Annotated in this window: 58 protein-coding genes; 31 read left to right on the top strand and 27 right to left on the bottom strand. The window is 63.0% G+C overall.

Going from position 1 to position 54,717, the window contains the following annotated elements; all coding sequences use genetic code 11:
* Positions 1-22: 22 nt before the first annotated feature.
* Positions 23-658: a YbhB/YbcL family Raf kinase inhibitor-like protein gene (locus tag ACFR9U_RS16625; protein ID WP_247378226.1), complete on the bottom strand. Its 636-nt coding sequence runs from the start codon at positions 656-658 to the stop codon at positions 23-25.
* Positions 659-765: 107 nt separating this feature from the next.
* On the opposite strand from ACFR9U_RS16625, the gene ACFR9U_RS16620 reads away from it, so the two are divergent.
* Together ACFR9U_RS16620 and cutA are read left to right on the top strand one after the other, a co-directional pair.
* A complete protein-coding gene (locus tag ACFR9U_RS16620; RefSeq protein WP_247378224.1) occupies positions 766-945 on the top strand; it encodes an HEWD family protein in 180 nt (59 codons plus the stop codon).
* A gap of 136 nt (positions 946-1,081) precedes the next feature.
* Positions 1,082-1,387 (top strand): divalent-cation tolerance protein CutA, encoded by a 306-nt coding sequence (cutA, locus tag ACFR9U_RS16615; protein ID WP_247378223.1) that lies wholly within the window; start codon positions 1,082-1,084, stop codon positions 1,385-1,387.
* 159 nt (positions 1,388-1,546) lie between these two features.
* Here the strand turns inward: cutA and ACFR9U_RS16610 are convergent, their stop codons facing one another.
* Together ACFR9U_RS16610 and ACFR9U_RS16605 are read right to left on the bottom strand one after the other, a co-directional pair.
* Complete coding sequence (locus tag ACFR9U_RS16610) at positions 1,547-2,077, bottom strand: gamma carbonic anhydrase family protein (protein ID WP_247378222.1); 531 nt, start codon at positions 2,075-2,077, stop codon at positions 1,547-1,549.
* Between the two features lie 58 nt (positions 2,078-2,135).
* A complete protein-coding gene (locus ACFR9U_RS16605) occupies positions 2,136-3,359 on the bottom strand; it encodes a glycosyltransferase family 87 protein (RefSeq protein ID WP_247378221.1) in 1,224 nt (407 codons plus the stop codon).
* Between the two features lie 356 nt (positions 3,360-3,715).
* On the opposite strand from ACFR9U_RS16605, the gene ACFR9U_RS16600 reads away from it, so the two are divergent.
* Entirely contained in the window at positions 3,716-3,958 is a 243-nt protein-coding gene (locus tag ACFR9U_RS16600; RefSeq protein WP_247378220.1) for a hypothetical protein, read from the top strand.
* Here ACFR9U_RS16600 and ACFR9U_RS16595 read toward each other — a convergent pair.
* Entirely contained in the window at positions 3,955-4,851 is an 897-nt protein-coding gene (locus ACFR9U_RS16595) for a DUF368 domain-containing protein (protein WP_247379023.1), read from the bottom strand. The two genes, ACFR9U_RS16600 and ACFR9U_RS16595, sit on opposite strands and share 4 nt — an antisense overlap.
* Before the next feature lie 51 nt (positions 4,852-4,902).
* Complete coding sequence (locus ACFR9U_RS16590) at positions 4,903-8,088, bottom strand: oligosaccharyl transferase, archaeosortase A system-associated (RefSeq protein ID WP_247378218.1); 3,186 nt, start codon at positions 8,086-8,088, stop codon at positions 4,903-4,905.
* A 176-nt stretch (positions 8,089-8,264) separates the two neighbouring features.
* Here ACFR9U_RS16590 and ACFR9U_RS16585 point away from each other — a divergent pair, with 176 nt between their 5' ends.
* The 6 genes from ACFR9U_RS16585 to ACFR9U_RS16560 all read left to right on the top strand — a co-directional run bounded on the left by ACFR9U_RS16585 (position 8,265) and on the right by ACFR9U_RS16560 (position 14,648).
* Entirely contained in the window at positions 8,265-8,720 is a 456-nt protein-coding gene (locus ACFR9U_RS16585; RefSeq protein WP_247378216.1) for a type IV pilin, read from the top strand.
* Positions 8,721-8,773: 53 nt separating this feature from the next.
* Positions 8,774-9,694 carry a glucosyl-dolichyl phosphate glucuronosyltransferase gene (gene aglG, locus ACFR9U_RS16580; protein ID WP_247378214.1) on the top strand — a complete coding sequence of 307 codons (921 nt, stop codon included), beginning with the start codon at positions 8,774-8,776 and terminating at the stop codon, positions 9,692-9,694.
* A gap of 46 nt (positions 9,695-9,740) precedes the next feature.
* Positions 9,741-10,886, top strand: a complete 1,146-nt coding sequence (locus ACFR9U_RS16575) for a glycosyltransferase (protein WP_247378212.1) — start codon at positions 9,741-9,743, stop codon at positions 10,884-10,886.
* 2 nt (positions 10,887-10,888) lie between these two features.
* A complete protein-coding gene (locus ACFR9U_RS16570; RefSeq protein WP_247378209.1) occupies positions 10,889-12,403 on the top strand; it encodes an alkaline phosphatase family protein in 1,515 nt (504 codons plus the stop codon).
* A complete protein-coding gene (locus ACFR9U_RS16565) occupies positions 12,400-13,197 on the top strand; it encodes a polysaccharide deacetylase family protein (RefSeq protein ID WP_247378207.1) in 798 nt (265 codons plus the stop codon). Before ACFR9U_RS16570 ends, ACFR9U_RS16565 begins: the two co-directional genes overlap by 4 nt.
* A gap of 68 nt (positions 13,198-13,265) precedes the next feature.
* Positions 13,266-14,648, top strand: a complete 1,383-nt coding sequence (locus ACFR9U_RS16560; RefSeq protein WP_247378205.1) for a sulfatase — start codon at positions 13,266-13,268, stop codon at positions 14,646-14,648.
* 8 nt (positions 14,649-14,656) lie between these two features.
* Here the strand turns inward: ACFR9U_RS16560 and ACFR9U_RS16555 are convergent, their stop codons facing one another.
* Complete coding sequence (locus ACFR9U_RS16555) at positions 14,657-16,099, bottom strand: sulfatase-like hydrolase/transferase (RefSeq protein ID WP_247378203.1); 1,443 nt, start codon at positions 16,097-16,099, stop codon at positions 14,657-14,659.
* 144 nt (positions 16,100-16,243) lie between these two features.
* Between ACFR9U_RS16555 and ACFR9U_RS16550 the strand changes: the two genes are divergently transcribed.
* Positions 16,244-17,602, top strand: coding sequence for a sulfatase (locus ACFR9U_RS16550; protein ID WP_247378201.1), 1,359 nt, complete (start codon positions 16,244-16,246; stop codon positions 17,600-17,602).
* Here the strand turns inward: ACFR9U_RS16550 and ACFR9U_RS16545 are convergent, their stop codons facing one another.
* From ACFR9U_RS16545 to ACFR9U_RS16530, 4 genes are read right to left on the bottom strand one after another with little or no spacing between them, the layout of a single operon-like run.
* Entirely contained in the window at positions 17,603-18,460 is an 858-nt protein-coding gene (locus ACFR9U_RS16545; RefSeq protein ID WP_247378200.1) for an alkaline phosphatase family protein, read from the bottom strand.
* Between the two features lie 50 nt (positions 18,461-18,510).
* The gene (locus tag ACFR9U_RS16540; RefSeq protein ID WP_247378198.1) at positions 18,511-20,043 is read right to left on the bottom strand and encodes an oligosaccharide flippase family protein; all 1,533 of its coding nucleotides are present in this window, start codon (positions 20,041-20,043) and stop codon (positions 18,511-18,513) included.
* Positions 20,030-21,154 carry a glycosyltransferase family 4 protein gene (locus ACFR9U_RS16535; RefSeq protein WP_247378196.1) on the bottom strand — a complete coding sequence of 375 codons (1,125 nt, stop codon included), beginning with the start codon at positions 21,152-21,154 and terminating at the stop codon, positions 20,030-20,032. Before ACFR9U_RS16535 ends, ACFR9U_RS16540 begins: the two co-directional genes overlap by 14 nt.
* 47 nt (positions 21,155-21,201) lie before the next feature.
* The gene (locus ACFR9U_RS16530) at positions 21,202-22,050 is read right to left on the bottom strand and encodes a TrmB family transcriptional regulator (protein WP_247378194.1); all 849 of its coding nucleotides are present in this window, start codon (positions 22,048-22,050) and stop codon (positions 21,202-21,204) included.
* Positions 22,051-22,335: 285 nt separating this feature from the next.
* Between ACFR9U_RS16530 and aglJ the strand changes: the two genes are divergently transcribed.
* On the top strand, positions 22,336-23,361 hold the full coding sequence (gene aglJ / locus ACFR9U_RS16525; RefSeq protein ID WP_247378192.1) for an S-layer glycoprotein N-glycosyltransferase AglJ: 1,026 nt from the start codon (positions 22,336-22,338) through the stop codon (positions 23,359-23,361).
* Here aglJ and ACFR9U_RS16520 read toward each other — a convergent pair.
* A complete protein-coding gene (locus ACFR9U_RS16520) occupies positions 23,358-23,684 on the bottom strand; it encodes a DUF5789 family protein (protein WP_247378190.1) in 327 nt (108 codons plus the stop codon). The two genes, aglJ and ACFR9U_RS16520, sit on opposite strands and share 4 nt — an antisense overlap.
* Before the next feature lie 101 nt (positions 23,685-23,785).
* Here ACFR9U_RS16520 and ACFR9U_RS16515 point away from each other — a divergent pair, with 101 nt between their 5' ends.
* Positions 23,786-23,995: a ribbon-helix-helix domain-containing protein gene (locus ACFR9U_RS16515; RefSeq protein ID WP_247378188.1), complete on the top strand. Its 210-nt coding sequence runs from the start codon at positions 23,786-23,788 to the stop codon at positions 23,993-23,995.
* 28 nt (positions 23,996-24,023) lie between these two features.
* Here ACFR9U_RS16515 and ACFR9U_RS16510 read toward each other — a convergent pair whose 3' ends face one another.
* Positions 24,024-24,437 carry an MPN domain-containing protein gene (locus ACFR9U_RS16510; RefSeq protein ID WP_247378186.1) on the bottom strand — a complete coding sequence of 138 codons (414 nt, stop codon included), beginning with the start codon at positions 24,435-24,437 and terminating at the stop codon, positions 24,024-24,026.
* 181 nt (positions 24,438-24,618) lie between these two features.
* Here ACFR9U_RS16510 and ACFR9U_RS16505 point away from each other — a divergent pair, with 181 nt between their 5' ends.
* Complete coding sequence (locus ACFR9U_RS16505) at positions 24,619-24,912, top strand: PadR family transcriptional regulator (protein WP_247378184.1); 294 nt, start codon at positions 24,619-24,621, stop codon at positions 24,910-24,912.
* 6 nt (positions 24,913-24,918) lie between these two features.
* Here the strand turns inward: ACFR9U_RS16505 and ACFR9U_RS16500 are convergent, their stop codons facing one another.
* A complete protein-coding gene (locus ACFR9U_RS16500; RefSeq protein ID WP_247378182.1) occupies positions 24,919-25,599 on the bottom strand; it encodes a hypothetical protein in 681 nt (226 codons plus the stop codon).
* Positions 25,600-25,918: 319 nt separating this feature from the next.
* On the opposite strand from ACFR9U_RS16500, the gene ACFR9U_RS16495 reads away from it, so the two are divergent.
* Positions 25,919-26,599: a VOC family protein gene (locus ACFR9U_RS16495; RefSeq protein ID WP_247378180.1), complete on the top strand. Its 681-nt coding sequence runs from the start codon at positions 25,919-25,921 to the stop codon at positions 26,597-26,599.
* A gap of 66 nt (positions 26,600-26,665) precedes the next feature.
* Here the strand turns inward: ACFR9U_RS16495 and katG are convergent, their stop codons facing one another.
* Entirely contained in the window at positions 26,666-28,804 is a 2,139-nt protein-coding gene (gene katG / locus ACFR9U_RS16490) for a catalase/peroxidase HPI (protein WP_247378177.1), read from the bottom strand.
* A 180-nt stretch (positions 28,805-28,984) separates the two neighbouring features.
* Positions 28,985-29,275, bottom strand: coding sequence for a DUF5779 family protein (locus tag ACFR9U_RS16485; RefSeq protein WP_247378175.1), 291 nt, complete (start codon positions 29,273-29,275; stop codon positions 28,985-28,987).
* A 287-nt stretch (positions 29,276-29,562) separates the two neighbouring features.
* Between ACFR9U_RS16485 and ACFR9U_RS16480 the strand changes: the two genes are divergently transcribed.
* The 7 genes from ACFR9U_RS16480 (at position 29,563) to leuD (ending at position 36,809) form a co-directional block, all read left to right on the top strand.
* The gene (locus ACFR9U_RS16480; RefSeq protein WP_247378170.1) at positions 29,563-30,771 is read left to right on the top strand and encodes a LeuA family protein; all 1,209 of its coding nucleotides are present in this window, start codon (positions 29,563-29,565) and stop codon (positions 30,769-30,771) included.
* 300 nt (positions 30,772-31,071) lie between these two features.
* The gene (gene ilvB, locus ACFR9U_RS16475; RefSeq protein ID WP_247378168.1) at positions 31,072-32,865 is read left to right on the top strand and encodes a biosynthetic-type acetolactate synthase large subunit; all 1,794 of its coding nucleotides are present in this window, start codon (positions 31,072-31,074) and stop codon (positions 32,863-32,865) included.
* A gap of 2 nt (positions 32,866-32,867) precedes the next feature.
* Positions 32,868-33,506, top strand: coding sequence for an acetolactate synthase small subunit (ilvN, locus tag ACFR9U_RS16470; protein ID WP_247378163.1), 639 nt, complete (start codon positions 32,868-32,870; stop codon positions 33,504-33,506).
* Positions 33,499-34,500, top strand: a complete 1,002-nt coding sequence (gene ilvC, locus ACFR9U_RS16465) for a ketol-acid reductoisomerase (RefSeq protein WP_247378161.1) — start codon at positions 33,499-33,501, stop codon at positions 34,498-34,500. Before ilvN ends, ilvC begins: the two co-directional genes overlap by 8 nt.
* A gap of 4 nt (positions 34,501-34,504) precedes the next feature.
* Positions 34,505-34,780: a hypothetical protein gene (locus tag ACFR9U_RS16460; RefSeq protein ID WP_247378157.1), complete on the top strand. Its 276-nt coding sequence runs from the start codon at positions 34,505-34,507 to the stop codon at positions 34,778-34,780.
* On the top strand, positions 34,777-36,198 hold the full coding sequence (gene leuC, locus ACFR9U_RS16455) for a 3-isopropylmalate dehydratase large subunit (RefSeq protein WP_247378155.1): 1,422 nt from the start codon (positions 34,777-34,779) through the stop codon (positions 36,196-36,198). Before ACFR9U_RS16460 ends, leuC begins: the two co-directional genes overlap by 4 nt.
* On the top strand, positions 36,195-36,809 hold the full coding sequence (gene leuD / locus ACFR9U_RS16450) for a 3-isopropylmalate dehydratase small subunit (protein ID WP_247378154.1): 615 nt from the start codon (positions 36,195-36,197) through the stop codon (positions 36,807-36,809). Before leuC ends, leuD begins: the two co-directional genes overlap by 4 nt.
* A 284-nt stretch (positions 36,810-37,093) precedes the next feature.
* Here the strand turns inward: leuD and ACFR9U_RS16445 are convergent, their stop codons facing one another.
* A complete protein-coding gene (locus ACFR9U_RS16445) occupies positions 37,094-37,717 on the bottom strand; it encodes an acetate uptake transporter (protein WP_247378151.1) in 624 nt (207 codons plus the stop codon).
* Positions 37,718-37,916: 199 nt separating this feature from the next.
* On the opposite strand from ACFR9U_RS16445, the gene ACFR9U_RS16440 reads away from it, so the two are divergent.
* Positions 37,917-38,897 carry an isocitrate/isopropylmalate dehydrogenase family protein gene (locus tag ACFR9U_RS16440; protein ID WP_247378149.1) on the top strand — a complete coding sequence of 327 codons (981 nt, stop codon included), beginning with the start codon at positions 37,917-37,919 and terminating at the stop codon, positions 38,895-38,897.
* A 143-nt stretch (positions 38,898-39,040) separates the two neighbouring features.
* Here the strand turns inward: ACFR9U_RS16440 and ACFR9U_RS16435 are convergent, their stop codons facing one another.
* Together ACFR9U_RS16435 and ACFR9U_RS16430 are read right to left on the bottom strand one after the other, a co-directional pair.
* Complete coding sequence (locus ACFR9U_RS16435) at positions 39,041-39,361, bottom strand: HalOD1 output domain-containing protein (RefSeq protein ID WP_247378147.1); 321 nt, start codon at positions 39,359-39,361, stop codon at positions 39,041-39,043.
* Positions 39,362-39,420: 59 nt separating this feature from the next.
* Complete coding sequence (locus tag ACFR9U_RS16430; protein WP_247378144.1) at positions 39,421-40,080, bottom strand: helix-turn-helix domain-containing protein; 660 nt, start codon at positions 40,078-40,080, stop codon at positions 39,421-39,423.
* Positions 40,081-40,353: 273 nt separating this feature from the next.
* On the opposite strand from ACFR9U_RS16430, the gene ACFR9U_RS16425 reads away from it, so the two are divergent.
* Positions 40,354-40,506, top strand: coding sequence for a DUF7557 family protein (locus tag ACFR9U_RS16425; RefSeq protein WP_247378141.1), 153 nt, complete (start codon positions 40,354-40,356; stop codon positions 40,504-40,506).
* Here the strand turns inward: ACFR9U_RS16425 and ACFR9U_RS16420 are convergent.
* From ACFR9U_RS16420 to ACFR9U_RS16405, 4 genes are all read right to left on the bottom strand, one after another.
* Complete coding sequence (locus ACFR9U_RS16420) at positions 40,500-40,982, bottom strand: DUF5799 family protein (protein WP_247378138.1); 483 nt, start codon at positions 40,980-40,982, stop codon at positions 40,500-40,502. The genes ACFR9U_RS16425 and ACFR9U_RS16420 overlap by 7 nt on opposite strands.
* 297 nt (positions 40,983-41,279) lie before the next feature.
* Positions 41,280-41,678, bottom strand: a complete 399-nt coding sequence (locus ACFR9U_RS16415; RefSeq protein ID WP_247378135.1) for an OsmC family protein — start codon at positions 41,676-41,678, stop codon at positions 41,280-41,282.
* A gap of 121 nt (positions 41,679-41,799) precedes the next feature.
* Positions 41,800-42,522 carry a metal-dependent hydrolase gene (locus tag ACFR9U_RS16410; RefSeq protein ID WP_247378133.1) on the bottom strand — a complete coding sequence of 241 codons (723 nt, stop codon included), beginning with the start codon at positions 42,520-42,522 and terminating at the stop codon, positions 41,800-41,802.
* A gap of 66 nt (positions 42,523-42,588) precedes the next feature.
* The gene (locus tag ACFR9U_RS16405) at positions 42,589-42,837 is read right to left on the bottom strand and encodes a hypothetical protein (protein WP_247378130.1); all 249 of its coding nucleotides are present in this window, start codon (positions 42,835-42,837) and stop codon (positions 42,589-42,591) included.
* 63 nt (positions 42,838-42,900) lie between these two features.
* Between ACFR9U_RS16405 and ACFR9U_RS16400 the strand changes: the two genes are divergently transcribed.
* Both ACFR9U_RS16400 and ACFR9U_RS16395 read left to right on the top strand, forming a co-directional pair.
* On the top strand, positions 42,901-43,674 hold the full coding sequence (locus ACFR9U_RS16400) for a fumarylacetoacetate hydrolase family protein (RefSeq protein ID WP_247378127.1): 774 nt from the start codon (positions 42,901-42,903) through the stop codon (positions 43,672-43,674).
* Between the two features lie 226 nt (positions 43,675-43,900).
* On the top strand, positions 43,901-45,556 hold the full coding sequence (locus tag ACFR9U_RS16395) for a GMC family oxidoreductase (protein WP_247378124.1): 1,656 nt from the start codon (positions 43,901-43,903) through the stop codon (positions 45,554-45,556).
* A 24-nt stretch (positions 45,557-45,580) separates the two neighbouring features.
* On the opposite strand, the gene ACFR9U_RS16390 is transcribed toward ACFR9U_RS16395, so the two are convergent.
* Positions 45,581-46,039 carry a CopD family protein gene (locus tag ACFR9U_RS16390; protein ID WP_247378122.1) on the bottom strand — a complete coding sequence of 153 codons (459 nt, stop codon included), beginning with the start codon at positions 46,037-46,039 and terminating at the stop codon, positions 45,581-45,583.
* Positions 46,040-46,140: 101 nt separating this feature from the next.
* Between ACFR9U_RS16390 and hisC the strand changes: the two genes are divergently transcribed.
* From hisC to ACFR9U_RS16370, 4 genes are all read left to right on the top strand, one after another.
* Positions 46,141-47,214, top strand: a complete 1,074-nt coding sequence (gene hisC / locus ACFR9U_RS16385) for a histidinol-phosphate transaminase (RefSeq protein WP_247378120.1) — start codon at positions 46,141-46,143, stop codon at positions 47,212-47,214.
* On the top strand, positions 47,211-47,717 hold the full coding sequence (locus ACFR9U_RS16380; protein WP_247378118.1) for an adenylate kinase family protein: 507 nt from the start codon (positions 47,211-47,213) through the stop codon (positions 47,715-47,717). Before hisC ends, ACFR9U_RS16380 begins: the two co-directional genes overlap by 4 nt.
* Entirely contained in the window at positions 47,714-48,322 is a 609-nt protein-coding gene (locus ACFR9U_RS16375) for a CDP-alcohol phosphatidyltransferase family protein (protein WP_247378115.1), read from the top strand. The genes ACFR9U_RS16380 and ACFR9U_RS16375 overlap by 4 nt, the downstream gene beginning before the upstream one ends.
* 68 nt (positions 48,323-48,390) lie before the next feature.
* A complete protein-coding gene (locus ACFR9U_RS16370) occupies positions 48,391-48,960 on the top strand; it encodes a multiprotein bridging factor aMBF1 (protein ID WP_247378113.1) in 570 nt (189 codons plus the stop codon).
* Between the two features lie 13 nt (positions 48,961-48,973).
* Here ACFR9U_RS16370 and ACFR9U_RS16365 read toward each other — a convergent pair whose 3' ends face one another.
* On the bottom strand, positions 48,974-49,543 hold the full coding sequence (locus ACFR9U_RS16365; RefSeq protein WP_247378112.1) for a response regulator: 570 nt from the start codon (positions 49,541-49,543) through the stop codon (positions 48,974-48,976).
* Between the two features lie 106 nt (positions 49,544-49,649).
* On the opposite strand from ACFR9U_RS16365, the gene tpiA reads away from it, so the two are divergent.
* On the top strand, positions 49,650-50,297 hold the full coding sequence (gene tpiA, locus ACFR9U_RS16360; protein ID WP_247378110.1) for a triose-phosphate isomerase: 648 nt from the start codon (positions 49,650-49,652) through the stop codon (positions 50,295-50,297).
* A 63-nt stretch (positions 50,298-50,360) separates the two neighbouring features.
* Here the strand turns inward: tpiA and ACFR9U_RS16355 are convergent, their stop codons facing one another.
* Both ACFR9U_RS16355 and ACFR9U_RS16350 read right to left on the bottom strand, forming a co-directional pair.
* Positions 50,361-50,642: a hypothetical protein gene (locus ACFR9U_RS16355; RefSeq protein WP_247378107.1), complete on the bottom strand. Its 282-nt coding sequence runs from the start codon at positions 50,640-50,642 to the stop codon at positions 50,361-50,363.
* Positions 50,643-50,646: 4 nt separating this feature from the next.
* Entirely contained in the window at positions 50,647-52,677 is a 2,031-nt protein-coding gene (locus tag ACFR9U_RS16350) for a helicase HerA domain-containing protein (protein ID WP_247378106.1), read from the bottom strand.
* A gap of 146 nt (positions 52,678-52,823) precedes the next feature.
* On the opposite strand from ACFR9U_RS16350, the gene ACFR9U_RS16345 reads away from it, so the two are divergent.
* A complete protein-coding gene (locus ACFR9U_RS16345) occupies positions 52,824-53,177 on the top strand; it encodes a hypothetical protein (protein ID WP_247378103.1) in 354 nt (117 codons plus the stop codon).
* 1 nt (position 53,178) lies between these two features.
* Here ACFR9U_RS16345 and dinB read toward each other — a convergent pair whose 3' ends face one another.
* Complete coding sequence (dinB, locus tag ACFR9U_RS16340) at positions 53,179-54,453, bottom strand: DNA polymerase IV (protein ID WP_247378100.1); 1,275 nt, start codon at positions 54,451-54,453, stop codon at positions 53,179-53,181.
* Between the last annotated feature and the right edge of the window lie 264 nt (positions 54,454-54,717).

Genomic DNA, 54,717 nt, shown 5'->3' with positions numbered 1-54,717 from the left:
CAGCTGTCGGTCGGGGTAGCCGCTACCGCTCGTACTCGCCAGTGATGCGGGCCGTCGCGACGCTGTTACCCTGGAGCGCGTCCGCGATCTGATCGCGACTTGCTCCCGCCTGAACGTTCAGCGGGCGTTCGACGGCTGTCAGTGTAAATCGATACGTGTGTGAGCCGTCGCCTTTCGGCGGGCGGGGCCCTCGGTAGCCGAGGACGTCGAAAGAATTGGTCCCTTGCTTAGCGCCGTCGAGTTCCGGGGCGGTCCGCGACTGCTCGATTCCTGCCGGGATCGCCGTCGTATCCGCGGGAATGTCCCAGAGCAACCAGTGTGTAAAGGGCGGGTTCGGGGCGTCAGGATCGTCGACCACGAGAACCAACGAGTCTGCGTCGGCGGGAACCCCCGAAATCGACAGCGGCGGTGAGACGTCTGCACCGTCGAACGTGTACTTCTGCGGAATGTTACCACCGTCTTCGAACGCAGTCGACGAGAGTTGCAGTCCGCTCGCGTTGCTCCGCGTGGTCGACACTGTGTCGTCGGTCTGGGTGTTTGTCGCGTCCGGTGACGTTTCGGTACTATCCTCGCTACTGTCTGTCCCGTCGAGACAACCAGCGAGAAGGAGTCCGGTGCCACTCGACACGCTCACGAGGAAGTCACGCCGACCAGGCATAGTTCGGGATTGCGGACGGTGGCACATCAGCATGTGGGGCAGGTTCCCGGGCCGCCCAGTGCCTGGCAGTCGAGAGCTTCATTACGGGGGACGGTCCATGTTCAGCTATGGCAACTGTCATCCCACCGAAAGAGCGGGTCTGTGAGCGGTGTGGCCGACACGACGAATGGGACGATGAGACCGACGCCTGGCTCATCGTTTCCGACGGCGACGAGAAACAGGTCGGCAATCCCCACTGTCTTCACGAGTGGGACATCAACGGGAACTACAACCCGTTCGAGGACTGAACGGGTTCAGCTTCCCGATCGCAGTACAGTTGGCGCACGATCTATTGTCGTTCTCCCGCCCACTCGTTCGTCGAGTCGACCAGGAGTCTCTTCGCCAACCACAACGCGTTTTTCCAGTCACTCACTGTCGACGGGTATGCCGACAGCGTACGTCACTGCACCACCGGAGGCTGCCGAAGACATCGCGCGAACGCTCGTCGAAGAGGAACTGGCGGCCTGCGTGAACCGTCTGCCCTGCCAATCGATCTATCGCTGGGACGGCGAGGTTCACGACGACGACGAAGCGGTCATGTTCGTCAAGACGACTGCTGCAGGGTACGAAGCGCTCGAAGCACGGCTGACCGAACTCCACCCGTACGAGGTCCCCTGTATCGAGCGCTTCGACGAGGACCAGGTCCTCGACGCGTTCGCAGACTGGCGTGCCGACGCCGTCGAAGAGTAGCCGTGCACTTTGTCTGTTCTGGGGGCCGACACCTGCCAGCCAGGGTACCGAGCCACGGTCTGGTGCGCCTATCGACGTCGTCGCAGAACTCGCCGACACTGCGCCCTCGTCAACTATCGACGGCGGTGTTCACGTCACTGTCGAGCGGAGCTGCGTCGCTTACTCCTCGTCGTGGTCCGGGACGTGGTCCTCGGCGACGACGTGGTCGGTCGCCGCGTGTTCGTCGGCCAGCTCGACGTAGCGGTCGCCAGCGTAGATCCACGGAGAGTTCTCGACTTCCTTGAGTACCTCTGCGGGCGTGCCGGCGACGAGGACTGACTCGGGGACCTCGGTCCCCTCGGTCACGAGGCTGTTCGCCCCGACGAGACTCTCAGCTCCGATCTCGGAGTGGTCGAGGACGATCGCACCCATCCCGACCATGGCGCGCTCGCCGACGGTCGCAGCGTGAACGATGGCGTTGTGTCCGACCGTCGCCCTGGGGCCGATCTCGACGCCTTCGTGCAGCGTCGCGTTGTCCTGGACGTTCGCGCCTTCCCTGAGGACGATTTCCCCGTGGTCGCCCCGAAGGACCGCGCCCGGCCAGACGCTCGCCTCCGCTTCGATGGTGACGTTCCCGATGACCGTCGCTTCCGGGTCGACGTACGCGGACTCAGCGATCGTCGGTTCGACCCCGTCGAATGACCGAATCATCTGCCAATGATTCCCCGGGTTCGCTCTAAAAACTGGCGTTCCACACGGTCCCGGCGGCTCAATCGTCTTCAGTCGAGAGCGTGACGCTCGTCGGCTCGGTCGGAGAGCCGAGGGTGAACGTCAGACACCCACACAACACGAGGAGCAGTCCCCAGAGCGTCATCGTGCCGGTCGTGAGAATGTCGCGCACGGCATCCACGATGACCGCCTCGACGAGCAACGGTAACGGCGCCATGCTCAGGACGGTCTCAACCTGGAGTGGCTGGACGGGAAAGAGCATAACGACCGTCCCAACGTGCAAGAGCGTTCGCGTGGGCTCGTGGTCGAGGAGGTACATCAACGGTACGAGCGGGAAGTACAGGAAGAGGACGTGGTGGATGTTCGATGCCGGTGAGAGGAGCAACATGCCGGCGACCGTCCCCAGATACGCGAGCAGACGCGCCTCGATGGTTTCGATCCGGTAGCTCAGTACCACGAGGATCGGCGCCAGCACGGCGAGTGCCAGGAGCGGGTACAGGTGCGGCTCGACGTTCGGCAGGAACACCGAGAGCGGACGACTCAGCGTCAGCGCAGAGAAGTTCGGACTGAGTGTGTTCCCGAGGTCGCGGATGCGACTGCGTTCAGTCAGGATGAACCACGCGTAGTTCAGATTGCGATCGATCCCGAACGCCAGCACGCTGACCGCGATGGCGCTCAATCCCGTCGCGACGGCGGCTTTGATCGCACGCCAGGACCGCTTCCGAACGAGCCAGACGCCGAACAGGGCCGGAAACAGCTTCACGATGGCGGGGATCGCAAACAGCACACCGCTCACGATCTCTTGCCCTCGTTCTTCGAACAGGAACGCCAGACTCAACGCGAACAGGAGAACCGGGTCGACCTGTCCCTGTCCGAGGACGATCACTGGATACGTACTCGCGACGCAGAACAGACAGATGAGCAGTTTGTCGAGTCGGTCGAGGGGACCGCGGTGGCGCTCGATGACGGAGATGATGACCCAGCCAGTGCCGAGACAGAACGCCCCCTGGATGACCAACTGGACGAGAAACGCCGACATGACGTCCGGAAATGCAGCGAACGGGAGAAACATCCCGATGACGATCGGCGGATAGACGAACTCGCCGTTTCCGACCGGCGGACTGACACCGACGAATGGGTCCCCAGAGAGGAACAGGTCCGCGGCGTTAAGATAGGCTCTGAAGTCCCAGGCGAGTGGAATCTCCGGCGCCCAGAGGGCGAAATACGTCGGGATCAGTCCCCCACCGACTAATCCAGTCGCCAAGACGATTCGCGTTGCTAACCGGCTCGGCCGCTGTTGACGTGACTGTGAGATAACCATATTAGAAGGCAGTACGAGACAGTATCGTTGGAGGGGCATTGCTCGAAACGGTCACGGGTACGTCGATTTTCTTATTTCTGAACATATAAATCCCCACTTTCCGTAACATGTCCCCCATTCGATCGCACCGTATCGCGCCCGCGTCGTGCGGTTTCTGCCTTCACTGTACCCGCCGGAAGAGGGGTTCCACTGGCCCGCTGACCTGCTAATTTAACACTTGACTTCTTTAATAAATCGTATCGTTCTCAATAGTTGTATTCGGGAGATGCAGTTATTTGTGGTCGGCCGAATCACTCACTATGGCAGCTACTGGAAGTGACGTCGCAGTCTTCGTTTCGGGTGTCGTCCTCGCCGGAATGGCTCCGGTCTATCTCTTTCCCGGCCTGGACCTCGGTGCAATGGTCGCAATTGCCGGCCAGTCTGTCAGCTGGGTGCCGCTGGAACACGTCGGTGTCGTCGCGCTTCTCGCACTCCTCGTAGCAGCGTGGATCGACACCGATCGGGCCACCGACGTGACGGCGGACGTCGAGCGGTGGGACTAGTAATCCAGGTCGTCCGTGTATCGATCGAGCGTCAAGACGCTGCCAGCGCCGACGACGAGGGCAGCCCCGGTCCCCAGGATCACGATCGGTGTCCACTGGCCGGTGCTCTGTAACGTTTCTACCGCCGGCAGACGCAGCGCACCAGCCATCAAACTCACGAGGAACACGAGCGTTGCGCTGCGATAGTTCGAGAGTGCCCACTTGATGACGTGTGCGATCGACACGACACCGATCATCGCCCCGACCGCGAACGCCAGAATCGTCATTCCTGGCTCGACCAGCGGGGCCACCCCGCCACCGTCGAGCAGCCCGATGACATGGTCAGTAAAGGACGTGAGTGTCGCCGTCAGGTAATCGTACTGCCCGAGCAGCAGCAGGAAGAAGGCACCGGAGATGCCGGGCAGGATCATCGCCGTGATCGCGATCATTCCGGCCACGAACACGAATTCCGGCGAGTTCGGCAGTCCACTGCCCTGCGTGATTCCCGACACCCAGAACGCGAGACTGAACCCGAGCACGGCGATGCCGAGTCGCGGGACCGTCGTCACGTCGACCTCGCTGTAGAGTACCAACGCCGACGCTGCGATCAGGCCGAAGAAAAACGCGAACGTCGGCCCGCGCGCGCTCGTGAGTGTGAACTGGACGGCTCGAGAGATGACGATCAACGCAGTCACGACACCCAGGCCCAACGCGACGAGGAATCCGAGGTCCATCTCCACCAGGTCGTCCCACAGCGCTTGTCGCCCAGCCGACGTGTGGAGACGGGGGACGTGTTCGAGTGTCCGCGGGTTCAGCGACGTGATCGCCGTGATGAGTCGCTCGTAGATGCCGGTTATCAGGGCAATCGTCCCACCGGACACGCCTGGGACGGAGTCAGCCGCGCCCATACACATCCCTTTCAGATAGACGACGAGCCAGTCGCGGAGGGCTGAATCGACCACGTGTCAGGGACTGACCCGGTTGGGGGCCGGGGCGATGTTCGACGGCGTGCTCGTGGCAGTGGTCTCGTTGTCGGACCCGCCTGACGTCGGCGTCGCGGTCGTCGAGCCGTCGGTCGAGTTAGTGTCGTCCGTCGTGTTCTCGGCGGTAGTGTTCGAGTCGGAATCCGTCGGGACGTCGGTCGTGGGACCGTCGGTTGCCTGGGACATGTTCTGCAGGTCGGCCAGTTTCTGTCGTTCGAGCGTGACCGTCGTCGGCGAATCGGTCTCGCCGATGACCTGCGCCTCAGTCACCGTCGCGTTCGCGTTGTACTCGAACACCGTGTCGTTCGTGACCTCAGCGTCCGTGTAGACGGTGTAATCGCTCACGGCACGAGCGCTCACGTTGGTGTATCCTTCGTCGGGACTCCAGTTCTCGTACCCGGTCGTCGAGTACGGGACCGTCATGCTGAACTCGCCGTCAGCACCGGTCTGGGCCTGCTGCTCGTAGGTGAACGTACCGTTCTGGTTCGGCGAGTTTACCTCGACTTCGGCGGTGACCGTCGTGTTCGCCGGGCCGGTCCCCTCGATGGTCGCACCCGGAACCCGCTCGAAGATCTTCACCCACGGTGGGGTCCCCTGTCCCTGGAAGAACAGGGAGTCGATGTCCCGGGAGAGTTGCATCCGCTGTTGGTCAGTCATGTTCTGCAGGTCGATTCCTCCGAGGAGGCCGTTTCGCTCCTGGACGATCGTCGTCGGCCAGGAGCGGCCTGCAGTGGCCGGTGTCTCGGCGTTCCGCACGAGGCGGTAGTGTTCGAGCGCCTCGACGTACTGGGGCGGATTCGGTCCGACGCCGCCGACCTGTGCGGTGCCCGTCTCCTCGGCCTGCTGACGGAGTCGCTGGAGGGCGATCTGGCTGCCGTCACGGCGTGCCTGCTTCTGAAGCTGTTCGAGCGCTTGATCACTCGTGTTCTGTCGGTCGACGCGGAGGAACCACTGCGGGACACCTCCCTGTCCGACGGAGTAACGCTTCCTGTCCGCGGACGGCACCGTGTACGCAGTTCCGCGCTCGGTCTCGATGGTCGAGTAGTTGATCATGACCGGGTTCGGCGTCTGGGCGCTCCCGTGGAAGTGCCAGAGCCGGTTGACCATACTATCGTAGTACCGCTGTGACCGAAGGTGATAGGCGGTCGTCGGGGTCGAACCCTGGATGGCCCAGACGGTGTTGTAGAAGTCCTGCTGCGAGACGTTCCCGTCGTCGTAGAAGACGATCGGGGCGAAGAACTTCCCGCCGAGGCGGCTTTGGGTGTTCACCATCTTCCAGTCGACCATGACGTAGCGGGTCTTGGCGTCGTCTTCCTCCATGCGAGACAGCACGTCGTTGGCCTGGGTCTCGTTGGGAGCCAGCAGGAAGTTCGCGGCTTGCGTCGAGCCCTGCTGGAAGGGGTTCGCGTTCGGAATCCGCTCACCGCGCTGGGTGATCCAGTGACCGTAGTCCCACCAGGACATGACCCCGTAGGATCCGTCGGGATAGTCGTAATCGTTCTGTCGCTCGTAGGTCCCGAGGAACTGCATCTGGTCACTGTTGCCGGCGCCACCGTAGTTCCCGACCGCTGGCGTGTTGTTCTCGAGCCAGGAGAGGCTGCTATCCCAGCCAACGACGCCGGGACTCGGGGAGTTCGCCTGGCCTTGCTCCCAGGCCGTCGTCGCTCCCTGGCCTGAACTCACGGCGAGCGGCGCGACGATCAACAGGAGGACGGTCGCGACCGTCAGCACCTGGAACGCTTCGATGTCGTGGACGTCGTCAGTCGTGCTGATGTACCGGAAGAGCAGCATCACCAGGTACGCGTTCAGCACCGCGATGGGCAAGACGAGGTAGTACTCGAATCGCGACTGCGTGAGCGTTGCGAAAAACAGCATCACTGCCCAGACAACCACGAACAGCGACTCTGCCCGTGCGTTGCGGTTCCGGAGCTGAGAGAGGACGATGATGAGCACGCTCGCGAACGCGGTCACGAATGTCAGACCGAAGTGTGCGAACAGTACACTGATCGGCTGTTGGAGCGGCTGGGCCTCACCGACAGTCCCCGCCTGAGCGCTCGTTCCGAACCCGACGACGCGCTCGACGTTGTTCGCGAGGAAATTGTACAGATCGGGTGTCAGGAGGTTGAGCAGCAGCGTCCCAGCAGCGAGGATCCCGACGATGACGACCGGGTACGCGCGGTGGTCGATGTCTCGGGCCTCGAACTGTCGGGCCACCCAGGCCATGAATGCAGTGCCGAGGGCGACGGAAAACGCGAGGAGCGGCTGGAGTAGCGAGAAGTTCGTCGCAGAGATCTCGAACGTGTTGAACGGGACGAGCGCGAGCATTCCCGCGACGGTCAGGGAGACCACGCCGACGAAGGCGACGTGATCCGGACTCTGTCCTCGCAGGAAGTCCGCGATGAGTTGCAGGAGGAAGAACACGCCGAGGATACCGAGCAGCAGAACGCCCGGAGGCCACACCCAGAGATAGATGCCGACGCCGACGCCAGCGAGCGCGGACCACCCGAGCGGGTTGCGGAGTGCGTTCCATTCACGGTTCACGACGAGTTCCCAGACCGGTCGTTCCTTCTGCGCGACCGCGAGAGCCACCATGATGGCGACGACCGCGATCATCTGGAAGAGTGCTTCGCCGATCTGGTGGTCCGAGAACCCGACGAGACTCCGCTGGAGGAAGCCACCGGTCGACATCGCGAGGACGAGGACGGAAACGAGTCCGCCGAACCGACCACCCAGACGCTTCCCTGCGAAGTAGACCGGAATGGCCACGAGCGTCCCGAATACCGCGGGCGCGAACAGGACTGTCGTCGCGACAGTTTGCTGACTCGGATCCCCCAGCCCGACGATCAGCGCGACTGTCGCCATGATCTGGTCAAAGAACGTCCCGAACTGACTGGAACTCGTCCCGTAGGCGAAGTACGTCCACGGGTCGAACGGCATCGTCTGCGGCCAGTTGTGTACCGTGTAAGACGTCTGACGAAGGTGATACCAGGCGTCGTTCCCCGAAAGCAGGACGTTTCCGTTCCGGTAGAAGTTCGACCACCCGCGGACCCGGACCCACAGCATGAACGCTAGCAGGACGACGAGCGTTGGGATGTGATACCACCGTCTGATGTCTCTCAATGCGTTGCTAATATCGAAATCTTCGATACTCCCCCGGCGTTGACTCATTGACCGGGTTAAAAACGAACGCCCGGATAAGCTTTGTCAAATCCACTGGCTAAGTTCGGTCGACTGATTCCGGAACTCGACAGGTGAGTCGCCCGCAAGGCTCACGTTCCTTCAAGCGCCAACGACTATACACTGCGTCCAGAACGCCGCGATGGCTTGTGGCTCGTGGAGAAACGATGTTCGGAGATCGGGACACCTCAGATTCGTTCGTCGGCGACCAACGAGCAGTCACGATAAACAACGTCGCAGCCGTCGCGACGCTGCTCGTATTCACTGTCGTTATCGGTGGTGGGCTCGGGGCAGCCGTGTTGTTCGCCGAGGAGGAAGACACTGGTCCCCCGTCGGCGAACTTCACGTTCAATTATTTCGACGAGAGTGACACGCTCCTCGTCACAAAGGAGGAAGGGGACAGACTTCCTGCTGGCGAATTGCTCGTGACGAACGGCAACGTGAACGTTACGTGGGCAGCAGTCGCGAACGTCAACAACACGACGCGTGTCAAACAGGGAGACGGTATCCAACTCAGCCGAGGGAGCGCGTTCAGCAGGTCGGTCTCGTCGACAGACAAGATTACCATCTACTGGACCGGTGGCAACGAGACCCGCAAACTCGACGAGTGGACCACAGAATGACCGTCCACTGTCGAAGGAAAACGGTTTTTTAACGTGAATGCTGATTGCGGAATATGCGTGTCTCGGTCGTTCTCTGTACACACACCCTCGACCGCTACGAGGCCTTCACCGACGCTGCCGAGAGCGTGCTCGCTCAAACGTACGACGATATCGAGCTCGTGCTCGTCAGCGACGGCAACGAGGCCGTCGCCGAGCGGTTCCGAAGCGACTACGGCGACCGGGACGACGTGGTGACCCACTGCAACGACGAGAACGTCGGACTCCTCGAAAGCCGAAACAACGGTGCCGAGGTCGCGACCGGTGACGTCGTGGCGTTCATCGACGACGACGCCATCGCGGATCCAGACTGGGTTGCAGAGCTCGTCGAGGCGTACGAAGACAAGGACGCACTGGCCGCAGGGGGGAAAATGACGCCCGCGTGGGTCGCAGGCCGACCGACGTTCCTCCCAGAGGAGTTCTACTGGCTCGTCGGCGTCACCCACCGCGGATTCGCCGACGGTCCTGGAGAGGTCCGCAACACGTTCGGGTCGAACATTTCCTTCCGGCGTGACGTGTTCCTCGAACTCGATGGGTTCGACACGAACATCGGTGGCCGGCAGGGCGATAAGAACCTCCAGGGCGGGGAGACGGAACTGTGTGCACGTCTCGCTGACGAGTACGGACACGGGGTCTACTACAACCCACGTGCGCGCGTTGCGCACAAGGTGTACGACTACCGGACCGATCCGAAGTGGCTTCTCGACCGGGCGTTCTGGCAAGGTTACTCGAAACGCGGGATGGAAGTTTTTCTCCCGGCTTCGACCGGCGAGGAGTACGATTTCATCGGCCAGCTGATCGGGGAGTTCGTTCCGGAGCGCATCCGTGGCCTCCTTGCCGGACCATCGGCCGAGAAAGTCGTTCAGTTCGTCATGCTGTTCGTGTTCACTGCCGTAGTCGGGAGCGGCTATCTCTACGGGATGGTGAAGTGGCGGTGAGAAAACGTCGGTATACTTATAGATGCGCCCACGGAGTTGCCATACAATGACGGACGCCGACGCGTCGACAGACCTCAGTGACCTCGAGGTCGCCGTCGCCCACTGGGGGGTCAACGCGTGGGGCGGGGCCGAGTACCTCGTGACGAAACTCGCCGAGGCGCTCGGGTGTGACCGCGTGTACACACTCGGCGAACCGGATCCCGACACGACCAATCCATACGGTGACGTGCAGTTCGTCGACGTGACCGACACGCTCTCGCCCGGTCCCCTCCGGCGGCTCCAGACTCGCGTCGGCCGCGTGTTCGAGTACGCCCTCTGGGAAGACGTCGACTGGCGCGAATTCGGTCGTCCAGATGTGTTGCTCACGTCTGGGGCGACCACCCGGGCCGTAATTACGCCCGATGACACCCTCCATCTCAACTACTGCCACTCGCCGGCACGGTGGTTCTACGACCGCTATCACGACCGCAAAGACTCGCTGGTCGGCCAGTTGGCTCGCCCACTGTTGCGGTACCTGCGCATGCGCGATGCCACCGTGGACGCCCGCGTCGACGGTTACTTCGCCAACAGTCCGATCGTTGCCCGCCGTATCCGGAAGTACTACGAGCGTGACTCGGAGGTACTCTATCCCCCGGTCGCCGTCGACGAATACGAGGATCGCGGGGACGAGGGGTACTACCTTCACCTGGGCCGCCTCGACGAGGAGAAGGGCATTCCTGCGATCGTCGAGGCGTTCGCTGGCACCGACAATCGACTCGTGCTGGCTGGCGGCCGCGGTGACGTGAGCGACGACGTGATGGCCCGCATTCGTCGTGCCGACAGCATCGACTATCGGGGATTCGTCGACGAGTCCGCGAAGTTCGAGTTGCTCGCGAACTGCCGAGCACTCGTGTTCAACGCCTACAACGAGGATTTCGGGATCGTTCCCATCGAGGGCAACGCAAGTGGCAAGGCAGTGCTCACCCGCGACGAGGGATTTCCGGGACTGTTCGTCGAGGAGGGGGAGAACGGTCTGCTCCACGACGGGACGGCCGCCGGTATCCGGGATGCGGTCGCGCGGTTCGAGCGTGACGGGATCGAATCTGAGCCGCGCGAACGGGTCGAAAAATTCTCAATGACAGCATTTCAAAACCAACTCGAATCCAACGTCGTCCGGTTGTACGACCAGTTCCGGGCGACGAACTTCTGTTAACTATGACTGAAACAATCGTACTCGGTCTGGATGGGGCCAACTGGGCGCTGCTCGAACCCTGGCTCGACGAGGGACGGTTGCCCAACATCGAGGCCCTCCGAGACCGTGGGGTGTGGACCGACATGCACAGCTGTTTCCCGCCAGTCACGTGTCCGAACTGGCGATGCTACTCGACCGGGAAGAATCCGGGGAAACTCGGCGTCTTCTGGTGGGAGACGATCGATACCGACCGACAAACCCTCACGACGCCGGACTCGCGCTCGTTCAAGAGCGCTAACTACTGGGACTACCTCAACCGGGAGGGGTTGTCGGCCGGTATCATGAACCTCCCGATGACGTATCCGCCGTTCGAAGTCGAGGAGTTCATGATCGCGGGTGGGCCCGGGAGCGAGCAGGAGAACTACACGCACCCAGCGGAACTGGGCGAGCGCCTCGACGCGGACGGGTACAGTCTCCATCCGGAGACACCGGTCACGGCGAAGGACGACCGGACGGCGGCTGACGGACTCGTCGACTTGATCGAGCAGCGGCTGGTGACGTTCCGTGAACGCCTCGACGAGACAGACGTGGACGTCGCCCACTGCACCGTCTTCTACGTCAACGTCCTCCAGCATTTCTTCTGGCGTGGCGAGCCGACCCGCCGAGCGTGGGAAGTCATCGACGAACAGATCGGGGCGATCAGGGATGCACATCCCGACGCGTCCCTGGTACTGATGTCCGACCACGGCTGTAAGGACGTCGACACCGTCTTTTACGCCAACTCCTGGCTCGAAGAGCAAGGCTACCTCGTCACGAAAGGGGAGACCAAAGACCTGCTCACGGAGTACGGCATCAACAAGAAACGACTCTCGAAACTCGCCCACAAACTCGGGATTCACAGTCTCGTGACCAAATTGGCCCCGGATCGAATCACCGAGCAGCTCCCCGACGACGAGGAGGGATTCAAACGCGAACAGAAACTGGAAAAGGTCGACTGGGACCGTTCGAAGGCGATAGCTAGCGGCCAGGGACTCGTGTACGTCATCGACGACGATCCGGACACTGTCGAGCAACTCGTCGACGATCTGTCGGAACTCACTGACGAGGACGGCGAGCCAATCGCCCGCAACGTTATGCGACGCGAAGAGGCCTACGACGGCCCCTACACCGAGGACGCACCGGAGATCGTCTTCGACCAGCGTCCCGGCGTCCATACGAGCGGTGCGATCGGGTCGAACCCTGTGTTCTCCGACGTCGGTCGCTGGGAGGCCGAGAACGTCCGGACCGGACTGTTCCTCGCCGACGGGCCGGGCGTCGAAGCGACCGATCTCGACGGACCCATCTCGATTACGGATATCGCACCGACGGTGCTCCAGAGCGTCGGTTGCGCCGTCCCCACGGACATGGACGGCAGGCCGCTCCCGCTGTTCGGCGACGTGGAGCACGAGACCTGCGAGCCGATCCCGTTCGAGGCCGCTACCGATGCGGCCCGCGAAGAGGTCCAGGACCGACTCGAAGATCTCGGCTATCTCGAATGACGGTTTGCATCACCGGTGACGTCCATCACATGGGGATGGACACCCGAGATCAAGCGTATCTCGACGGGACTGAGGTGGCAGCCGCCGTCGAGTACGCCGAGATCGCGGCCGAACACGACGTTCCCGTGACGCTGTTCTGTACTGGCAAGTGCGTCACAGAGGAGCCTGACCTGATGGCGGAACTGGCTGCGATGGACAACGTCGAACTCGCCGGTCACAACTACTGGGGGTTCACGACACCTGTTCACGCAGCCTGGCGTGCGCTCGGGAAAGTGACTGGTGGCCGAGTCGGGTCCTGGATGGGGCCGCGCCCGTTCCAAGCCCACGAGATTCGCAAGACTATCGACGTCTTCGAGCAACTCGGCGTCCGGATCACCGCGTGGCGAGATCACGCGTACCGTCACGACAGCCACACGGCAGACCTCCTCCAGGATCACGGGATCACGCACTACTCAGACGCCGTCGAGCCGCGGGGAACGGTCCGGGAGCGATCCGAACTAACCGTGGTTCCGATCAACACGCCGCCGGATCACGAGCACGTGTATCACGCCTTCCGGACGCCGGAGTTCGTCGCCGAATCCGGGTTCGAGGGTCCGTTCGGTACTGAATCTCGCTCACCCGAGGGATGGGTCGAATGGGTGCTGGACCACCTCGCAGACCATCGGGACGCGGACGTCGTCGGCACCGTCCTCGCGCACCCGGCTTGTATGCAACTCGCGGACGGGTTCGAGGCGTTCGAGGAACTGTGTTCGGCTGTCGACCAGGGCGTCTTGCTCTCGGAGATCGAGGCCTGATTCGGGCGTACTCGTGACGCCACTCGAAATACTTTATCAAACCTCAGGATAATTACGTACTATCACCGATGAAGACGCTACTGCTGACAGTCGATGCGCTCCGTGCTGATCACCTCGGACAGTACGGGTACGAGCGCGACACGATGCCCATCCTGGACGAGATCACCGAAGAGGGAACGCGATTCGCGTCGGCGTTTTCCAACGGGACCTACACTCGCATCTCCGTGCCGTCGTTCCAGACGTCACGCTATCTCGCGTACGAGAACCTCGATGCCGTCCCGAAACTGGCACCGGTGCTCGAGGACGCCGGCACTGAGACGGCGGTCATCGGGACACAGACCGGCATCGGCCTCGTTCACGGTGGGTTCGAGTACGGGGAGACGATCGACCTCGGCCGCGACGAGTACTTCGACGAGGCGAACACTGACCGGCCGACGCGAGAACTGGTCGCCTACCGCGTGAACAAGGTCGCTTCCTGGATCAGCCAGCAACTGCAGCGCCGCGGCGCTGACAGAGTCTACGACCTCCTGAAGGAGCCATACCGGAAACTCTACCCGGAAACACCCTTCGAACACAGCGGCTACACCAGTGCCGAGGTGGTCACCGACCGAGTCATCGACTGGTTCGAGGAAACCGAGCGCGAGGACTTCTTCCTGTGGGTTCACTACATGGAAGCACACCGTCCGTACGGCGTCCACGAGGACGAACCGGCGTATCTCGACCGCCCGGTCGAACAGGAACGAATCCGCGACCTGATGAAAACCGCCGGGACCGATCCCGACGCAATTTCCGACTCCGAACGCGAGCTATTGATCGATCTCTACGACTCTGACCTCCGGTACTGCTCGAAGCACATCTCACGTCTCTTTGAGTACTTCCGTGAGCAGGACCTCTGGAGCGACCTGAACCTCCTGTTTTCGAGCGATCACGGGGAGGAATTCTACGAACACGGCAACTACTTCCACCGGAACTACCCGTACGACGAGTTGATATCCGTGCCACTGCTCGCCAAGCGAGCGACCGATCCCGCGGGTGGCGAGACCGTCACAGAGCAGCGACAGTTGCTCGATCTGGCGCCCACGATCTGTCAGCTCCACGGCCTCGATCCGGACGACTACGACTTCCTCGGGACCCCGCTCTTCGAAGGGGATTCTCGGGAGGTCGTCACTCTCGGCCAACCAAACGACCGGGATCCGGCGGTGGCGATCCGATACGACGGCTGGAAGTACATCGATACCGGGGACGGCGAACAACTGTACGATCTCACCGCTGATCCGGACGAAAACGAGAACGTCGCTACCGACAATCAGTCCGTCGTCTCCCGCCTCAAACGAAACATCCCCGATCACGTCTTCGAGCGCGACGTCGAAGATCCGCGCCAGCCGGAAGACGAGGTCGACCGGAAGCAACTCGAGGCGCTGGGATACATGGAACTACGCGACGACGAGTAAACTGGCACTCACTCGACGTATCCGAGCGCTTCGAGCTGTTCGCCGAGGTGATCCGGTTCGACGGCGTCCCTGATGCTGTGGCGTTCGTATGCGTCAAGCGCGTAGTGATCGTCGACGCGCTCGGTCATGCGTTCCACGACGTCTGGCTGTTCGGCCGCGCAGTTGCGTTGCTCGTACTGGTCGTCTGGAATGTAGTATAACTCGTCCTCGTCGTCTCGCCGATACGTGATCAACTTCCACTCGTCGGTTCGACACGCAGTAATACGATTGCTGAGATCGATTTCGCGCCAGCCACCCGATGCGATCTGGCTGAAGACCGCCCGGTCCTCCGGCATCGCTTCCTCGCCCCGAACGATCGGATACAGCGAGAGACCGTGGAACTTCTCGGGGACGCTCAGATCGTCTACCGTGGCGTCCAGCAACGTCGGTGCGATGTCGATTGTTGACGTCACTCCGTCGAGAGACGTGACCGTTTCGTCGTTCGATCGAATGATCAACGGTACGCGGACGAGTTCGTCGTAGGGTCGACCGCCGTGCGCCAGTTCACCGTGTTCCCGGAACTCCTCGCCGTGATCGCCACAGAGGATCGTAATAGCGTCGTCCCAGTAGTCGCGCTTGCGTAGCCCGTTGATCAGTCGCCCGATTTGATCGTCGACCTCCTTCACCGACGCGTCGTACAGGTCGGAGATGATCGATACCTCTCGGTCCGTCGCCTCGTCCTCGTGTGAGTTTACCTTGTCGTTTATCTGCCACATTTCGCCGCTCGACAGCGGTTCGTCCAAGAACTCGTCGCGATAGGACTTCGGTGGGACGTACGGCGAGTGAGGCTCCATGAAATGCACCCACAGGAACAGTGGCTTTTCGTCCGGGAGCGCGTCGAGGTACGTGAATGCCGTGTCGACGGCGTCAGCAGCGGAGGTGTGCGGCGGCGTGCGGGTCCCCACCCGGCGATAGATCGATTCGAGAATCCGATACGGAACGCCATCCTGGTCGAGAGAACTGTAGACCTTCGACTTCGTGGTTTCGAGGGCGTCATGAATTGGAGACGACGCATCCTCACCCTTTTCGATCTCGATTTCCGGGTCGTCGACGATCGTTCGCTCGTTATCGTAGTAGACGTCGAAGCCTCGATCCCACCCGAACCGGGAGTGGAGTTGGGTGTTCGTGTTCACGCCGACGGTTCGGAAACCGTGCTCTCTGAACGTCTCGCTGATGACGTCGCGTTCCTCCGTCAGTTGGGCGTAGCCTCCGTACATCAGCGGATAGGTGGAGCAGAGGATGCCGGGAAAACTCGTTCGCGTGTTCGGACCCGTCGCGATCGCCTCGTCGGAGTGCGTTCCCTCTGCCGCGAGGGCATCCATCGTCGGCGAAACGGGCCGGTCGTACCCGAAGGCGGAGAGGCGGTCGTACCGCAGACAATCGACTGTGATGAGGATGGCGTGTTGTGGCATAGGCGGCTGACGTTATTGGTATGACCGCTTGAGGGGACTGTATATGTTTGGATTATACAGATTCGGCGATCGTCTCCTAACTGGGTTGGTGCCTTTTGCACGACAAGAAAAACTCATGTGGGAGGTGTCGAAAGTCACCAGTAAATGGCCGTCTCCAACGTCCTCCTCGTAACCATCGATAGTCTCAGGTACGACAGGGCGCTCGACTCGGACCGTCCGGTCGAGCCTGCCCCGACCCTGTCTCGCCTCGCCACGGATGGCTTTTCGTTCACCCGCGCGTTCGCCAACGGCCCGAACACGCCGTCGAGTTTCCCGACCATCCTCACCGGAACGTATCCCGCGATGTATGGCGGGTACCGCTACCTCGACGAGCGGAGACCGTTCCTCTCGGAGACGCTCCGGGACGGCGGCATGACGACGGTCGGATACCATTCGAATCCGCACCTCGGGCCGGAGAAAAACTACAACCACGGGTTCGATACGTTCAACGACGGGGCGGAATCGGAGGACGACGCCCTCACCATCAAGAACGTCGTCGATAAGTACGTACCAGCCGACTCGTTGCTCTACAGCGTCCTGCGGAGAGGGTGGCACTACTTGACGATGACGACGGACACGTCAGCCTATACCCCAGCCACCGAGATCACGGACCGCGCGATCGACTGGTTCGAGACCGAGTGGGACGGGGACACGCCCTATTTCATGTGGCTCCACTACATGGACGTTCACTACCCGTTCACGCCACCGGATCGGTTCGTCGAGGAACTCGACATGGAACCGCTCTCGACTCGCCGGAAGGCGGACCTCAACGGTCGAATGCAGGAAGACCCCGAGTCGCTCACTGCCGACGACCGCGAGGACCTGCTCGACCTCTACGACGCGGAAATTCGATACATGGACCACAATCTCGACCGTCTCCTCCGGAAGCTCGAACAACAGGGGGCAAGAGAGGACACTGCCGTCGTCGTGACCGCCGACCACGGGGAGGCATTCGGCGAACACGACCGTTACGGGCACCACCCATACAATTACGACGAACTCGTCCACGTGCCGCTGGTGTTCGACGTCCCCGGTCGCGACGGCCGGCAAATCGACCAACAGGTGTCGCTGATCGACGTTCCGCCGACGTTGTACGATCTCACCGACACCGAAACGCCGGACGCGGCACAGGGACGAAGCCTGGAACCGCTCATGGAGGGCGAGGACCGCGAAGAACGAGTCGTCATCTGCACTTCGAGCGGTGGTGACATGTTGGCGACGCGAACGCCAGAGTGGAAGTGTCTCTGGGATCGAGAGGCCGACGACGTCGAGCTGTACGATCTGTCGGCGGACCCGGGTGAAACCCGGGACGTGAGCGGGGAGCATCCCGAGACCGTCGAACGATTCACCGACGTCCTCGAGGAGCACCTCGAAGCGGCCCGAGCCACGGACACAGACTTACCCGACGTCGAGGAGAGCGACGAGGTGAAACAGCGACTCGAGGACCTGGGATACGTCGACTGATCAGACGTACCCGAGGTCTTTGAGTCGGTCTTGAACCTGTTCCCCCTGAGCTTCGCTGATCTCGCCCGTCCGAATCTCACGTCGTTCTCCGTCGCGGACTGCCCACGGAACCTCGACCAGCGACGGGAAGCGTAGTCGAGCCTTGTGGCCGCCGATGCCGAGCCGTTCTTTCAGCCCGCTGGCGAAGACCTGTCCGTGGTCGGCCGTGACGACGGTCTTCCCCGGAACGGCGTCGATGATGTCGTCGACGTACGGCAGGACTAGCTCGAGGTTCTCGACGTACGCCTGCCAGTAGGCCGACTGCTCGTCGTAGTCGTCTCGTTCGGTCGCGAGGAAAGGGCCGTGGGGCTGCATGAAGTGAACGATGAGCCGCTTGTCAGGGAACTCCTCGTAGGCGTCGATAGCGGCGTCTCGGACGGCGCCTGGAAGGACGACGCCGGCGTCGTCGTCGAAGTCCGTCTCCCAGAGTTCGACGATGTGGTGGAAGGCGTCGCCGGCTTCCAGTGACGTGTGCGGGTTGGCCGAGACGTACACCGTATCGCCGAACGACTCGCCCTGGAAGTTTTGCCGGGTCCACTCGCTCGAGTGGCTTCCCAAACTGACGCGGCTGTCGTACTCGTCGTACTGGTCCAGATCGACCACCTGCTCGAAGTAGTCCGCTCGACAGGCGTCGAGGACGATCATCGTGTCCCAGTCTTCCTCCATGACGTGAATCCCCTCGTCGTACCCCGGATACCCTGGATGAAACTGCGTCGCAGTCCCGATGACGAACGGGACGAACACCCGATTTCGCCACCAGTTGAGCGAGGTGAAGTTCTTTCGGATCTCAGAGAGGGCGTATCGCGGATCGATACCCATTGTCGGAAGATGTCCGAGCAGTCGATTTAGGTGTGTTGGTTCGGCGAAAGTTATCGCTGAGAGAGCCAGCGGATCAGCCCGTCGAAGCGCGTGAGATCGAGTCCGTACTGCTCTTCGGCCGACCGGAGAATCATCGTCTCCGTCTCGGAGAGGCCGAACGTGAGTAGCACCGTCACCGCGTAGACGAGAGCCGTCAGTCCCGTTACTGCGATCAGCCAGAGAAGCGTCGACGGGGTCGCGGGCGAGACGACCTGCCACACGACCACCAGGATCGGGACTGCGAGTGCGATCGGTCGGGTGGCTTGCCAGACGAGCGGCGTTTCGCCCAGTGCGAGATACACCTGCACGGCAGCCAGTCCGTCCCGGAGGAGAAACGACGCCGTGGTGGCGAGTGCGGCACCGATGATCCCGAATCTGGGGATGAGTACCACGTTGAGGGCCAGGTTTGTGACGGCGGCGAGAGCGCTGTTGAACGAGAGGATTTTCGACCGACCGACGGCCTCCAGGATGGAGTTGTTGATGCTGAGGACGTTTTTCGCCGCGAACCCGACCGCGAGGACCGTCAGGACGATCCCCCCGTCAGCGTATTTAGAGCCGTAGATATTGACGATGAAGTCGGTCGCGAACACGCCGAGTGGCACCAGCGCACAGACGCTGGCGACGATCAGCCACCGGACGACTGCCCGAAACATCTCCATCGCGTCGTCGACGGCCGCGTCGTTCTCCAGCCGGCTCGCGATCGGAGTGGCCAGGAAGTTGAACGCCGTCGAGAACACTCCCATGAAGCTCACGGCCGCGTAGGCGACCCCGTAGATCCCGGTTGCCGCATCGCCGATGTAGTACAGGATGAGGAAGATATCGATGCTTCGATAGATGAACCCGGAGATTTCGCTGACGGTGAACGGCAACGAATAGCGCGTCACCGCTTCGACTCGGTCCCGATTCAACGGTGCACGCGAGCGGGGAAGGGTCCGGTGTAAGAGGACGAGACCGATGAGCGCACTGACTGCGTACGGGACGGCGTAGGCCCCTGCGAGTCCGGCCTGTCCCAGGCCGTACAACACCGCCCCGACTACCAGCGTGATGCGGACGATCGGGTGGACGATGTTCTTGACGAACACCCAGTAGGTCGACCGCTCCTGGCCGCGGATGCCACCGACGGCTACGTTCAACAGCGTCGCGAACGGGATGGCGGCTCCGAATACTCGAATGCTGACCGTCACGTTCGGGTTCCCGAACACTGTGGAGGCGATGAACGACGCGTTGAGTGCGACCGCTGCGCCGAGGAGCGTCGACGTGACGAGCGCCATCCCGACCGACGCGAGGACGAGCATCCGTTTTTCGGCCTCGTCGACCCGCGGGAGGTACCTGGTTAACCCCGACGCGAGACCGAGCCCACCCACAATGGCGCCGAGGTCCAACAGGGCGGTCCCGGCGGTGAGTCCGCCGAAGTCCGCGACCGAGAGGTAGTTGGCCGCGACGACTTGCGCGACGAAGGCGATGAGAAGCTCCAGAAACAATCCCAGGGTGACGACGCTTGCACCCTTGACTACGTCACGGATCGCCTGATCAACGTCGGTCATCGAGGGCAATCACCTGTTCGAGGAACCGCTCGTACCGCTCGTACAGCTCCGTCCACGAGAACTCGCCCTCGACTGCCGCCCGGCCCTCGCGTCCAAGTCGGGCACGTTCGGCGTCGTCCGCCGCGAGGCGATCGAGTGCAGCCGCCAGGCCGGCCGGGTCGCGCGCCTCACACAGGAGGCCCGTTTGCCCGTCCCGGACGACCTCAGGAACGCCACCCACGCGCGTAGCGACGACCGGCGTCGCTGTCGCCTGCGCCTCGAGGACGACGCGGGGCAACCCTTCTGTGTGGGACGGGAGTACCAACGCGTCGAACTCGTGGTACAGCGCGGGAATCTGCTCGTAGGGAACCGAGCCGAGGAACGTCGCGGCCGCACCGTAGGTTCGTTCGAGTCGACTCCGTTCGGGACCGTCGCCAGCGACGAGCAGGTGCAGGTCCGCGTCTGCCTGATCGAGCGCGGTCGCCAGGTCATCGAGACCCTTGTACGGCTGGAGCCCTCCGACGAATCCCAACCGGAACCCGCCCCCGTCCTGATCGATTCGGTCGCGGAAGCGGTCGCTCAGCGGCGTCGGGACCGTTTCCGGGTGGAACCGGTCGATGTTCACGGCGTTCTGGACGTTGAAGATTCGGTCGGCCGCGACGCCTCTCGTACGGAGTTGTGAACCGATGTGATCACACACGACGAAGTATCCGTCGTGGGGTGCTCGCAGACGCGCCGTGAACGACGCGAGATCCAGTCGACGGGAGAGTCCGTCAGTGGGCGGATCGAGACTCGATCCGACGTGGACGACGTGCGGGACGCCGAGTCGCCGTGCAGCGATCAGGCCCGGAAGGTAGGTCTTCCGGGTCTTCGAGACGATCACGTCGACGGACTCTCGTTTCCCGACCTGTACTGCTCGGACCACCGTTCTGAGCGGTCCCTCGACGAACCGGCTCCGGGGTGACACTGACCGTTGGAACGGCCGCTCTGGCTCGGTGTTCCAATCGAGCAGGAACACGTCGTGACCCCGGTCTCTGAGTCCCGTAACCACGTTGCGGACGTGGATCGCGCCCCCTCGGACAAGCGCGTCACTGAAAGAAATCGCTTCTTCGGTCAGATAGAGGACGCGCATATGCTGAGATACTAGAGACAGCTAATATATCCCGCGGTCCGTGCCAATTATGATGGATACTCGCCGACGCTCTCGTGTTCCCACACGAGGTCGAAGTAGCGCTGGAGTCCGGCAACGAACGATCCGTTGTCAGTGATAGCGGCCTGCCGCATGTGGAGTGGAATCTCTTTTTCTTCGACGAGCAGGATGGCGTTCCCCGTTTCGTAGTCCATGCTCGGATCGATGATGGTCCCGCGCCAGGGGAGTTTCTCCTCGCTGAACCGCAGGTCGACCGATGGGTACTCGTCCACCATCCGCTCGACCCGGTCCTCCTGAATCGGTCGGTTCTCTTCGATCAGTTGGTCCGGGTGGAGAAAGAGGACGTCCACGTCGATACCCCGCGCGAGTGCGTCCTCGAAGGCGGAGCGAACGGCCTCGAAGTACTCGAAGCTCTTCGTGATGATGCGGATGCGCTCGGCCGCGTCGTGGTAGAGCTGTCGCGTCTCGCGTTCGCTCGGTTCCCCGACGTCCACTACGTGAAACAGTTCTTCCGTCGGTGTGATGTCCTGACTGGCGCGTTCGAAGCGTGGTTGGAACTCCGCCAGGAACGCGTCCTCCAGGTCGGCGAGTTCCTGGCAGAACTGTTCGTAGTCCTGTCGACGGTTCTCTTTCGCTCGTTCGAGTATCTCCGCCGGTGATTTGGGTTGGTACTCCTTGGGCCGGCCCGGAATGATCTTGATGTACCCGCGATCCGACAGCGAGTCGAGGACGCCGTAGATGCGCGCTTTCGGGATGCCAGTCGCTTCGGCGAGGTTCGGTGCCGTCGTTCTGCCGAGCGTGAGCAACTCGGTCAACGCCGTCGCCTCGTACTCTGTCAACCCCAATCGGTCGAGCATCCCGACCGCTTCCTCAGTCATGTCAGCGTCGTTCGCCTTCCCGCCTTCTAAGTTTGCCGAAAGATACTTATCAGATGACACGCCTATAGTTACTCAGAGTCTGAGTAACTATGTCCGACAACAAGTCAGGGGACGACGCCGAACACCTCGACGACGTGGCGGATGGGTGTGGCTGTACAGAGATCTGGGAACACATGAGTGACCAACGCGCAGACGATTGAGCAGGGGGACTGACACGTGAGACCGGTCTGGCGAGACGAGGGAGGAACCGTACCTTTTTGCGACCGTGGTGACCATACTGCGACGATGCCCGACCGCTCGGACGTGTGTATACTCATTCCAACGCTGAACGAAGCCGAGACGATCGGCACAGTGATCGACGACTTCACCGAGCAGGGCTTCGAGAACGTCCTCGTCATGGACGGCGATTCGACGGACGGCACCAGAGAAATCGCTGCCGACCACGGGGCTCGCGTCGAGGTCCAGTCCGGCAGTGGCAAGGGACAGGCCGTCCGTGAGAGCCTCCGCTACATCGACGAACCGTACGTCCTGATGCTAGACGGCGACGATACCTACCGGGTCGAGGACGCAGACGCGATGCTCGAACCGCTGTTTTCGGGACGAGCCGAACACGTCATCGGCGACCGGTTCGCCGACATGGAGACGGGTGCGATGTCCCGACTCAACCAGGTCGGGAACCGACTCATCAACGGCGCGTTCCGCTGGATCCACGGGCGGAACCTCCAGGACATTCTGAGCGGGTACCGCGCGTTCACTCGGAGTTCGATGGACCGGCTGAGTCTGAACGCGTCAGGTTTCGGCATCGAGACGGAGCTCGCTGTCGAGTGCGTCAAACACGGCGTCAAGACGGAGGTCGTTCCGATTCGCTACGAAGCGCGGCCGGACGCGTCCGAGACCAATCTCCGCCCGTTCAGAGACGGCGGCGTCATCATCCTGACGCTGTACCAGATGGCGAAGACGAACAACCCGCTGTTTTACTTCGGGAGCGTGGGCGTGCTGAGCTCGCTGGCAGGCGTCGCGCTCGGTGCGTACGTCGCAATCGAGTGGCTGACGACGCGAACCTCACACGAGGTCATCGCCGTTGTCGCCGCACTGGCCATCATCTTCGGGGTTCAGCTGCTGATTTTCGGCGTCCTCTCGGACATGATCGTGGCGCTCAACCGCGAGCAGACGCGCAGACTAGAGGAACTGGCCGAATCGTTGAGCGACCGCCGACGCGCGGAGTCGACGCCCCAGGAGGCCGCAGACCTCCGAGAGCGGGACGGGGCCGAAGAACTCACGGCGTCACGGGACGCTGGCGACGGGAATTAAAACGGAACGAGTGCGCGCAGCTGCATGAAGAGGCTTGACGACGCGGACTCGCGGAGCTCCTCGAAGACGGGGTGCAGCGCGTTCAGCAGTTCCTGTTCGGACTCGAAGCTCGCGTCGTTCGATCGCTCGATCACCTCCGAGATCGCGATTCGATTCCCAGTCGCGTTGTAGGGGATTTTGGCGTCACCGAGGGCCTCGATTATCGTCTCGCCCGTGGCCGGGTAGTCGATGTCGACTTCGGAGAGTCGTGCGTCCAGCGCCGCAATGCCGAACTCGATGGCATCCGGTTCGTCGTCGTCCTGTTGCGGTGGCCGAACTCCCATTACGTATCACTATCTGCTCCCACACCGAAAATCCTACCCCTTGCAGTCGGACCTGGCCGTCCAGCACAATGCCTATCAGACCGGTCGCCCTTTGGAGCAACATGACCGATTACACTACTGTCTCGATTCCCACTGATCTGGCCGACCGCGTCGACGAGACGATCGAGGGCACGAGTTTCTCCAGTACGAGCGACCTCGTTCGGTTCCTCCTGCGAAGTATCGTCATCCAGCACCAGCGCCGGGGTGAACTCACCGAATCCGAGTTCGCGGAGATCGCAGAGCAACTGCAGGATCTGGGCTATCTGGACTGATCTGGTACCCGGTTCGGGGACGCGAGCGTCACAGCGACACCGATTCTTCCGGCGGTTCCGCATCGACTACTGTGAGTTCCTTGCGGCGCCCCTTCCGATCGAACGCCGCCAGCGACGCCCGTTCCCAGGGCGGGACGGCGACGAACACGACTTCTGCCAGGTCGTCCCGTTTCGACACGGAGAGATCGCCGGTCGGATGTGAGACGAACCGGCCCTGAATCTGGCCGGCCGGCGTCCCCAGATCGACGCCGAACACCGCGTTGACGGACTTTCCCGCGTTCGGCAGATAGAAGTGTGTAAAAACGGGCGTGTCGTCGTCGAGATCCGTGCCGTCCAGCTCTGCGGCCGTCCGCACCGAAAGGGAGATTGTGACTGACTCGGGGTCACGTTCGCGAGCAAACCGGAGCAGGGTCTCGGCCAAACCACGAGTGATGTGGACCACACAGCACCTTCGTCAGTCGCAGACATAATTTCACCGACCGGACCGTGGCCAGCATATACCAATTGCTAAATATGACATCATTATTTATTGAGTGGTAACTATCGTCGGAATACGTAACTCTAACCGGGTTTTGGACTGCCAACAATTTTATCTCTGTCAAAACACAACAGAACTATGAACAATGCACGACCTTACCGCGTTTCAGAGAGACGTTCTATACGTCCTTGCCGGGTTGGACGAAGCATACGGGCTGGCGATCAAGGCCGAACTCGAAGACTACTACGAGGGTGACGTCAATCACGGTCGGCTCTACCCGAATCTGGACGAACTCGTCGAGCGAGGCTACGTCGAGAAAGGGCAGATCGACCGCCGAACGAACTCCTACGAACTGACCGAAGAGGGCGAAAGTGCGCTGGCCGATCGTCGCGAGTGGGAGGACTCCTACCTCCAGGACGTCGAGATTGCTATCGCGTAACAGGGGCTACCCCAACACCAGTTTTCGGAGATTCTTCAGATAGAGTCCTGGCGTCCGCGCTCGTGCACCTGCGACGGCGTCAGAGAGCGCCTTGCTCGCGTCGTCGTGAATGCCTGCACCGTGACCGACGAGCACTCGGTCCGGCGAGAATCGGCGGAGTTTCTTCGGCGGCTTCATCCTGAGCATCGGGTGAACGCCCAGACGCTCGCTCCCTACCAGGAAGTAGTCGGCAGTGCCGACCGACTCCGGAACGATGAGTTCGTCTCGATCCTCGATGTACAGCGCGGCTTCCTGCCAGAACCGGTTGTCGACGAGTTTGTGAACGCCGACGCCGGTGTCGGCCAGTTCGAGGTGGATTCGTTCGGCCGGTGCGTCGATCTCGTCGACGACGCCGTCCATCCAGTCGGGCACGTGGACGGCCACGCCGTGCCGATTCGCGACTGTTGCCGCGTCCCGCTTGTGTCGGTCCAGCAGGATGACGACGCCTGCCACGTCGCCGAACTCGGCGAGCAAGTCGTCGAGGCCCTCCACGTCGATGGGATCGCAGACCCAGACGTCGCCGTCGATTGCGAACGCGTGACTCGCCCGCTGCATGGTCTCGTCGGGAAAAGCGATCCACCCGACACCGTCGTCACGGCGATCGATCTCCCGGAACTCCGTCGCCTTTCCCGATCCTTTCATCGGCATGGCCCGATTATTGGGTCCGAGGAACCAAAAAAGGTCGTTAACTGGCAACACATCGCCCTATAGTTCATTCACTGTTCGAAATATTTGTCCAGTGGCAAACAACGTTAGCTCGTGATGGCCAGTGAATCGGGCACCCGCACCCGGAGCGGCTATAGTAGTCACCAGAAGTCTTTGCTCACAGTCTACTCGGTCAGGGCGTTGCGAGCCGGAAAACAGACCTGCTGACGCTCGTGGACAGTGAAAATTTCTGCTGACTACGATAGCTAGTCACGGCCGACGCGTGGCCCACCGTTAAGACTGTACGGGCAGAACGTGGTGTATGCTCACTGGGCTCCGCTGGCTGGCGCTCGAAGTCAAGTATCTCGACCGTGCGCAGTCGTTTTACGAGAGCTTTCTCGACTTAGAGCCCGTTCGCGAGAGCGAGACGGACGCAGTGCTGGCTGCCGGCGACACCGATCTCGTCCTCCGCCGGCCAGAGGGTGTCCCCCGGGGCGGACTCCACACGCACTACGCGTTTTCGACACCGTTCGAGGAGTACGATCGCTGGTGGGACCGCCTCTCGGAGTCGTTCGATCTGGTGGAACACCAGTTCGGCGACGCGAAGTCGCTGTACTTCTACGACGTGGCGGGCAACTGCGTCGAAATCGGCCAGCGCGACACCGACGGGCAGGGGATCACCGGCATCTTCGAAATCGTCCTCGAAGTCGCTGATCTGGACCGGGCCGAGTCCTTCTACCGGGCGCTCGGCATGGAGGTGATGGGGCGTGGCGACGAGCGATCGCGTGTTCGCCTCACAGCCGGCCCGTTCGACCTCGAACTGTGGGAGCCGCAACTCGGTCTCGCCGACGGCCGTGGCGGCGTTCACGTCGATCTCGGGTTCGAGACGGCCGATCCCGAGGCAGCGGCCGACGCCGTCGCAGACGAGGCTCGATCGGTCCAGACGGTGACCGACGGCGTCCGCGTCGTCGATCCCGACGGCCATCGTCTCACGTTCAGGTGACCGGCGGTTATCGGACGACGGATCGAAAAAACGAGCAGCGAGTCCGTTACGACGCTACGGTCTGGATCACTCGAGGTCGAAGCGATCGAGGCTCATCACTTTGTCCCACGCGTCAACGAAGTCACGCACGAACTGTTCCTCTGCGTCGTCACTCGCGTAGGCCTGGGAGAGGGCTCGAAGCCGAGAGTGCGAACCGAAGACGAGGTCCACGCGGGAACCCTTCCACTTGACTTCGCCCGTGTCACGGTCGCGCCCCTCGAACACGTCTCTGGAGTCCGAGACTGGCTCCCACTCCGTGCTCATGTCGAGCAGGTTCACGAAGAAGTCGTTGGTCAACGTCTCCGGCTGGTCGGTGAAGACGCCGAGGTCGGACTGCTGGTAGTTGGCGTTCAGCGCCCGCATGCCGCCGACCAGGACGGTCATTTCGGGCGGCGTCAGATTCAGCAGCTCCGCCTTGTCCACCAGCGACTCCTCGGCCGGTCGGTCGAGGTCGCCTCCGAAGTAGTTACGGAACCCGTCGGCGTCCGGTTTGAGCGCCTGGAAGGACTCGACGTCGGTCTGTTCCTGCGTGGCGTCCGTGCGGCCCGGCTCGAAGGGTACTTCAACGTCGTAGCCGGCGTCCGCTGCTGCCTGCTCGACGGCCGCACAGCCGCCCAGCACGATCAGGTCCGCGAGCGAGACCCGCGTTCCGTCGGAGCGCGAGCTGTTGAAGTCCTCCTGGATCACTTCGAGGGTCTTCAGGACAGTCTCTAACTCCTCCGGCTCGTTCACCTCCCAGTTGTTCTGGGGTTCGAGGCGGATGCGGGCCCCGTTCGCACCACCGCGCTTGTCGCTGTCGCGGTACGTCGACGCCGACGCCCAGGCGGTCTTGACGAGCTGGGAGATCGACAGCTCCGAATCGAGGATCTCCTCTTTGAGCTGGGCGATCTCCTCGTCCCCGATCAGTTCGTAATCGGCGTCGGGAACGGGATCCTGCCAGAGCATCTCTTCGTCGGGAACTTCGGGACCGAGGAACCGCTCCGGCGGACCCATGTCGCGGTGGATCAGTTTGTACCAGGCCTTCGCGAACGTCTCCCGGAACTCCTGTGGGTTGTCCCGGAAGCGCTCGAGTACCTCGCGGTAGTCCGGGTCCCGCTTGAGCGCGACGTCCGTCGTCAGCATCATTATGTCTTCTTTGTCCGACGGGTCCGCGACGCCCGGTGCAGACTCGTCGAGTTCGCCGTTTTGGGTGGTCCACTGCCACGCACCGCCGGGGCCTTTTTCGGGCCACCACTTGTAGTCGAGCAGGTTCTCGACGAAGGTCATATCCCAGGCTGTGGGCGTCTGGGTCCAGGGCCCCTCGATCCCGCTGGTTATCGTGTCGGGACCGTTGCCCTCGCCGAACTCGTTCTCCCAGCCGAGGCCCTGCTCCTCGATGGGGGCCGCTTCGGGCTCGGGACCGAGGTTGTCGTCGGAGTCAGCGCCGTGGACCTTCCCGAACGTGTGTCCGCCGGCGATGAGCGCGACCGTCTCCTCGTCGTTCATCGCCATGCGGTCGAACGACTGTCGAATGTACTTGGCCGACTCTTTCGGGTCCGGTTCACCGCCCGGGCCCTCCGGGTTCACGTAGATGAGGCCCATGTGGTCGGCGGCCAGGTCTCCCTGGAGGTTGCCCTCTTCGTCGTGGCGCTTGTCCGCCATCATCTCCTCTTCGGGCCCCCAGTCGACGGCCTTGTTGGGTGCCCAGGCGTCCTCGCGCCCACCGGCGAACCCGTACGTCTCGAAGCCCATCGACTCGAGGGCGACGTTCCCGGCCAGAACGATCAGGTCGGCCCACGAGAGTTTGCGGCCGTACTTCTGCTTGACCGGCTCGAGAAGGCGTCGCGCCTTGTCGAGGTTCGCGTTGTCGGGCCAGCTGTTGACGGGCGCAAAGCGCTGTGTCCCGCCGGACGCGCCGCCCCGACCGTCGGTGGTGCGGTACGTACCGGCGCTGTGCCACGCCATCCGAATGATCAACGGCCCGTAGTGGCCGTAGTCAGCCGGCCACCAGTCCTGCGACGTCGTCAAAACCTCCTCGATGTCTTCCTTGACGGCTTCGAAGTCGAGCGACTCGAACGCCTCGGCGTAGTCGAACTCCTCGCCCATCGGATCGACTTGCTGAGCGTTCTGATCGAGAATCTCTATATCCAGCTGATTCGTCCACCAGTCTTGGTCGGACCCATTCATCATCGGGCAATTGCGACTTTCGCATATTAAGATTGTCCATCCGCTAACGAAGACTTCGTAGAGTCACAAGGAATCTTGCGGATTAGAGAATTTTTCTCAGCAGGGAATACGCGCTATGTATTCAGCACGCTGACCGAACTGTCCCGAATCGAGGGTTTCAACGGGACCAGTCGTTTCGTTTCAAAGCCGCTCGGTGTCGATGATAACACCGGGTGGCGTCACGATGAGGAAGTCTCGGAAATGCATGAGTTCGCCGCCAGAGGCCTTGACGTCGCGCGCGAAGCCCGCAGCGAGTTCGTTCACGTCGCCGTCGATGTTCAGCACGAGTACGGCACCGTTTTCGATCTCAGCTAACCACTCGCCGTCGGGTGTCGAGCCGTCGAGGACGCCGAGGATGATGTGGCTCCCCTCACGATCGTCGTCTTCCATCTGGTCCTCGACCGCCTGTAAGTCGAGGTCGAAATCGCCCATACCCAGCGCAGGAGCGCGGGCGGCAAAAATCCTCGCCACTTTGTAACGCTCGAACGTCGACAGTTCGGGGTGTACCGTGCACGCGAACCGAACTCTCTTGCATCCTCCTGGGAGGAACCCCAGTTACTGCACGATTCCGACAGACCACCGGGATTCGGGCGGTTCGAGGTCCAAAAAGGGGAAAAGTCACCCATGGCGACACGTGTCAAACGTCGAGACATCAATAGTTGCAAGGACAACTTTATATAGGAGGCGTGGCGTCGATATGGATGTAATCATGTCCAACAATGAGGGCACGTCGGGATCCCCGGCGGATCGAGTTCTTCCAGGGCACACTGGATTCCACTTCTGAAATAGAAGAAGCACGGATTTTCGATACCACGCTGCGCGACGGCGAACAGTCGCCACGCACGTCGTTCTCGTACGACGATAAACGCGAGATAGCGGCTGTGCTGGACGACATGGGCACCCACGTCATCGAGGCTGGGTTCCCGGTCAACTCCGACGCGGAGTTCGAGGCTGTTCGAGACATTGCCGAGTCGACAAGCCGTAGCGACGTTTGTGGGCTGGCCCGCGTGGTAGAGAAAGACGTCGAGGCTGCAATCGACTCGGGCGTCGACCTGATACACGTTTTCGTATCGACGAGCGACGTCCAACTGCAGGACTCCATGCACGCGACTCGGGAGGAGGCCAAACATGCCGCCGTCGAGTCCATCGAGCGTGTCAAGGAGGCCGGCGTCGAGTGCATGTTCTCGCCTATGGACGCAACGCGCACGGACGAGGAGTTCCTGATCGATGCGGTGCAGGCCGCCGACGAGGCGGGCGCCGACTGGGTGAATCTCCCAGACACCGTCGGCGTCGCGACGCCGCGGCGACTGTACGACATGGTCGAGACGGTCGTCGATGCGATCGACGCGCGCGTGGACGTTCACACACACGACGACTTCGGACTGGCTTCAGCGAACGCGCTGTCCGGGTTCGAAGCTGGCGCGAGCCAGTCGCAGGTGTCGGTCAACGGGATCGGCGAACGGGCGGGCAACGCGGCCTACGAACAGGTCGTGATGGCCCTCGAAAGTCTGTACGACGTCGATACCAACATCGACACGACGCGGATCACGGAGCTGTCGCGATTGGTCGAGGACCGGTCGACGATTCCGGTCCCGGCCAACCAGCCGGTCGTCGGCGAAAACGCGTTCTCGCACGAGAGCGGCATCCACGCAGCGGGCGTCATCGAGAACTCGGACACGTTCGAGCCGGGCGTCATGACGCCGGAGATGGTGGGGGCCGAGCGCGAACTCGTCCTCGGGAAACACACCGGGCAACACTCGGTTCGCGAGCGGCTCAGTGACGCCGGGTTCGACCCGACCGAAGAGGAGGTCCGGGAAGTAACCCGTCGCGTCAAGGACTACGGCGCCGAGAAACAGCGGGTCACCATGGACGTTCTGGAGAAGTTCGCCCGCGAAGTCGGCGTCAAAGAAGAGGAGGTCCGGGTCTGAGATGACCTCCCTTCCGGTTGCGACCGTTCCCGAGCGGCGGCTAAACGGAGAGCTAGTCGCAACTCGGAAGAATTATACCGCTCGGACGGTGTACCATCGTACCGATGACAACGCGCGCTGGCGGTCGGGTCAGTCCCGCCTCCAGCGACGCGCTCGTGATTCTGCAGATTATTGTAGGGGCCCACTAGCCCCTACCATCACCTACATCACGGCTTTTGACGCATCGTCCATCAACGAGCAACGGAGGGTACTAGACATGCACGACACGCACTATCGATCACAGACACGGAGGCAGAACACATGAGCGAAGGCGCACAGACACCGCACGCGGACGAAGTCGAAACGGAGGCCGAAGGCGGTGCACCGACCGAGCCCGAAGAGGAGACGCACGTCGAACCCATCGAGACGGGTGCCGACGCGGTCATCGCGTCGCTCAAGAAAGCGGGTGCGGAGTACCTGTTCGGCGTCCAGGGTGGGGCGATCATGCCCGTCTACGACGCGCTGTACAGCGAATCGGACCTGAAGCACGTCACGATGGCGCACGAGCAGGGCGCGGTGCACGCCGCCGACGCCTACGGCATCGTCTCCGGTGATCCGGGCGTCTGTATGGCGACGTCGGGTCCCGGCGCGACCAACCTCGTGACGGGGCTGGCCGACGCCAACATGGACTCCGACCCGCTGATCGCCCTGACGGGCCAGGTCCCCACGGATCTGGTCGGGAACGACGCGTTCCAGGAGACCGACACGATCGGCGTCACCGCGCCGGTCACGAAATTCAACTACTTCTCCTCGTCGCCGGACGAGGTGGGCGACGACGTCGGGACCGCGTACGCGCTGGCAGCGGAAGGCCGGCAGGGACCGACCCTGGTCGACCTGCCCAAGGACGTCACCATCCCGGAGACGACCGTCGAGCCAGGCAAGCCGAAGACGCCGGACACGTACAACCCGCCGGAGGAGGCGGACGAGGAGATCGTCGAGGCCGCGGCCGAGTGCCTGATGAACGCCGACAAGCCGGTCATCCTGGCCGGCGGCGGCGTCATCAAGGGCGAGGCGTGGCACGAACTGCGCGACTTCGCCACGGAGTACGAGATCCCGGTCATCACGACGATGCCCGGCATCGGCGCGTTCCCCGAAGACCACGAACTCAGCCTGGAGATGGCCGGGATGCACGGCACCGGCTACGCCAACATGGCCATCACGCTGACCGACTGCCTGCTGGGCGTCGGGACGCGCTTCGACGACCGGCTGACGGGCGGCATCGACAGCTTCGCGCCGGACGCCGAGGTCATCCACGTCGAGATCGACCCGGCGGAAGTCTCGAAGAACGTCGAAGCCGACTACCCGCTGCTCGGCGACGCCAGCGAGGTGCTCGACCAGCTGGACGACGCGATGACGCGCGCGCCCGACATCGCCGAGTGGCGCGAGCAGTGCCAGACGTGGAAAGACGAGTACCCGCTGGACTACGAGATGCCGGAGGACCGGCCGCTCAAGCCCCAGTACATCGTCGAGCAGTTCGACGACGTGACTGACGACGACGCGATCGTCACGACGGGCGTCGGCCAGCACCAGATGTGGGCCTGCCAGTACTGGACCTACACGGAGCCCCGGACGTGGGTTTCCTCGCACGGCCTCGGTACGATGGGCTACGGCGTGCCCGCAGCCATCGGTGCCAAACTGGCCGAACCCGACAAGGAGGTCGTCTCCTTCGAGGGTGACGGCTCGTTCCTGATGACGAGTCAGGAGCTCACCGTCGCAGTGCGTGAGGACCTCGACATCACCATCGTCGTCCTGAACAACGAGGCGATCGGCATGGTCCGCCAGTGGCAGGACGGCTTCTACGGCGGCCGTCGCATGGCCTCGGAGTACCCGTGGATTCCGGAGTTCGACAAGCTGGCGGAAGCGTACGGTGCCCGCGGCTGGCGGCTCGAAGACTACGACGACGTCGAGGAGACCATCCAGGAAGCCATCGAGTACGACGGGCCGTCCGTCGTGGACGTGCTGATCGACCCGGCAGAGAACGTCTACCCGATGGTCCCGAGCGGCGGCGACAACGGACTGTTCGCCCTCTCCGAGGACATGCTCGACGACATCTAACAATGACAGGAAAACTCCCAGGACCGTCCCCGGGCGAGCGGCAACGGCCGACGGGACGGCGCAACGACCAAGGCATTCGCATCGACCCCGAAGTCGAGGCAGAGCACGAACCGCGCCGCGTGGTTCTTTCGGCGCTGGTCGAACACCGACCCGGCGTGCTGGCCGAAGTCTCCGGCCTCTTCAGCCGCCGGCAGTTCAACATCGAGAGTCTCACCGTCGGGACGACCACCGACGAGAGCCGTGCTCGGATGACGATCGTCATCGAGGAGCCCGAACCGGGCATCGAGCAGGCCAAAAAGCAGCTCCAGAAGCTGATCCCGGTCGTCTCGGTGCGCGAACTCGAACCGGACGCCGTCCAGCGCGAGCTGGTCATCCTGAAAGTCAACGGCGACGAGCCGGACAAGGTGCAGGCGATCACCGAGATGTACAACGGTGACACGCTCGACGCCGGGCCGCGGACGATCACGGTCGAGATCACCGGCGACGAGCAGAAGATCAACGACGCCATCGACGCGTACGAGCAGTTCGGCATCCGCGAGGTCGTCCGGACCGGCGACGCGGCGCTGGCGCGCGGAGAACAGCCCACAGCAGCAGTGACTGAAGACGGAAACCCAACGCAGGTAACAGCAGACGATGACTGACGACTTTACCAACCCGATCTACTACGACGAGGACGCAGACGTATCGAACATCGAAGACGAGACGGTCGCGATCCTGGGCTACGGAAGCCAGGGCCACGCACACGCGCTGAACCTCCACGAGAGCGGGGTCGACGTGGTCGTGGGACTCCGCGAGAGTTCCTCCTCCCGCGAGGCAGCACAGGACGAAGGGCTCGAAGTCATGACCCCAGTCGACGCCGCTGCGGCGGCCGACATGGTCATGATGCTGGTCCCGGACACGGTCCAGCCTTCGGTGTACGCCCAGATCGAGGACGAACTCGACGCCGGTGACACGCTGATGTTCGCCCACGGGTTCAACATCCACTACGGCCAGATCCGTCCCGCCGACGACGTGGACGTGATGATGGTCGCACCCAAGTCGCCCGGCCACCTGGTCCGCCGCAACTACGAGAAGGGCGAGGGGACCCCCGGCCTGCTTGCGATCTATCAGGACACGACCGGTGAGGCCAAAGAAGAAGGGCTCGCATACGCGAAGGCCATCGGCTGCACCCGCGCGGGCGTCATCGAGACGACGTTCCGCGAAGAGACCGAGACCGACCTGTTCGGCGAGCAAGCAGTGTTGTGTGGCGGCGTCACCGAGATGGTCAAGGTCGGCTTCGAGACGCTGGTCGACGCGGGCTACAGCCCGGAGATGGCGTACTTCGAGTGCCTGAACGAACTCAAGCTCATCGTCGATCTGATGTACGAAGGCGGCCACATGGAGATGTGGAACTCCGTCTCCGACACCGCCGAGTACGGCGGTCTCACCCGCGGTGAGGAAGTCATCAACCGCGAGGGGATGGAGGAGATCCTCGAAGGCGTCCAGAATGGCGAGTTCGCCCGCGAGTGGATCACCGAGAACCAGGCCAACCGGCCGGCCTACAAGCAGTATCGCGACGCGGAACAGAACCACCAGATCGAGGAGGTCGGCGGTCGCCTGCGCGACCTGTTCGCCTGGGGCGACGACGCCGAGTAACACCATGACAGACGCAATGAAAGACGTCAGTCACACGAACCCCTACACCGACGAGTCGTTCGGTGAGACCGTCGTCTTCCGACGCGGTCAGACGGTCGCAGCGGATGGCGGTGAGCGAACCGACGGTTCGCGATCCTCGTTGGGCCGGAGGTCCGACGGCGGGCGTCGCGAGCGGAGCGAGAAACAGACGATGAAAGACGTGAGTCACACACCTCCGACGGGAGACGGCGCGATGCGCGTCTTCGAGCGGGGGACCGAAGGACGCGACGAGACAGTATGAGTTCGGGAACACTATACGACAAAGTTTGGGACAACCACAAGGTAACGACGCTGCCGAACGGACAGGATCAGCTGTTCGTCGGCCTGCACCTCATCCACGAGGTCACCAGTCCGCAGGCGTTCGGGATGATCCAGGAGCGCGACATGGAGGTCGCGCGCCCGGACCTGACGCTGGCGACGGTCGACCACATCGTTCCGACTGCCGACCAGTCGCGGCCGTACAGCGACGACGCGGCAGAAGAGATGATGGCGGAACTCGAAGACAACGTCCGCGAGTCCGGCATCGAGTTCCTCTCACCCGAGACCGGTGATCAGGGGATCGTCCACGTCGTCGGCCCGGAGCAGGGCCTGACCCAGCCTGGTAAGACGATCGTCTGCGGTGACAGCCACACCTCGACCCACGGCGCGTTCGGCGCGCTCGCCTTTGGGATCGGGACCAGCCAGATCCGCGACGTGCTGGCGACCCAGACCATCGCGATGGACAAACAGAAGGTCCGGAAGATCGAGGTCACCGGCGAACTCGCCGATGGCGTCGAAGCCAAGGACGTCATTCTGGAGATCATCCGTCGCCTGGGCACGGAGGGTGGCGTCGGCTACGTCTACGAGTACGCCGGCGAAGCCATCGAGAACCTGGGCATGGAAGGGCGGATGTCCATCTGCAACATGTCCATCGAGGGCGGCGCTCGCGCGGGCTACGTTAACCCCGACGAGACCACCTACGAGTGGCTCGAGGAGACGGACTACTTCCAGAACAACCCCGAGAAGTTCGACGAACTCAAGCCGTACTGGGAGTCCATCCGTTCCGACGAGGACGCCGAGTATGACGACGTCGTCACCATCGACGCCAGCGAACTGGAGCCGGTCGTCACCTGGGGAACCACGCCCGGTCAGGGCGTCGGCGTCACCGAGCCGATTCCGGCACCCGAGGAACTGCCGGAGGAAAAGCAAGAGACCGCCCGGCAGGCACAGGAACACATGCGCGTCGAACCCGGCGACACGATGGAGGGCTACGAGATCGACGTGGCCTTCCTGGGTTCGTGTACGAACGCACGACTGCCGGACCTGCGCCGTGCCGCGAAGATCGTCGAGGGCCGTCAGGTGCCAGATGACGTGCGCGCGTTCGTCGTCCCCGGCAGCCAGCGCGTCCAGAAAGCCGCCGAAGAAGAGGGGCTGAAGGACGTCTTCGAGGACGCCGGCTTCGACTGGCGAAACGCCGGCTGTTCGATGTGTCTGGGCATGAACGACGATCAGCTGGAGGGCGACGAGGCTTCTGCGTCGTCGTCGAACCGGAACTTCGTCGGCCGCCAGGGTTCGAAGGACGGTCGGACCGTCCTGATGAACCCGCAGATGGTCGCGGCTGCGGCCGTCACCGGCGAAGTCACTGACGTTCGCGAGATGGAGGAGGTGGTGTCCGTATGAGCGAAGAAGTGGAGATTCCGGAGGTCACCGAGGTCCACGGCAAGGGCGTTCCCATCCGCGGGAACGACATCGACACCGACCAGATCATTCCGGCGCGGTTCATGAAGGTCGTCACGTTCGACGGGCTGGGCGAGTTCTCCTTCTTCGACCAGCGCTTCGACGAGAACGACGAACCCAAGGACCACCCGATGAACGAGGAGCGCTTCCAGGACGCTTCGGTTATGGTCGTCAACTCCAACTTCGGCTGTGGCTCCTCGCGCGAGCATGCACCTCAGGCCCTGATGCGCTGGGGCATCGACGCGTTCATCGGCGAGTCCTTCGCCGAGATTTTCGCCGGCAACTGTCTGGCGCTCGGACTCCCGACCGTCACCACCGACTCGGAGACGGTCGAGGAAATCCAGGACTTCGTCGACGAGAACCCCGACGCCGAGATCGACATCGACGTCGCCGAGGAGACGGTGACGTACGACGGACAGACCGTCGACGTAACCGTCAACGAGGGCCAGCGCAAGGCGCTCGTCGAAGGCATCTGGGACACGACCGCGCTGATGAAGGCCAACCAGGACGCCATCGAGGAGACGGCCGAGAACCTGCCGTACCTCGACGGCTGAGGACGCCTCAGGGTTCGACTACGATCGGTTCTTTTCGCGTTTTCTACGTCTCCGACTCGACGTCACTGATCGCGTAGGCGAAAAAGAACAGCCCCTTGAGTCGGGCGTTCTCCACCGTGGTGGAACCCGTTCGGCGCCCCACATCTCTCCGTCAGCGATGGATTCTCATACGTCGAACACCCGCTCGGGGAAAGCGAGTAGGACGAAGCCGATGTGAAATCGATTGCCGAGAGGGACGGTCGGTACGTCGAAAAGAGAGATTGCAGCGGTGTCGTCGCTGCTGGTCAGTCGTCGGCGACGCTCACAGAGTCGGGGGTGCTCGGCGTCGACCCGAGCGGCGCGTCCCCGAGCGGGAGAACCTCGCGGTCGAAACTCCAGTTCGTCACTTCCGCGACGCTGACGTAGAACGCACCAGCGGCGGTGACGAGTCCGAGGTAGCCACCGTACCGAGTGAGCGACGGCATCCCGAACAGGTCACCGAAGGCGAGCAGGAAGAACGTCACCGAGAGAACGAGGAAAACGCTCCAGAGCGCCCAGTTGAGTTTGAACGTGCTGATCCACATACCGACGGTAAACACGCCCCAGACGAGAAGAACCATCCCGATCGCAGACGTGCCGACCGAGGGGAGCCACCCGTTGTGGGTCATCGTCACAAGCAGTCCGAACCAGATCCAGAACGCCCCGTAACTGGTGAAGGCTGTCAATCCGAAGGTATTCCCCTCCTGATATTCGAGCAGTCCGACGAGCAACTGCACGAACCCGCCAAAGACGAGTGCGAGCGGGATAAGCGCCATCTCGAGTTCGATACCGAAGATGCCGGCATTGACGAGGCTCAGTAACACGGTCGTGAGACTGAACGCCGCCAACCCCAGTGGACCCGGGTTGCCGGTGGTAGTATTCGCAGGCATCACCCTCACCATCGCAACCCAGTGATTAAAGATGATGATATTTCAGCCAGTGTGGTGACGGGTGACGTGACACAAAACCGCACGACTGCAGGCAGTTAGGTCGGCCGAAGTGGTCGTCAGTTTAAATGTAATATGTATGTTGTGTATGGAAAACGGGCGTATCGACACGCTCTTTTCGGCCCCCTACGCACCTTCGGCCATGACAGAGCAAATCGCGGTTATTCCCGGTGACGGCATCGGACACGAGGTCGTCCCGGCGACGCTCGACGTACTGGAGGCACTGGACATCGACTTCGAGTTCGTCGAAGGCGAGGCTGGCGACGCCGTTCTGGAGGAGCGCGGCGAGGCACTCCCCGACGAGACGTACGAACTGGCCGAGGAATCCGACGCGACGCTGTTCGGCGCGGCCGGCGAGACGGCTGCGGACGTCATCCTCCCGCTCCGAGAGGCAGTCGATTCCTTCGCGAACGTCCGTCCCGCACGGTCGTATCCGGGCATCGACGCGGTCAAACCCGAGACGGATCTCGTCTTCATTCGGGAAAACACCGAAGGCGTCTACGCGGGGATCGAGAGCCAGCTCTCGGACGACGTGACGACGCTGACGCGGCTCATCACGGACTCCGCGTCTCGACGCATCGCCGAGTACGGGTTCGAGTACGCAGCTGAGAACGGGTTCGACGACGTGACGGTCGCACACAAGGCCAACGTGATGCGAACCACGGACGGGCAGTTCCTCGAAGCTTGTTCGGCGGTCGCAGACGAGGGCGATTACGAGTACGACGAGGCGCTGATGGACGCGCTCGCGATGCACCTCATCATGCACCCGGAAGACTACGGCGTCGTCATCTGCCCGAACCTGGCGGGGGACATGCTGTCGGACCTCGCCGCCGGACTCGTGGGCGGACTGGGCCTGCTCCCGAGTGCGAACGTGGGTCCCGACAACGCGCTCTTCGAGCCTGTGCACGGGTCGGCGCCCGACATCGCGGGACAGGAGATCGCGAATCCCGCGGCCATGGTGCTCTCGGCCGCGATGATGCTCGAGCACCTCGGCTACGGTGACGACGCCGCGCGAGTCCGTTCGGCAGTCGAAGCAGTGATGGCGGAGGGGCCGCGGACACCTGATCTGGGCGGCGACGCGTCGACCCAGGACGTGGCAGACGCGATCGTCGACCAGCTATAGACCGTTCTACCGCTTTATTCTGTGCTGACCGACGCCGGGTAACTCGCCCCAGCGGACTTGTACAGAATTGTGGCGTCTGTCACCGACTGGAGTCGGTTGAGAAAAGACGTAGCGAGGGCCCACGGGAGACGGATCGGGCGCGATTATGCCCGCGTGACCAGTACCTCGCCGGATCCGCTCGCGGTGACCTCGAAGCCCGAGTGGGTGAACGAGACAGTCCCAGACTGCTGAGTCCCGTCGCCCGGCTGCCCGAAGAGCGCGTCCAGCGCGTCGGGGTCGATCGTCTCGAAGAGGGGATCGATGGCGCCGACGTCCAGTTGGTCCGTCGTCGTCGCGGTAGTGCGGCTCGCTGCTTTCCGGAGCGCCACGATCACTGCTTCGCTCAGTGATTCCCCGTCGGTTGCGGTGTGCGTGGTGATCTCGCGGTTCGTCTCTCCCTGTTGCTGAGTCAGATCGGTAGCCATTGAGTACTTCATACTCGTGGATATCGAGGGGAAATTGGTCGGGTTGGCCCACCAACCCTTTAATTGTGTCCGTCCTTTGCAACCGTGCTCCGGAGCAACGCCTCGTGTCCGCGCCTGAGCAGGGCGGAAAGTGCCTGACTCGAAATATCGAATTCGGCGGCGAGCTCTTCGGTCGAAATCTCGCGAGGGACCTCGTAATACCCCTGTTCGAGAGCGCGGAGGAGCACTTCCCGCTGTCTGTCAGTGAGGTCGTAGCCGGCCGTATCGCCGTCATCGCTCCGGTAGAGCCGGCGAAGCTCGAAGGAGAGGTCGTGGTCCTCGCACAGTTTCCGATACTCGACGAGGGCGTCTCGGTCGGGGATCTGCGCGCGATACTCGACGTGGTCGCCCTTCGCCAGGATTTCCAGGAACGTGATCCCCATGTCGATCGCGTCGACGTACGTCAGGCCCCGTTCGCCCACTTCGGAAAGCGTCACGCGAAAGAGACGCCGCTCCGAAATGTCCGAGAAGAATTCGTAGTCCGTGATGGACGGATCGGTCGGCAGTTCCTCCTCGAACCGCTGTAAGTCCGCTTCGCTTCCCCGGGCCCAGAAGATGAGTCGCGCGTTCTCCTCTGAGATCGGTTGTTCGTCCTCGACCTCCAGTTCGACGTCGGGGACTGAACGGCGTGTCGTTTCGAGGATCGGATTCGCCAGCGTGTACTCGACAATGTAACCCATCTGTATTGTTTGTTCGGCAGGAGACGGCTGGATCCGTTCTGGACTGACCGCTACTGTCTTCCCAGTTCGGTCGCAGCTACCAAAGCAGGTGTGACGTGCTGTTCCCCTCTTCGTTTTTCTTTCGGGTCCCCAGAATAAAACTCCCCGGCCCAATCGCTGCGGCGTACTCCCCACTAATTGCGACTCGATCATCCACCTCGCTGCCCGCGTCTCCGCTGGAACCGCACTTTGCCAGCCGGGTATCTTAAGGAGACGCCGAGCGTCGAATTATCTATGCCGACTGTGGACCTCGAAGCGGAGACGATCGAACGGTTGGACGACCTTCGAATCGACGACGAGAGCTACGACGAGGTAATTAACGAACTCATCAACATCTACCAGGCCGAGGAGCTCACCCTGTTCAGGGGCAGCGACGAAGATTACTGATCGGTCGAGCTCGCTGCTGTGCGGACTTCGTTCCACTTCCCACCGTCTTCGAGCTGTGCCTGTAGCTCCGCAGCGTACTCCTGTGCGAGTTGTTCGGCCGCTTCGAGTCGCTCGGGATCGACTTCTGAGTTCGCGTCCGGCCTCTGGTCACCGCCACCGAAGCCGAGTGCGTCTTTCAGACCGCCGAGTAGTCCGGAGCTGTCCCCGCTTCCGGGGTTTCCAGGACCGCCAGCAGCACCCATCGGGCCTGCCTGCTCGACGGCATCGAGTTCGGGCATGATCGAAGGCAGGTTGCTGGTATCGGCGACGAGGCGCGCCCGCTCTTCGTCCTCCGGATGTTCGATGTCGAATTCGACGGCAGTCATGACGAGTCCCCACTGTTGCCGGGAGAACTGTGAGTTCGTCACGCGGTCGGTGAACTGCTGATCGACAGTCATCCGGTCACCGACGATACGATCGGTCCACTGGTCACTCATACCATAGCGTAACGGCTCCCGGTGTATCAGCGTTTTCGAGAAAGCGTCCGTTTCGACTTCGGCGGACGATACGACGCGTGCCACCCCCAGTGGCGCGGGTCCCCACCCATGATGTGAATCGTCCGTCGGGGCAGTGCCCCATCGAAGCCGACGGCCGTATCTGCCTCGGTCCAGGTCCATCCCCCGACCAAGGCTGCACCTATCTGTAGCGGACTGTCTACAGTCATACTTCTCCCGGGCATGAACGGGGGTTTATAACAAATTGTCATTCGGAATCCGGTGCGGGTCGGAGTCGCCTCAGAACGCACCGGATTCGACCGTCACGTCTGCGTGGAGGTCCTGGCGGAGTGCGGCGTGTACGTGGCAGATGTCCTCGGCGTTGTCGAGCAGGTCGTCGATCTCGTCGTCGGATAACTCGGCTTCGACGAGCATGGTGAACGAAACGTCCGTCAAGTCGTCTTCGTCGTCGAGGTTTGCCTCGGCTTCGGTCTGGATCTGTCCGAGATCGTCGTAGTCGTTGCGCATCGCGCCGGCGCGGAACGCGAAGGTGAAACAGGAGGCGTAATCCGCGACCAGGACTTCGTTCGGCGACGGGGCCGTCCGGCCCTGTGCGTCGATGTCGAGCGCGTACTCGCCGAGGTGGTTCTCGGCGGTGAACGTCTCGTCGTTCGTGGTCGTGGTCTCGATGTCTGGCATCCCTCTGTACGAGGGTCTGCACGGAGCTAAACGATGGGCAAGCGGAAAACGGAGGCGGCTATCTCAGACTGTTCGGTGACCGACGCAAGTGGGACCACGAGAACGGGGGGGTCCTCGATGGCTACAGTTCGGAGAGGTCGACGGTCTCGTCGCCGTCGAGCACGTGCACGTCGGCGTCGCTCCCCGTGCCCGTGACTTCGCGTTCGAAGTCGTCGACGTCGATTTCGATGGGCGGGAACGTGTCGTAGTGCATAGGGAACGCGTGGTCGACGTCGAGCCAGTCGACGGCGATGGCGGCCTGCATCGGTCCCATGGTGAAGTGGTCGCCGACCGGCAGTGCGGCGGCGTCGGGTTCGAGGTACGGACCGATGACCTCACGCATCTCTGTCATCAGGCCGGTGTCGCCCGCGTGGTAGAAGGTCGTGGTCTCTTCGTCCGCGACCTGCGTCGGCACGGTGTCGCTGATGACGAAGCCAGCGGGCATGCCGGCGTCGTACTCGTAGCCGGTGTTGATCCCGTTCGTGTGATCGGCGCGGTGCATCGTCACGAACGCGTCGCCGCACTCGACGGTTCCGCCGAGGTTCATTCCGATGGTGTCGTCGGCGCCGTGTTCGTCCTCGATGAATCCGGTCAGCTCCGGCGTCCCGACGACCGTCGCGTCGGAAAACGCGCCGGCGTCTGCGATGTGGTCGGCGTGCCCGTGCGTCAACAGCAGGAAATCGGGCTCGTCGACGTCGCTGGCGTCGAGTGACGTGTGCGGATTATCGAAAAACGGGTCGATGAGCAGGTCTGTCTCCCCAACGGTGACGTGCCACGTCGAATGGCCGTGCCAAGTGAGCTCCATGACAGGTAGAGGTTCGAGTGTCGGCCACTTAATGGTGGAGGCAGAGGCAGACACGACCGCTGTGCCTCATCCGTTGATGAGCTGGTAGGCACCGCCGACCAGGACGGCGACGAGGCCGGCACCGAGCGTGAAGCCGCTGACTGATTCGTCTGTCGAAACGGTCGTCGTTTCGTGCCCGCCGCCGCCATCGCTTCCGTGAGCAGTCTCGTTTTCGGCCGTCTCGGCTGCACCGACCGCGACGCCCGTCGCCGCGAGACACGCCGTGAGCACGACGCCGAGCAGTAGGAGGCGACTTACGAGTCCGATTTCGTCCATGTTGAGACGGTAATACGTGGGCGCTTGTAAACGCTTATCAGTCGCCGCTGTGATTCGCGGGACATGAAGCGCGTTCGCTTTCGGGACTCAGCTGGGAACGTAAGGGGTGGCCGCTGGACCGTCGAGGACGGTGAAGAACTCGTGACAGCGGCGGCGGGCCCGTACGGACGCATCTCCTTCGGCGACGAGACGTTCTCGCCGGACGAGGTCGAAATCCTCCCGCCCTGTGAACCCACCAAGATCGTCTGCGTCGGACTCAACTACGCCGACCACGCCGACGAGCAGGGCAAAGACGTCCCAGATCGGCCGCTCCTGTTCCTCAAGCCGCCGAACACGGTGACGAGTCACGGCAAGCGCGTGACGCTCCCGAAGGACAAGGCACGGATCGACTTCGAGGCCGAACTCGGCGTCGTCATCGGCGAACAGGCCCGGAACGTGAAAGCCGAAAACGCAGAAGACGTCATCGCCGGCTACACCTGCGTGAACGACCTCTCCAACCGCGACGATCAAGAAGTCGAGCAAAACTGGGTCCGAGGCAAGGCGTTCGACGGCGCCGCACCCATCGGTCCGCTCGTCGCCACGCCGGAGCACCTCAAAGACGACGCGACGATCGAGAGCCGAGTCAACGGCGAAGTGAAACAGCAGTCCTCCATCGATCAGTTCATCTTCTCCGTCCCGGAACTCATCGAGGAGATCACGGAGTTCATGACGCTCGAACCCGGCGACGTCATCTCGACCGGCACGCCCGCGGGCGTCGGCCCGCTCGCCGACGGTGACGAAGTCGAGATCGAAATCGAAGGGGTCGGAACCCTGCGCCACACCGTCCACATTCCCTGACGGGAAACGATACGCCCAGAACACCGAGATTCGTGTTATTCTGGGGCCTCTCGTGAAATCACCACAGTCCTCTGGATGACAAGCCATAAGTTTAGGCTCGCCTAATCCATGATGTCATGGCGATGGCTCGTCGGACCGGGATCACGGCTGACGCAGGCGTGAGCCCTGAGCAATCGCAAACTTGCGACGCCGATCCCACCGGCAATAGTCGGGGGGAAGCCGACTGATGAGTCCCGACGAGTCCACTGCAGTCGACCGGACGCCGAGCGACCGCGCGGACGTCTGTGTCGTCGGTGCCGGTCCAGCCGGCGCCCTCGTCGCCCATCGGCTCGCCAGCCGCGGCTATGCAGTGGTCGTCCTGGAAGCGGGGCCGCGATTCGAGTTCGAGTCTCGTGATGAGCGGATGGAGCGGGCAATTCGACCGGGACACGACGAGCGGTCAGTGTGGGACATGGGCGGCGAACGCGACCGGTTTACGTCGAGTGGGTCGTGGTTCTACCCCCTCAATCACGCCCGCGTCAAGGGGGTCGGCGGGTCGACGTTGCACTGGCAGGGAATGGTGATGCGCCACCACGAATCGGATTTCGAGCGCCGAACTCGCGACGGCGTGGCGGCCGACTGGCCCATCGACTACGGTGACCTCCAGTCGTACTACGCTGACGCGGAGTCGGAACTGGGCGTCGCTGGCGCATCTGACAACCCGTTTGCACCGCCGCGGGAGGAACCGTATCCACTCCCCGCGTTCGAGCCGTCCTACAGCGACTCGCTGTTCGCCGAAGCCTGTGAACGACTTGGCGTGACCATGCACTCGGTGCCGAACGCGCGCAACTCGGAGGGCTACGACGGCCGCTCACCGTGCGTCGGCTACGGGACTTGCAAACCGGTCTGTCCCTCCGGCGCGAAGTACAGCGCCGACGTCCACGTCGAGAAAGCCGAGGCCGAAGGGGCGCGTGTCATCGACCGCGCGCCCGTTCAGCGACTCGTCACCGGCGACTCGGGCGAGCGCGTCGACGCCGCCGTCTACGCCACGCCCGACGGGACCGAACACCGCCAGGAGGCCCGCGAGTTCGTGCTCGCGTGTGGCGGCATCGAGACGCCGCGACTGCTCTTGCTCTCGGAGTCGTCCGACCATCCCGACGGCCTCGCGAACAGCAGCGGGGCGGTCGGCCGCTACTTCATGGAACACCTGTTCGCCGGTGCCGGCGGCGTGCTCGACCGCCGAACCCGTCAGAACCACGTCGGCTTCCTCACGAGCGAGTGCCACCAGTTCTACGAGAACCCGGGGCAGCCCACCAGCGGGACCGAGAGCGGCATCCCCGGTCGCGACGCGGACCTCGGACCCATCAAGCTCGAATTTCTCAACTACGCCGGGCCGTCACCGGTCGAGATGGCGCTCGACGCGACCGAGTGGGGCGACGATCTGCTCGGCCAGTTACAGGGTGCCTACGGGAACCACGTGGCGATGGGGGGACTTGTAGGGCAGCTCCCGCGGAAAGAAAACCGAATCACGCTGGACGCGTCGACGACGGACGATCACGGGAATCCCGTCCCGGAGATCCAGTGGTCGGTCGACGCCCGGACGAAACGAACCATCGAGCGCGCCAACGAGATACAGCGGGCCATCCTCACGGAACTCGGCGTCGAGGACGTGAGCGTCATCGGACCCGATGCGACCGGCCCGGCGTATCACCACATGGGAACGACCCGGATGGGCACTGATCCCGCAGGGAGCGTCGTGAACCCCCAGTTACGGACGCACGACGTGACGAACCTCTCGATCGCATCGAGCAGCGTGTTCGTCACGAGCGGGGCGATGAACCCGACGCTGACCATCGCAGCGCTCGCGCTGAAGTGTGCAGATCACGTGGCAGAGCGTCTATAAGGGTAAAAGGTGGAAGGCGGCCTGTCAGGCGTACGGAAGGCCGATGAGCAGCCCCGCGACGAGGAGCAGAGCGAGCGCGACGACCGTCGCACCGAGGAAGAACGGCCGGCTCTTCTCTGCCGGCGTTCGGACTTTCCGTTCGCGCAGTCCAGCGCTAATCTTCTTCGTCCCGACCTCGACGAGGCCGGCCATGATCAGCCACAGGGCGAGCATGGTGAGGACGAGGTGGCCTCTCGGCGGTTCGAGCAGCGTCTCGACCGTGTACAACTGGGCTGCGAGATGGCCACCGGTGAGGAACATGATCAGCGCGGACAGCCGCGAGAGGGTCAGGAGGCGACTCGTGATGTCGGCGAACGGGTCGGTGTCGATGTTGCCCGCCCGCGCGACCGGGATGACGCCGTAGGTCATGAAGATGACGGCGCCGGTCCAGATGGCGGCGAACAGCATATGGATCACGAACCCGATTGTCACGTCGATTGCCATACCAGAGTGCTGGTACCTCCGGGTCTTGAATGTGGTGAGTTTCGCTCGCGCGAATCGTCAGTATAAGCACGCTTAAGAGCCGTGGTCCGCTTTCCCCATCCATGGAACCACGGGACCTCTCCGCCCACAGCGTCTACCGTGCCGGCCGGGGGATCGAAGAGGTCGCCCGCGATCTCGGACTCGACCCTGACGACCTCGTGAAACTCTCTTCGAACGAGAACGTCCTCGGTCCGAGCCCCGCGGCGACCGCCGTCATCCGCGAGTACGCCGACAAGGTCCACATCTATCCGAAGAGCTCACACACGGACCTGATCGAGCGGCTCGCCGACGACTGGAACCTTACCCCCGAACAGGTCTGGCTGGCCAACGGCGGCGACGGCGTCCTCGACTGCCTCTGTCGGGCGATGCTCCGCCCGGACGAACGCATCCTCGCCCCGAAGCCCGGTTTCGCGTACTACGCGATGAGTTCGCGCTATCACCACGGCGGCGCCTCGGAGTACGACCTCGACAAGGACGACGACTTCGAGCAGACCGCCGCGAACGTCCTCGACGCGTACGACGGCGAGCGCATCGTCGTCGTCACCAGCCCACACAATCCGTCGGGTTCGGAGATGCCCCTCGACGAAGTCGAGACGCTCGCCGAGGAGACAGACGACCAGACGCTGGTGCTCGTCGACGAGGCGTACGGGGAGTTCTCCGAGTCGCCGAGCGCCGTCTCACTCGTTCGCGAGCGCGACGACGTCGCGGTCCTGCGGACGTTCTCGAAAGCGTACGGACTGGCCGGGATGCGCCTCGGGTACGGGCTCGTGCCCGAGGACTGGGCCGACGCGTACGCCCGCGTCCACACGCCGTTCGACACCGGCGAGCTCACCTGCCGGGCCGGACTCGCGGCGCTCGACGACGAGGAGCACTTAGAACAGACTCGCGCCATGGTGACGGACGCTCGCGAGTACCTTTACGAGAACCTCGACGCCCGAACCTGGAAGAGCGCCGGCAACTTCGTGCTCGCCGACGTCGGTGACGGGGAAGCCGTCACGGACGCCGCGCAGCGCGAGGGCATCATCGTCCGCGACTGCTCGTCGTTCGGTCTCCCGGAGTGCATCCGCATCACCTGCGGGACCCAATCGCAGATGGAACGAGCCGTCGCGGTCATAAACGAGGTGATGGACGGATGAGAGTCGCTGTGACGGGGACGCCCGGAACGGGAAAGACGACGGCGACCGACCTCGTCGAGTCGGACCTCGACGTGATTCACCTCAACGAGGTCATCAAATCGGAAGACCTGAGTTTGCGGGAGGACGCCGAGCGTGACACGCTCGTCGCGGACATGGACGCCGTCGAGGAGTGGCTCGGTGACCGGGACGGCGTCATCGTCGATTCGCACCTGGCACACCACCTGCCTGTCGACAAAGTCGTCGTGCTGCGCTGTCAGCCCGAGGAACTGGAAGGGCGACTCACCGAGCGCGGCGAGTCCGAGGCGAAGGCCGAGGAGAACGCCGAGAGCGAGGCGCTCGACATCGTGCTCTCGGAAGCCGTCGAAAATCACGGGCTGGAGGCAGTGTACGAGATCGACGCGACCGATCGGTCCCCCGAAGCCGTGGCGCGCGAGATCGAGCGCGTCCTCGCGGACGAGCGCGAACCGAGCGCCGGCGAAGTCTCGTTCATCGACTACCTATGACGCTGGACAGACTGCGCCCGCTGGCCGACAGAGTGCTCACCCCGTTCGTCAACGCCTCGGCACGCATCGGACTGACGCCCGACGCCGTCAGCGTCCTGGCGTTCGGACTGGCCGCTGCCGCAGGTGGTGCGTTCTATCTGGGGCCGACGGACAGACTCTGGTACGTGATAGGGGCGCTGCTCGTGTTCCTGAACGGCTGGCTCGACTTGCTGGACGGTGCGTTGGCCCGTCGTCTCGGGACCGACTCCAAGGCCGGCGACCTGCTCGATCACGTCCTCGACCGGTACGCGGACATCGTGATGCTCGTCGGGCTGGCGGCCGGTATCGACCGCTACCCGCTGGGTCTGGCGGCGATCACGGGCGTGCTGATGACGTCGTATCTCGGCACCCAGTCCCAGGCGGTCGGTCTCGACCGCGTGTACGGCGGGTTGCTCGGCCGCGCGGATCGCCTGGCGCTCATGGGCTTCGCTGGGCTCGCCGCCGCGGTTGTGACCGAACCAGTCTTCGAGTTGACCCTCGTCGGCTGGTTGCTGGCCGTGTTCGCGGTGGTCGGTCACTTCACTGCCCTCCAGCGGTTCGTCGGTGCGTTCCGCGCGCTCTCGTGAGGGCGGATCGGACCCGACCGCGTGTTGCTTGGCGTACGATTTATACGCGGTCGTAGTCAAGGAGTTGTATGGTCCAGTGTGAGATGTGCGGAGCCGAGACGTCCTCGCCGAACACGGTGAAGGTCGAAGGCGCAGAACTCGACGTGTGTGACGACTGTGCCGACTTCGGCACCGAAGTCCGGACCCAGCAGAGTTCGAGCTCGTCGACGAAGTACTCGACGAGCAGCTCCAGCGGGAGTTCGGGCGGGTCCGCGTCGAGTTCGTCGTCGAGTAGCGCAGGTTCAGGATCGCCGTCGAGCAGTTCGACCGGGAGTTCGAGCGGTGGCGGCGGTCGCCGCGACATGTTCGACGAGCTCGACGAGGTCGCCCAGGACTACGACGAGCGGATTCGCCAGGCCCGCGAAGCGGCCGGCCTCAGCCAGAAGGAGTTCGCCAACCAGCTCAACGAGAAAGCCAGCCTCATCCGGAAGCTCGAGCAGGGCGACACCCTCCCGAGCGACAAGGTCCAGCAGAAAGTCGAGAAGGCGCTCGACATCGACCTCACCGAGGCAGGCGCCAGCAGCGAGGACACCGACTGGAGTAGCGGGTCGTCCGGCGGAACGATGACGCTCGGCGACAAGGTACAGCGAAAGGACTGACGGGAGAGTCCCGTCAGATGTGTCTTTGGAGGTCCTCGAACTCGAGGTCCTCCGTGATGTCGTCGAGTTGCGCTTCGAGGGCTTCGATCTCGGATTCGAGTCGGTCGAAGCGGGCGCTCTCGGCGAGTTCTGCGGCACTCTTCTCGACTTTGAGGACGTTCCGCGTGAGTCGCTTCGAGGTGAGTTGCTGGTGTTTCTCGCTGTACGCGGAGAGCTTGAGCAGCCGTTCGACGACTTCGAGGAGGTCGTCGCGGGAGACGGGTTTGACGAGGTACTCGTCACAGCCCATGTCGATGATGTCGAAGCCGGGGTTGACTGCGGTGACCATGGCGACGCGGCAGTCGCACGCCCCGTCGTTGATGGTCGCCAGCACCTTGTCCCCCGAAACGTCTGGCATCCGTCGGTCGAGGAGTGCGACGTCGACGCTGACGGATTCGTCGTCGAGGAGCTCGATGGCCTCCTCGCCCCCGTAGGCGGTCACGACGTCGTAGTCTTCGGCGAGGTAATCCGTGTAGAGGTCAGCGAGATGCTGTTCGTCGTCGGCGACGAGTACTGTCGGCAGTTCCGATGACCTCGGGGACACGTTTATCAGCGAGGGATTTCTCACGACACTTAATAAATCAGCCGGATGACTCGACGGTTCGAACCCGTCTCGCAACCTATTTGGCCGCGCCGCTCCGTCTCCCGCTATGTTCGTCCTTGTCAACCTGAAAGCGTATCCCTGCGACCCCGTCGAGGTCGCAACGGCCGCACACGAGGTAAGTGAGTCGACTGGCGTTCGGATCGCCATCGCCCCGCAGGCGACCCAGCTGTCGGCCGTCGCCGAGACCGGCGTCGAGACCTGGGCACAGCACGTCAGCCCCGTCGAACACGGCAGCCACACCGGCTCGACGCTGGCCGAAGCAGCCGCCGACGCCGGCGCTGTCGGAACGTTGCTCAACCACTCGGAGAACCGCCTGAAGCTCGCCGACATCGACGCCAGCCTGACCGCGGCCGAGCGGACGGGACTGGAGACGATCGTCTGTGCGAACAATCCCGACCAGATCGGCGCTGCCGCAGCGCTCGGACCGGACGCGGTCGCCGTGGAACCCCCGGAACTCATCGGCACCGGCACGCCGGTCAGCAAGGCCGACCCGGACGTCGTCCGCGACGCAGTCGACGCGGCAGCGGCCGTCGACGACTCCGTCGACGTGCTCTGTGGCGCCGGCATCTCGACGGGCGAAGACCTGGACGCCGCCGGCGACCTCGGTGCGGAGGGCGTGCTCCTGGCCAGCGGCGTCGCGAAGGCAGAGGATCCGAAGGAAGCACTCGAAGACCTCGTCGAGCCGATCGCCTGAACGGGGCCAGCCGACGTTACCGTCGCGTAGTACCAGGAGACCGCGGAGAACCAGACCGTCTCGTCACCACGACATCGCGGCTTCGAACCGAATGTTCGTCGGTTGTTTCTGCCGACGCCACTGCTCGCTGGTGACGTACTGCACGTACTCGATCACGTCCAGCGCTGGCTCGTCCGACGTGCCTTTCACGCCGACGACCTCGCGAACGTAGACCTTCGCGTCGTCGGGCCACTGCTCGGTCGGGTCAACGACGTCCAGTCCCTGCTCGTCAGTTGCCGTCGCGTCGGCGACGTCGTGGAGATATCCTCGGTTCGGTCGGTCGTCTGCACTGGTGTTTTCGATCATGTGTTCAGTCTCGGAGTGGTTCTTCGGTCGCCTCGACGAGCGCGTCGAGTTCGCTGTCGTCGGCGTGGCCCGGATACTCCTCTTCGATTAGATCTCGAAGATGGTAGTCGTAGTGGCCGCGCCCGACGTGTTCGATGAAGCCGTGCGTTCTGAGCGTCCGGTTGTGTGCGTAGGCGTTCGTCCGGTCGCCGTCGCCACCGCCGGCGAAGTGGGCGTCGAGCGGTTTGGCCGGCCCTTCCTGCCGGTAGTACCGGAGCATCCGACGCGTCTTCTGGGGCATCGCCTCGATGGCCGAGCGGAGGTGCTCGACGAGTTCACTCCCGGCCTGCGGAAGTTCCTCGGCGCTCGTGACTACAGTGGCCGTGTCGTCCGTGTTCTCGATGATTTCCCCGTCGTCGTTGCCGAGTGCCGCCATCGCTGCCGCCACGTCTTCGTCGTTCGACTGTCCGTCGCCGTTCGTCGCTGCCGTCGACGCCGCACCGTCCGTCGCGACTGGTCCTTCGATGACGACGCCGTCGTCGACAGGCGTGTCCGGCACTGGACCGGCGTCGTCGACATCCGTGGTCGCTGGCTCTGACGCCTCCGTGGGTTCGTCAGTAGGCTCCTTCTCACCGTCTCCGGCGTCGGAATCAGCGCCTTCTCCGTCTTCCTCGGCTGCTGTCCCAGCGTCGTCGGTCTCGTCGGCTGTCGGGTCGGCAGCCTCAGCTACATCCGTTTCTGACGATTCGTCGACGGCTTCCTCGTCTGTTTCCGCGTTCGACGCTCCGGCGGCTGCGACAGCCGTGTCCGGTTCCGAGGCATCGGACTCCGCAGATTCCGACGCCTGAGACGATGACTCGTCTTTCTGATCGTGATCCGCCGTCGCTGCGTCGAGACTCTGCTGGGCGGGGTGGTCGCCAGGGCCCGCTTCCGCAGTGCCCTGCGCGTTCTGGTACTGGCGCTCTTTGCGCATCCGCCGTTGTTCCGTGCGGCCTGGATTGGCTCCTTTGACCGTGCCGACGAGCGCGTCGACGAACTGGTCGGCCATCCGGCTCATGTCCCGCGCGTCTTGCAACTCTTTCTCCAGCTCGGCGATGCGCGAGTTCTTCTTGTTCAGTTCCTCCCGGAGTTCGGCGATCTTGTCTTCCGTTTGCTGTTTCTCCTCGCTGATCTCCTGGAGTTCAGAGACGAGGTCGGAGTTGACCGACTTCAGGTCCGGCCGGTCGACGTCCTCCAGGCCGGGCGTCGCGCCGGCGTCGAACGTTTGCTTGCGGTGGAACTGGACGCGCCGGACCGACTCGGACCAGTCGGTCATCATGAACGCCTCGCCGTCGTTCAGATCCTCGACGGCGTCGGAGTACTCCGAGTCGAGGATGCGGCTGACCACTTTCGTGTCGTTGTTCCAGGTCAGCCGGTGCCAGACCAGCCAGTCACACTGGGTGATGAAGTCCTTCTTCACGTCGGCCGGTCGCTGACTGATGCCCACGATGCCGAGGCCGTGTTTGCGTCCACGCTTGCCGATCTTGATGAGCATCTTTCCGACCTCGCCGACGGAGCCTTTCTCGGGAATCCACTCGTGGCACTCCTCGACGAGCATCAGGAACGGCTGTTTGTGCTTTTTCTCCTTGGCGAACAGCTGTTTGGACACTTCCGTCAGCAGTTCTTCGGCTTCGTCCTCGTCTAAGAACGAGGACACGTCGAGAATGATGGGGACGTTCTGTTCGAGCGCGAGCGACGCGATCTTGCCGGCGTGCTCGACGGTGACCTGAATGTCGCACTCCTCGTCGGCGCCGACGTGGAGGATCTCGTACTCCTCTTTCAGGCCGTAGTACTCGCCGTCGATGTCGACGATGAGGATGCCGAAGCCGCTGTCGAGGAGTTTCTCGGCGACGACGCTCGCAGTGTTCGACTTGCCCGACCCGCTCTTGCCCGTGATGAAGCCGCGGCCGGTCAGTATCTCGACCACCGGCAGGTCGACGGACTGGTCGGGCTGGTCGCCCAGTGGCGGGCCATCACTCAACTCCGCGACCGTGATCGTCTTCTGGTCGTCTCCCATCGGTCACCGGATTCTAGAAGCTCCCCTTACATAATCGTCAGTCAGCCATACGTCAGACACCGGGCTTGTGCGTCCTGAAATCGGCCGAACCGCTATAGGGATGGACGCGAAACGTCTGGGGTATCCCCGGAGCGGACCGCCAGCACATGCGACGCTACGACACCATCGTCGAGGACGAAACCGTGTACATCGACACGAGCGACGGCCGGCTCGAGGTGGGGACGGTAGACCGGGTGATCGACGTCGTCGGCGGCCACGCCTGGACGATCGACTACTCCGAGTGGGACCACACGCAGTACGATGATCTGGACACCAGCGATCAGGGCCTCGTCGTCGACGTCGTCGACATGATGCGCGCGATGACCCACAGCGAGTCCTTCGTCGAGACGCTCCGGGCACATCCGGCCGAGTCACCGGCCGACACCGACGGCGCACTCTCACCGCGGCTCGGACTCTTCGTCGGGAAACTGCTGGAGAACCTCGAAAACGGACTCGACTGACCTACCCGAAATCGCCGAGCGACGTCTGTCCCGACGGGTCCTCGTCAGCCTCGTCGGTCGCCGTCTGACCCGGGGTAAACTCGTTCAACGAACGGTTCTCACGCGGCGTGGCCTCTCGCGCCGTGGCGTTCTCGAACCCGTCCAGACTCGCCTGCTCGTTGTCCGCGAACTCCAGGTTCGAGACGCGGACGCCCACCTTCCTGACGCGCTCCCCCTGAAATTCAGTCAACAGGTCCAGTGCGACCTCTTCGACCAGGTCCGGCTCTTCGATCGGTCCGGGGAGCGAATCCGCCCGCGTGTGGATGTCGAACGGCGGGGTCACCACTTTGATCCCGATCGTCTGATAGAGCGCGCCCTTTCGGGACGCTCGCTCGGCGACGTCGTCCGCCAGGGCTCGCACCCGGTCCGCCACCGCTTCGGGGTCGTCGGTGGCCGAGGTGAACGCCGACTCTCTGGAGAGGCTCTTGGGTTTGCCGACCGGCTCGACCGAGCGATCGTCCTCACCGCGGGCGTACTTCCAGATCTCCCGCCCTCGCTCGCCGAACGTCTCCGAAACCCGATCCGGGTCCGCCGCGGCGAGATCGCCGGCCGTTTCGATGTCCATCGACCGGAGTTCGCGGGCGGTGACGGGGCCGACGTTGTGGACCTCCTCGACGTCGAGGGGCGCGAGAAAGTCGCGCACCTCCCCGGGTTCGACGACGACCAGGCCGTCCGGTTTGTCGTGGTCGCTCGCGATCTTGGCCGCGCTCATCGTCGGTGCGACGCCGATGCTCGCCTCGACGCCGACTTCCTCGCGAATCCGCGCTTTGAGGTCCGAAGCGAACGACTCGACTTCGTCCCAGGCCACGGTTTCAGTGACGTCGAGGTACGCCTCGTCGATGCTGACCTCCCGAACGGTGTCGGCCGTGTCGTGGAGAATCTCCTTTACGTCTGCGGCGACGGACTGGTAGAAATCCATGTCGACCGGGCGGTAGAAACCGGCCTCGTCGACGTCGATCTCGGGATCGTCCGCTGCGGTGACTTTGCGAGGGAGCAGTTCGAGCGCTTTCGAGATCGCCATCGCGCTCTCGACGCCGAACTCGCGGGCTTCGTAGCTGGCAGTTGCGACCGCGCCGTGGGTCTCGCCGGCCTCGAATCCCATGCCGACGACCAGCGGTTCCCCTTCCAGGGCGGGCTCTTTCAGCCGTTCACAGGCTGCGTAGAAACAGTCCATGTCGACGTGACAGACCGTCTGCTCACGGTCACTCGGCTCGGTCCCCGGCAACCGCTCGTCCATGACCGCGGCTTCGGACCCCCACTACCTGAACGTTATCGTCCGCTGTCGAGCAACGCGCCCGGATTCATGATGCCTGCGGAGTCCAGCGACTCCTCCGGGAGAGACATGGGTGACCCGGCAGGAGAGAAAGCCATTAAGCACCCATCGTCAATTAGCTAATTGCAGGCGGTAAGCCCCCTTCCTCAAGGAGCAACGCAGGGGGCGAAGCGACCGAGTAGCGCAGTAGGGAGGGGATACACCGCCGTCATCGTCTCTCTCACACGT

Origin of the sequence: Halorientalis brevis (assembly GCF_042678165.1) — an archaeon.
Taxonomy (GTDB): domain Archaea; phylum Halobacteriota; class Halobacteria; order Halobacteriales; family Haloarculaceae; genus Halorientalis; species Halorientalis brevis.
This window is presented reverse-complemented; position numbering and strand designations above follow the sequence as displayed.

Excerpts from the sequence above, each read along its gene's own strand:
- ACFR9U_RS16625 (WP_247378226.1), bottom strand. The coding sequence starts at position 658 with ATGCCTGGTCGGCGTGACTTCCTCGTGAGCGTGTCGAGTGGCACCGGA.
- ACFR9U_RS16620 (WP_247378224.1), top strand. The coding sequence starts at position 766 with ATGGCAACTGTCATCCCACCGAAAGAGCGGGTCTGTGAGCGGTGTGGC.
- cutA (WP_247378223.1), top strand. The coding sequence starts at position 1,082 with ATGCCGACAGCGTACGTCACTGCACCACCGGAGGCTGCCGAAGACATC.
- ACFR9U_RS16610 (WP_247378222.1), bottom strand. The coding sequence starts at position 2,077 with ATGATTCGGTCATTCGACGGGGTCGAACCGACGATCGCTGAGTCCGCG.
- ACFR9U_RS16600 (WP_247378220.1), top strand. The coding sequence starts at position 3,716 with ATGGCAGCTACTGGAAGTGACGTCGCAGTCTTCGTTTCGGGTGTCGTC.
- ACFR9U_RS16595 (WP_247379023.1), bottom strand. The coding sequence starts at position 4,851 with ATGTGTATGGGCGCGGCTGACTCCGTCCCAGGCGTGTCCGGTGGGACG.
- ACFR9U_RS16590 (WP_247378218.1), bottom strand. The coding sequence starts at position 8,088 with ATGAGTCAACGCCGGGGGAGTATCGAAGATTTCGATATTAGCAACGCA.
- ACFR9U_RS16585 (WP_247378216.1), top strand. The coding sequence starts at position 8,265 with ATGTTCGGAGATCGGGACACCTCAGATTCGTTCGTCGGCGACCAACGA.
- aglG (WP_247378214.1), top strand. The coding sequence starts at position 8,774 with ATGCGTGTCTCGGTCGTTCTCTGTACACACACCCTCGACCGCTACGAG.
- ACFR9U_RS16575 (WP_247378212.1), top strand. The coding sequence starts at position 9,741 with ATGACGGACGCCGACGCGTCGACAGACCTCAGTGACCTCGAGGTCGCC.
- ACFR9U_RS16570 (WP_247378209.1), top strand. The coding sequence starts at position 10,889 with ATGACTGAAACAATCGTACTCGGTCTGGATGGGGCCAACTGGGCGCTG.
- ACFR9U_RS16565 (WP_247378207.1), top strand. The coding sequence starts at position 12,400 with ATGACGGTTTGCATCACCGGTGACGTCCATCACATGGGGATGGACACC.
- ACFR9U_RS16560 (WP_247378205.1), top strand. The coding sequence starts at position 13,266 with ATGAAGACGCTACTGCTGACAGTCGATGCGCTCCGTGCTGATCACCTC.
- ACFR9U_RS16555 (WP_247378203.1), bottom strand. The coding sequence starts at position 16,099 with ATGCCACAACACGCCATCCTCATCACAGTCGATTGTCTGCGGTACGAC.
- ACFR9U_RS16550 (WP_247378201.1), top strand. The coding sequence starts at position 16,244 with ATGGCCGTCTCCAACGTCCTCCTCGTAACCATCGATAGTCTCAGGTAC.
- ACFR9U_RS16545 (WP_247378200.1), bottom strand. The coding sequence starts at position 18,460 with ATGGGTATCGATCCGCGATACGCCCTCTCTGAGATCCGAAAGAACTTC.
- ACFR9U_RS16540 (WP_247378198.1), bottom strand. The coding sequence starts at position 20,043 with ATGACCGACGTTGATCAGGCGATCCGTGACGTAGTCAAGGGTGCAAGC.
- ACFR9U_RS16535 (WP_247378196.1), bottom strand. The coding sequence starts at position 21,154 with ATGCGCGTCCTCTATCTGACCGAAGAAGCGATTTCTTTCAGTGACGCG.
- ACFR9U_RS16530 (WP_247378194.1), bottom strand. The coding sequence starts at position 22,050 with ATGACTGAGGAAGCGGTCGGGATGCTCGACCGATTGGGGTTGACAGAG.
- aglJ (WP_247378192.1), top strand. The coding sequence starts at position 22,336 with ATGCCCGACCGCTCGGACGTGTGTATACTCATTCCAACGCTGAACGAA.
- ACFR9U_RS16520 (WP_247378190.1), bottom strand. The coding sequence starts at position 23,684 with ATGGGAGTTCGGCCACCGCAACAGGACGACGACGAACCGGATGCCATC.
- ACFR9U_RS16515 (WP_247378188.1), top strand. The coding sequence starts at position 23,786 with ATGACCGATTACACTACTGTCTCGATTCCCACTGATCTGGCCGACCGC.
- ACFR9U_RS16505 (WP_247378184.1), top strand. The coding sequence starts at position 24,619 with ATGCACGACCTTACCGCGTTTCAGAGAGACGTTCTATACGTCCTTGCC.
- ACFR9U_RS16500 (WP_247378182.1), bottom strand. The coding sequence starts at position 25,599 with ATGCCGATGAAAGGATCGGGAAAGGCGACGGAGTTCCGGGAGATCGAT.
- ACFR9U_RS16495 (WP_247378180.1), top strand. The coding sequence starts at position 25,919 with ATGCTCACTGGGCTCCGCTGGCTGGCGCTCGAAGTCAAGTATCTCGAC.
- katG (WP_247378177.1), bottom strand. The coding sequence starts at position 28,804 with ATGAATGGGTCCGACCAAGACTGGTGGACGAATCAGCTGGATATAGAG.
- ACFR9U_RS16485 (WP_247378175.1), bottom strand. The coding sequence starts at position 29,275 with ATGGGCGATTTCGACCTCGACTTACAGGCGGTCGAGGACCAGATGGAA.
- ACFR9U_RS16480 (WP_247378170.1), top strand. The coding sequence starts at position 29,563 with ATGAGGGCACGTCGGGATCCCCGGCGGATCGAGTTCTTCCAGGGCACA.
- ilvB (WP_247378168.1), top strand. The coding sequence starts at position 31,072 with ATGAGCGAAGGCGCACAGACACCGCACGCGGACGAAGTCGAAACGGAG.
- ilvN (WP_247378163.1), top strand. The coding sequence starts at position 32,868 with ATGACAGGAAAACTCCCAGGACCGTCCCCGGGCGAGCGGCAACGGCCG.
- ilvC (WP_247378161.1), top strand. The coding sequence starts at position 33,499 with ATGACTGACGACTTTACCAACCCGATCTACTACGACGAGGACGCAGAC.
- ACFR9U_RS16460 (WP_247378157.1), top strand. The coding sequence starts at position 34,505 with ATGACAGACGCAATGAAAGACGTCAGTCACACGAACCCCTACACCGAC.
- leuC (WP_247378155.1), top strand. The coding sequence starts at position 34,777 with ATGAGTTCGGGAACACTATACGACAAAGTTTGGGACAACCACAAGGTA.
- leuD (WP_247378154.1), top strand. The coding sequence starts at position 36,195 with ATGAGCGAAGAAGTGGAGATTCCGGAGGTCACCGAGGTCCACGGCAAG.
- ACFR9U_RS16445 (WP_247378151.1), bottom strand. The coding sequence starts at position 37,717 with ATGCCTGCGAATACTACCACCGGCAACCCGGGTCCACTGGGGTTGGCG.
- ACFR9U_RS16440 (WP_247378149.1), top strand. The coding sequence starts at position 37,917 with ATGACAGAGCAAATCGCGGTTATTCCCGGTGACGGCATCGGACACGAG.
- ACFR9U_RS16435 (WP_247378147.1), bottom strand. The coding sequence starts at position 39,361 with ATGGCTACCGATCTGACTCAGCAACAGGGAGAGACGAACCGCGAGATC.
- ACFR9U_RS16430 (WP_247378144.1), bottom strand. The coding sequence starts at position 40,080 with ATGGGTTACATTGTCGAGTACACGCTGGCGAATCCGATCCTCGAAACG.
- ACFR9U_RS16425 (WP_247378141.1), top strand. The coding sequence starts at position 40,354 with ATGCCGACTGTGGACCTCGAAGCGGAGACGATCGAACGGTTGGACGAC.
- ACFR9U_RS16420 (WP_247378138.1), bottom strand. The coding sequence starts at position 40,982 with ATGAGTGACCAGTGGACCGATCGTATCGTCGGTGACCGGATGACTGTC.
- ACFR9U_RS16415 (WP_247378135.1), bottom strand. The coding sequence starts at position 41,678 with ATGCCAGACATCGAGACCACGACCACGAACGACGAGACGTTCACCGCC.
- ACFR9U_RS16410 (WP_247378133.1), bottom strand. The coding sequence starts at position 42,522 with ATGGAGCTCACTTGGCACGGCCATTCGACGTGGCACGTCACCGTTGGG.
- ACFR9U_RS16405 (WP_247378130.1), bottom strand. The coding sequence starts at position 42,837 with ATGGACGAAATCGGACTCGTAAGTCGCCTCCTACTGCTCGGCGTCGTG.
- ACFR9U_RS16400 (WP_247378127.1), top strand. The coding sequence starts at position 42,901 with ATGAAGCGCGTTCGCTTTCGGGACTCAGCTGGGAACGTAAGGGGTGGC.
- ACFR9U_RS16395 (WP_247378124.1), top strand. The coding sequence starts at position 43,901 with ATGAGTCCCGACGAGTCCACTGCAGTCGACCGGACGCCGAGCGACCGC.
- ACFR9U_RS16390 (WP_247378122.1), bottom strand. The coding sequence starts at position 46,039 with ATGGCAATCGACGTGACAATCGGGTTCGTGATCCATATGCTGTTCGCC.
- hisC (WP_247378120.1), top strand. The coding sequence starts at position 46,141 with ATGGAACCACGGGACCTCTCCGCCCACAGCGTCTACCGTGCCGGCCGG.
- ACFR9U_RS16380 (WP_247378118.1), top strand. The coding sequence starts at position 47,211 with ATGAGAGTCGCTGTGACGGGGACGCCCGGAACGGGAAAGACGACGGCG.
- ACFR9U_RS16375 (WP_247378115.1), top strand. The coding sequence starts at position 47,714 with ATGACGCTGGACAGACTGCGCCCGCTGGCCGACAGAGTGCTCACCCCG.
- ACFR9U_RS16370 (WP_247378113.1), top strand. The coding sequence starts at position 48,391 with ATGGTCCAGTGTGAGATGTGCGGAGCCGAGACGTCCTCGCCGAACACG.
- tpiA (WP_247378110.1), top strand. The coding sequence starts at position 49,650 with ATGTTCGTCCTTGTCAACCTGAAAGCGTATCCCTGCGACCCCGTCGAG.
- ACFR9U_RS16355 (WP_247378107.1), bottom strand. The coding sequence starts at position 50,642 with ATGATCGAAAACACCAGTGCAGACGACCGACCGAACCGAGGATATCTC.
- ACFR9U_RS16350 (WP_247378106.1), bottom strand. The coding sequence starts at position 52,677 with ATGGGAGACGACCAGAAGACGATCACGGTCGCGGAGTTGAGTGATGGC.
- ACFR9U_RS16345 (WP_247378103.1), top strand. The coding sequence starts at position 52,824 with ATGCGACGCTACGACACCATCGTCGAGGACGAAACCGTGTACATCGAC.
- dinB (WP_247378100.1), bottom strand. The coding sequence starts at position 54,453 with ATGGACGAGCGGTTGCCGGGGACCGAGCCGAGTGACCGTGAGCAGACG.